The organism is Humibacillus xanthopallidus, assembly GCF_006716675.1.
Classification (GTDB): domain Bacteria; phylum Actinomycetota; class Actinomycetes; order Actinomycetales; family Dermatophilaceae; genus Humibacillus; species Humibacillus xanthopallidus_B.
The window spans coordinates 57,550-115,220 of the sequence record NZ_VFPM01000005.1 but is presented as its reverse complement, the minus strand read 5'-3'; the positions used below and the strand labels follow the sequence as shown (position 1 = coordinate 115,220).

The window sequence follows — 57,671 nt, the reverse complement described above, 5'->3', positions numbered from 1 at the left end:
GCAGACGGCGTTGTGCACGAGCTCGGCGTAGGCGCGGGCGGAGGCGGGGTCCGCGGCTGCCGGGGCGACGGGCAGGGTGACGGAGCGGCCGGTGCCGCGTCCGCTGACGACGACGCCCTGGGCAGGGGTCAGCAGCCGGCGGTCGACGCGGGCGTAGAGGTCCTCCGGGGCCTCCGCCTCGCCGGACCCGACCGCGACGACGTGCCCGTCGCGCGACGCGGGAGCAGTCGCCGCGGCGGCCTCGACCACGACGTCGGCGAGCTCGGGTGCGTCGCTGACGACGCAGCCGCGGTGCGCGAGCGCCTCGCCCAGGCCGGGAGTGGTGGTGCGGACCGAGACGGTCGGGAAGATGCCCATCGCGTCGTCCTCCTGTCAGGAATTTCGGGCGTGCGGATGCACTCCTACAGAAGAATCTACGGCCTAGGTGGCACTTGACGCCAATTCGTTGCGCAAACGCGGCCCAACGACGCAGAAAGGGTGGCCGTCCCGCTCGGGACGACCACCCTCTCACTGCTCCCGCGTCAGGCGGGGCTGATCCTCACGTGGCCGAGGCCGCCTTCTGCGACTCGGCGTTCGTCTTGCACGCGCGGCCCATCGCGTCGAGCTTGTCGCCGGCGGCCGAGACGACCTGGCGCTGGCCGTGCCAGTCGCTCTGGAAGCGCTCGGCGTCGGTGCCGCCCCAGTTGCTCTTGATCTGCGAGACGGCGCTGTTGACAGCCTCGACGATGCCGTCGAGCTCGCCCTTGTAGCCGACGAGCTTGTCACCGGAGGCCGACACCGCGTCGGCGTTCATGCCCTTCTTGTACACAGCCATGGTGGTTCCCTTCAGAAGTCTGCGGTCGTGACGGAGGTGCGGACGATCAGTACTGCGAGGAGGTCTCTCGCTGCTGCGAGACCTCGTGGTCGATCGTCGTCTTCATCTCGGTCAGCAGCTTCTGGGCCTTCTGGAGCTCCGGACGGTGGGTGCCGGTCCACTCCTGCTCGAACTGCTTGGAGTCGTCGCCCTGCCAGTTCTGCTTGAGCGACTCGACCTCCTGGTCGACCTTCGTGATGAGCTTCTGGATCGCCTCGGCCTGCTGCTGCAGCACGTTCCCCTGGGCGTTGACCTCATCGTCGTTCATACCGAGCCAAGCCATGGCTCCTCCTTCTCGTGCGTCGTCGTGCGTCACCCGACTGGTGCGCGATGGTCTCGGACCAGCCGCGGTGGCCGTCCCCTGTGCAACATTGATGACCGTATGTGACCCCCGTGGGGGTGTCGATGGGGAGCACTCCCCATGAGGTCCCCACGGTCAGGGGAGGGCGACCTGGAGCAGCTCGAAGCGGCCCTTCTCGACGACGAACCCTCGGCCCGGGGACAGCTCGGCCCGGTTGAGGGCGGGCAGGTTCGCCTTGAAGACGGACAGCCCCTCGTTGCCGTCGGGGTGCAGGGCCAGGCCCGAGCGCGAGGTCTTGAGCAGCGACTGGAGGCCGTAGCTCGTCGTGAAGAAGCCCGACTCCCCCTCGGCGACGACGAGCTGGTCGTTGTCGACGCAGGCCTTGACGAGGCTCGTCAGGGCGTTCTCGGCGCCGGCCGGGGCGAGGTCGTCGACGCGCTCGACGAAGACCGCGACCGGCCGCGTGATCCGCCCCGCCTCGACGTCGGCGGCGAGCGCGCCGGCGAGGGCGGTGGCGGCCTCGGCCCCGACCGCGGTCTCGGCCCACACCCCGAGCTCGAGCAGCTCGGACTGCCGCCGCGGGGTCATGAGATAGAGAGCCGAGGACGAGCTGAAGCGGTAGAGCCCGGCCGCCGTCGCCGCGAGGGCCGTCGTGCGCCCCGAGCCGGACGGCCCGGTGATGATGAAGGTGCCCTTGGGGTCGAAGCCGTGCGGCTCGAGCGTCGCTGAGGCAACGCCGATGACCGGGCGGCCACCGGACTCCGGCGGCAGGTCGCCGAGGGCAATGAGCTCGGCGAGGCTCTCGATCGGCGGCGCGTCGGTCACCCCCGCCTTGCGGGTCGACTCCGCGAAGGCTGCGACCGCAGCGGCCTGCACCGTGACGTCGGTCGAGCCACCGAGCACCGCCACCTGCACCTCCTGCCCTGCCATGAGGCCGCGCCCGGGTGGCGAGGCCATCGTCAGGACGTCGCCCGGCACCCCGAAGACGGAGTAGTCGTCGGAGCTGCTCATGCGCAGGATGAGCCGGCCCTGCACTGCGGCAGCGAGATTCGTCGGGAGGCCGCTGCGCTGGTCGGAGGCGATGATGAAGTGCACCCCGACCGGACGCCCGTCGGCTGCGAGACCCGCGAGCAGGTCGAGCCACTGGAAACGGCCACCGACCTCGTAGGCCTGGCGGAAGGCGGTCATGCCGTCGATGAGCACGATGACCCGAGGCTCCTCCGGTCGGCCGGCGATGCGCCGGTAGTCCGTGATCGTCGATGCACTGGCCGCCGAGTAGCGCGAGGCCCGCTCGTCGATCGTCGCGCGCAGCATGCGGAGGAGTCGCGTCACCCGCTCGTGGTCACCGCCCGGCACGATCGACCCGACGTGCGGCAGCGCCTCGAGCATCGCCAGGCCACGGTTGCCGAAGTCGAGACCGTAGACCTGGCACGGGCCGCCGCGCACCGTGTAGCCCGCCGCCACCGCGATGGTCCGCAGGAAGACCGACTTGCCGGAGCCCGACGTGCCGTAGACCGCCATGTTGCCCTCCTTGTCGGGGCGGAAGGCGATCTCGGGCTGGGCCTGGCGGTCGGGGTCGTCGGCGACGCCGAAGACGAGCTCGTCGTCCCGGCGCTGGGTCGGCAGCGTGGCGAGGTCGTAGACCGGACGCATGTCGGGCAGCCAGGGTTTGCGCGGCTTCGGCAGCTGGGCCACCTTCGCGGCTCGGCCGAGCGTGGCGACGAGCCGCTGGATGTCGGTCGGGCCGAGATCGGCTGCGTCGTCGGCCCCGTCGGCTCCCTCCCCCCGCTGCGGCTCCCACTGGACGCCCGCCCCGAAGGTCAGCGTCTCGACGACCATGTCGGGAGGGGGCGGCACGTCGGAGGTCCACCCACCGGCATACGCCGTCTGGAAGGGGACGAGCCGGCCGGGGCCCGTCTTGCTCACGGCGCGACCCGGCAGTGCGGGGTCGAAGAACGCGGCCTCCTTGGAGCCGAGCACGTCGTCGGAGTCGTTCTCGTCGGCCATCCGCAGGGCCATGCGCAGGTTGGTGTTGGCGCGGAGGTTGTCCTTGATGACACCCGCCGGGCGCTGCGTCGCGAGGATGAGGTGCAGGCCGAGCGAGCGACCGCGCTGGGCGACGTTGACGACGCCGTCGACGAACTCGGGCACCTCCTGCACGAGGGCGGCGAACTCGTCGACGACGATGATGAGCGAGGGGGGCGCGTCGACCTCGCCGCGCCGCTCGAGCTCGACGAGGTCCTTCGCCTTGTGCCGGGCGAGCAGGTGCTCGCGGTGGTGCAGCTCGGCCGCGAGCGAGGCGAGCGCCCGTCGCACGAGGTGCGGCGACAGGTCGGTGACGAGGCCGACGGTGTGCGGCAGCTTGACGCAGTCGCGGAACGCCGAGCCGCCCTTGTAGTCGACGAGCAGGAAGGTGACCCGCTGCGGCGAGTGCGCCGCGGCCATGCCGAGGATCCAGGCCTGGAGCAGCTCGGACTTGCCGGCACCGGTCGTGCCTCCGACGAGGGCGTGCGGCCCGTCGCTGCGAATGTCGACGGAGAAGGTGCCCTGGCTCGACTGGCCGACGACCGCCCGGAGGTTGCCGGGCGTGCGGGGCAGCACGGCCGGAGCATACGGACCCGTGAGCACCGAGCGCGACTCGACCCACTTCTCGACGACCGCCTCCTCCGAGCCCGCGAGGTCGGTGCCGGTGAGGGTGAGCAGCGACACGGCACGCGGCAGGTCGCTCGCGTCGTCGACGGGAACGCCGGCGTCGACGACGGGCGCGAGCTGGCGGGCGGCGGCCATGGCCTCCTGGTCCGTGACGTGGTCGACGGCGACCGGCTGCACCTGCTCGCCCACCCGGACGTAGCCGGCGAGCGAGCTGAGGTCGTCGCCGACGACGAGGAAGGTGTGGCAGGCCGCCGGGAGGAGGGTCTGGGTCTCGGCGACCCACACGACGACGACACCGTGCCGGTGGCCGCGCTCGGCGATGGCGACGAGACGGCTGCGGTCGATCGGGGCGTCGCTCTCGACGAGGACGAGCACCGTGGGACGCTCGGCGCCGCCGGGCTCCGCCGGTCCCGCGCTCGTCGAACCCGAGCCCAACGCGTCCGCCGCACCCGAGACGAGGTCCTCGAGCGCGTCGGCGAGCGCCGAGCACGCGGGGGCACTGGCGGCGAGGTGGGCGACCTCGACGGGACTGTGCGGCGAGGTCGTGTGCGGCAGCCACTTGAGGAAGTCCCAGTCGGCGGCCGAGGCCCCCGAGGCGAAGGAGCAGACGACGAGCTCGGCGGGTGAGTGCAGGGCGACGGCCTGCGTGACGAGCGACCGAGCGGCGCCGAGCGCCCCCGGCCTCGGCCCGCACACGCCGACCGCACCGTCACCGAGCGGGCGCGCCACGACGGGCACCTCGGGCACGATCTCGAGCCCGTGCAGCTGCTCCGCCACCTCGATCCACGCTTCGGCCTTGGAGCGCCCGACCGCCGGCATGCGGATCGAGGAGCGCGACGTCAGCGTGCCGATGCCGAGCCGCAGCTCACCGAATCCCGGCACGTCGCGGCGCCGCGTCCACAGCAGGGCGCTGCGGTCGCGAACTGCCGTCAGGCACTGCTCGCCGCTCGGGTGCTCGCTCCGGCGCACGTGGCCCTCGCGGTCGAGGGCGGAGCGGATGCGCCCCGAGAGGATCGCGAGGTCCTCGCGGAAGTCCTCCATGGCCTGGGCGAAGTCCTTGCGCTGCTGGCGGCGTGCCTCCCAGTACGTGCCCGCCATCATGACCGGCATCATGAGCATGAAGATGATCGAGAAGGGGCTCTTCGTGATCGCGAAGAGCACGGCCCCCATGAGCAGGGGCACGACCATGGCGACGATCGGCAGCGGGGTCGCCCTGCCGCGCTCGGGCAGGTCGGGCACCTGGAACTCCTCGCCCGCATAGAGCGGCGCCACCCGCGGCGACCGCGAGAACGCCACGACACCCGCGTCGCCCGAGAGCACGCCGCTGCCGGGACGCGTGAGCACGCCGTCACCCTGCAGGTGCACCTCGAGCTCGGTGTCGCCGAGGCGCACGACGTCGCCGCTGCCCAGGTGGGCCCGGGTGACCTGCTGGCCGCCCGCGGTGATGCCGTTGGCCGACCCGAGGTCGACGACCTCGACGACCTCGGAGATGACGAGCTTCGCGTGCCGCCGGGAGACCGACTCGTCGCGCAGGTGCACCTCGCAGCCGCGACCACGGCCCACGTATGCCGTGCCGCGGGCGAGCGGGATCTGCTGGCCCGCGTCGGGGCCCGATCGGATCACCGCGACCGCGGCCGGGCGGCCGCGGTCGGCGAAGCCCTCCCCGGCGCGGGTGACCATGACGCGCATGCCGGACTGGAGGCCGCTCTCGGCGACCGTGGCGCGCGGGTCGAGCCCCCGCATCTCCTGGTCGACGAGCGCCAGCGTCATCGACGCGTCGACGCCGAGGGCACTCGAGCGGTGGGGGTCGGAGGCCGCGAGGTGGGCGGCGAGGTCGCCGACGGTCGTGGCCGAGTCGGTCGTCGCGACGAGGTCGGTCTCACGCTCCCCCGACCTCAGGACGAACTTCAGCTTCACGCGTCACCCTTCTGCCCACGGCGGCTGCGCCGCGCCGGTGCTGTCGTTCGAGAGGCCCGACCGCGCGAGCCCCGGCCGCGCGAGCCCTGGCTGCGCGAGCCCTGGCTGCGCGAGGTGCGCCGCAGCGCCGGACCGAGGCCACCGCCGTCGGGCAGGTGGTCGCGGAACGTGCGCAGCGACACGTCGCCGCGCAGCCGCTGCCAGAAGCCCTGCTCCGCGCGGATCCGCTGCCGGGCGGTCTCGACGTCGGCCCAGAAGGCCTCGACGTCGTCGGGGGTCGGCTCGTCGAGGTCGAAGACGTGGGCGTTTGCCGAGGCCGCGAGCGAGACGAGCTCCAGCCGTCGAGTGCTCACTTTCCCCTCTTCGATGGACGGTGAGGCAGCCCCCGAATCGCGGGGAAAGTGAGCACTCGACGGCGCGGGGGCGCCCATGAGGGCGCCGTCGACGACCGGGCTCGGCTTCTCGGGCGGCGGCCCGAGGACGTGCTCCTCGAGCGCGCGGGCCTGCTCGAGCCGGGTTCCCTTGATCGGCAACGGCATCCGCAGGTCGCGAGCAGTGTCGACGAGCTCACGCCAGCCACCCGTGACCTGGCTGGCCGTCGCGCCACGGGTGCGGCGACGCCGGCGGCGCACCCCCTTGGCGAGGCGGATCGAGGCGTAGACGAGAAGCAGCACGAGCAGCGGCAGCACGACGAGGAAGAGCAGGTAGCGCAGCCAGTCGGGCCACGTGCTCGGGTCGAGCGGGTTCTGGTCGTCCTTGGGAGGGTTCTTCAGCTGGGTGGCGTTCTGCGCCTGGTCGGGGCCCTGGAGCACGCTCGGCGGGTTGTTCGCCGCGGGCGGCGGCACCTGGGCGCCGGTCTTCTTCTCCTCCGACTTCGTCAGCAGCTGCTGCGGCTTCTTGTTGCGGTCGGGCAGGAAGGCCGTCTGGAGCACCGGCTGCCACACCCCGTCGGTCGTGCGCACCTCGACCCACGCGTGCACGTCCTTGCCCTTGACGGTGCCGTCCTTCTCGGGCATCGCACCCACGACGACCCGCGTCGGGATGCCGAGGCGGTTGGCGGCGAGCGCGAGCGCCGACGCGTACTGCTCGTCGTTGCCGGCGAGCTGCGTCGACTTCATGAAGCGTTGGAGCCGGGCGAGCCCGTGGCCGGGCAGGAAGGAGTTCTGGTAGTCGCCGGGCGATCCGCCGTCGGTGTAGGCGCCGTCCTGCATGGCGCGAGCCATCGCGACGAACTTCTCCCACTGGCCGTCGACCCGGTCGGTCCAGGCGGCCACCTTGTCGTCGAGGAAGCCGAGCGCCGCCACGTCGACGTCGACCTGGCCCTCCTCGACGTCGAGCTCCGTGGGCAGCTGGGCGGGCGCGACCGACACCCGGGCCGTCACGGTGTAGGCGTCACCGCCCGCGAGCCGGGTCGGCAGCACCCCGGTGTCGGTGTCGACGTTGAAGCGCAGCTCGTCGGCGAGGACATCGCCCCGCGACCCGGCGAAATCGAGGCCGGTGACCGTGCCGAAGGTCGGCAGCCAGACGTCGCGGTAGCCGCCGGCGGGCACGGTGACCGTCGCCGTCACCTCCTGCCCCGCCCCCTCGGAGGCGATGTGGCTGCCCACCTTGCGGAAGCTCGACCCGGCAGCGGCGTCGGCGCCCTCGCCGCGGCTCGCCTGGTTGCCGGCGCCCCAGACGAGGTTGTCGTAGGAGTCGAGGGCCGCGAAGCGCACCGGCACGCCCGCGGGGAGACCCTGGACGACGAGCAGCGTCCGGTCCCACAGCCTGGCCGGGTTGGGCTCGGTGTACTGCCGGAAGCCCGCGAGCGGGCTGGCGAACTGGGTGACGTCGACGGGCGGTGTCAGCGCGGTGCGGAAGACCGTGCGCTGCGTGTCGTCGGCGCCGGGCAGGTGCGGGCCGATGAAGAAACCGCCGACGGTGGCCGCCGCCAGCAGGGCGGCCGTCGTCACGGCACGCGTCGTGCGGCCCGCGCCGTTCTGCAGCGCCGGCCGGTTGCGGTTGCTGCGCAGGGCAGCCCAGCCGATGGCGGCGAGGGCGAAGACGGCGCCCTGCAGCAGCACCGCCGCCGGGGTGAGGGTGCCGAGCACGATGGAGGCGACGAGGAGGGCGACGGGGGCCACGAGCGCGACGACCGGTCCGCTCCACCGGCGCGCGACGGCATACGTCAGCGCGGAGCCGACGAGCCCGAAGAGGAAGGCGAGCGCCATGTACGGGCCTTCCGAGTCCACGGGCGTCAGCGCCGTCAGCAGCTCCTTCCAGCCGGGCACCGCCATGTGCACGAGCGTCGCGAAGGTCGCCCCGGAGGGGAGGAAGCCCGCGACGAGGTCCTCCCGGACCGCGATCGGCCCCCCGAGGAGCAGGTATGCCGCAGCGACCGCCGCGAGGGTGACGACCCCGGGTGCCCGGTAGGTCGCGGTCACGTGGCTGACGAGGAGGCCGACGAGCAGGCCCGCGAGGCCCACCCACAGCCAGCCGAGGCCGAAGAAGGTCGTGCGGAAGCCGATGAGCGCGAGGGTGACGAGCAGGACGGTGAAGCCGGCGTCGACGAGCTGCGGGCGGGTGGGTCGCAGCCGCGCGAGCTGGCGGGTCGCCTTGTGGCGGAACGTCGGTGGGCGCTGCAGCACCGAGGGCGGGGGCGCGGGGATCGAGGAGCCGGCGGGTGTCGTCATCGAGCCACCCCTGCGACGAGGAGGGTGCGCAGCTGCTCGAGGCGGCCGACGGTGAGGATCGTGAGCCCGCCGCCGCGACGGATGCCGTGCTCGGCGCGCGGGTCGACGACGATGACGACCTTGCTCACCTCGGGGGCGAACTGCCCGGCCGCGCGCTGGAGGTCGAGGAGCGGACGGTGGGGACCGGTGACGAGGAAGACGGTGCTCGTGTCGGGGGCGAGGTCGACGGCGTCGAGCGAGGTCGTCAGCAGGTCGACAGGGCCGGGGACGACGCGAGCCATCGCGTCGAGGCCGAGCTGCGGGCCGGCCTTGCTCACCCGCTGGTCGCGGCAGACGAGGGTGGCGTCCTGCTCGTCGAGCATGACGCGCACCATGATCGAGCTGCCGATCGAGATGGCGGTCTCGACGTCGACCTCGAGTGCGCTGGGGGCGTTGGCCGACAGGAGATCGCGTGTGCCCCCGCGGCTCGAGCCGTCCGTGCCGCCCGCGGTTGCGGTGGCGCGGTCGGTCGCGTCGGCGCGACCGGTGCGGCCGTGGCCCGAGCGGTACTGCTCCGGGTCGGGGTCGACGACGATCGTCACGTGCGACCGGCGGGTGTCGAGGAACTGGCGCACGAGGAGCTTTCCGGCCTTGGCCGAGCTGCGCCAGTGGATGTAGCGCCGGTCGTCGCCGGGCTGGTACTCGCGCAGCGCGTGGAAGGCGAGGTCGCTCATCGAGACGTCCTCGGTCGTGCTGCCCTCGAGGTCGCGCAGCAGGCCGGCTCCGAGCGACTCGAGCGCCACCGTGCGCGGGTGCACGAAGAGCTCGGTGCGCTGGGTCCACGTGAGGGTGCGGCGCATGAGGCCGAGGGGGTCGCCCTGCACCGTCGTGGCGGGGCCGACCTGGATGACGCCGCGACGCGACGTCGGCACGACGAAGAGCTCCTCGTGCGCGTCGCCCGGGGTGAGCGGCGGCAGGACGAACCGCGCGGCCGAGAGGCCCACGGGCAGCTCGACGAGGAGCGGCAGCATCGGCGTGCGCGCCTCGTTGGTGACGACGATGCGACCCGTCGCAGGCTCGCCGACGACGACCCGGCGGGGGTCGACCTCGGCGAGGATGCGCACCCGCGTGCGACCGACGGCGAGGGCGAAGCAGATGGCGACGAGCACGAGGGCGGCAGCGGCCACCATGAGCAGCTCGGTCCAGCCCCAGTGCGCTCCGACGACCCAGCACACGACGCCGAGACCGACGATGGTCCACCCGAGCGGCGACACCCACCGCAGCACCCCGGCGACGGGGCGCCACACGCCCTCGGACACCTGCGTCACGTGGCCGACGGACCGGGTGAGCGGGGCCGTGACCTGCCGGATGCCGCGGCTCGTCGCCCCTGCGAGGTCGGCGACGACGGCCCGCGGGCCCGTCGCGGCCGAGGCACGCGTCGCCCCCGAGGTCGCGCGCGCCCCGGGGTTCGAGTGGGACGCCGAGGTCGCCGAGGGCCGTGGCGTCGGCGCGGGGTTCTGCTCCTGCTGCAGCGTCATTCGCTGTCCTTCACACGTGCGTGGTGCTGTCGGTGCGCGAGTCCGCCTCAGGCGGAGGCGCGCTCGGCCGGCGGGGCGATGTCGCCGAGGATCTGGTCGATGGCCTGCCCGACCGTCGTGCCGGCGAACTGGGCCTCCGCGTTGAGCAGCAGGCGGTGCGAGAGCACCGGTTCGGCGAGCAGCTTGATGTCGTCGGGCACGACGTAGGTGCGGCCCTGGCTCGCGGCCCACGTCTTCGCGCAGCGCACGTAGGCGAGGCAGCCGCGCACCGACAGGCCGAGCTTGAGCGACGGGTGGCGGCGCGACTCCTCGGCGATGCGGCTGACGTAGCCGAGGATCGCCGGGTCGACGTGCACCTCGTCGGCGAGCTTGCTCATCTCGACGATGACGTTGCTCGCGATGAGCGGGCTGAGGGTCTTGGCGCGGTCGCGCGTCTTGGCGTCGGCGAGCACGGCGATGGTCGCCTCGTGGTCGGGGTAGCCGACGCTCGCCTTCATGAGGAAGCGGTCGAGCTGCGCCTCGGGCAGGCGGTAGGTGCCGGCCTGCTCGATGGGGTTCTGCGTCGCGATGACCATGAAGGGCTCGCCGACGGAGTGCGGCTTGCCGTCGATCGTGACGCGGCCCTCTTCCATGACCTCGAGCAGCGCCGACTGGGTCTTGGGCGAGGCGCGGTTGATCTCGTCGGCGAGCACGATGGTCGCGAAGATCGGCCCGGGGTGGAACTCGAAGCTCTGCTTGGTCGGCTCGTAGATCGTGACGCCGGTGACGTCGCTCGGCAGCAGGTCGGGCGTGAACTGGATGCGGCTGTGCGTGCCCTGCACCGTCGCCGACAGGGCTCGCGCGAGCTGGGTCTTGCCGGTGCCGGGGAAGTCCTCGAGGAGCATGTGACCCTCGGAGAGCAGGCAGGTGAGGGCGAGCCGGGTGACGTGCTGCTTGCCGAGCACCGCCTTCTCGATGTTGGCGACGAGCTGGTCGAAGGTGTGCGCGAACCACGTCACCTGCTCCTGGGTGATCTGGCTGGTGATCGGGCTCGTGATCGGGCTCGTCGCGGGGGTTGCCGTCATGGGTGTCGTTCTCCTGTCAGGGTTTTCGCAGAGGTCTGGGTGTTCCGGGCCGTGCCGGGTGGTGCGGGGGCGGGTGCGGGTCAGCCCCACGGGTTGCGGACGCCACGTGGCGAGTAGGTCTTGCCGTCGGCGCCCTTTCCGGTGCAGGTGACGCTCACCCAGCCGCCGGAGAAGCCGTAGAACTTCGTCGACTGGTTGGCGCCGTTCTGGGGCGCGATGCGCCAGCCGCTGCCGTCGTCGGGGTCGGGCCACCCGCCGTCACTGCTGTCGACCGCGCAGCTGATCGCGCCGGAGAAGTTCGACAGCCGGTAGGCGACGAAGTTGCAGTTCGAGCCGCACTGCACGCCGTTGTCCATGCGGCACCCGCTCGTGGCCCCGCACTGGGCGCCCTTGTAGACCGCGTCGACCGACGGCCTGGGCGCCGAGTTCGTCGTGCCGGTGATCGAGGTCCACGGCCCCCACCCGGCATCGGTCGCGAAGGCTCGCACCCGGATGGTGCGGGTCGTGTCGAAGTTCAGTCCGCCGATCGTCGTCGACTCGCGCGAGGCCCCGAAGGTCTCGCTCTTGTCACCGGCGACCTCGTAGCGGGTGATGTCGCGGCCGTTGAAGGCGGGCACGTTCCACGTGAAGGTGATGCTGTTGTCGTCGTGCCGCTCGCCCGGGTTGCGGATGGCGTTCGTCGGTCCGTAGGCCTGGAAGGCGACGTTGTTCGACCACGGCGAGCACCGCCCGGCGACGTTGCACGCCTGGATGTCCATCGACTGGCTGCTGATGCCGAGGTTGCCGGCGGTGCCGCCGGAGCAGCCTGCCGAGCAGTCCCACGACCCGGAGCGGCCCCCGCTCGCGCGCCAGTTGACCTTGTCGTAGCCGCGCGACCGGGAGTCGCCGAGCGTGAAGCTCGCGTTGGCCTTGTAGTCGGGGTTCGGCGTCGAGACGGCGCGCAGGCTCGGGGTCTGCGGTATGCCGTCCGCGACGTAGGAGCTGAAGTTGGCCTGGTCGCTCGTGGCCGGCCCCCCGTTGGTGGCCGTGACGACGTACTCGAGCTTCTGGCCCTGGTAGGGCACGGTGTCGCTGCTGACGCGCGAGGCACCGCCCGACACCGTGTCGATGAGGGTCCACGCCCCGCCGCCGCTGCGCCGGTAGACCTCGTACTTCGTGATCGGCGGACCGTTGGCGTCGGTCGCGGGCCACGAGATGGCCACCTGCGCGTTGGCAGCGCCGGGCACCGGCTCCCGCGGGTTGAGGGTTGGTGCCGGGACTGCTGCCGGCTTGCCGAAGGACTGCGCCTTGACCTCGGGACCGAAGGGTCCCCAGCCGGCCTCGTTCCTCGCCTGCACGCGCACCGTGTAGGCGTCGTTGTTGATGAGGCCCGAGACGTCCTTCGTCGTCGTCGGCGCCGGGACGGCCTGGATGCCGCCGCCACCGGCGCCGCCGCCGATGTTGGTCCACTGGACGCGGTACTCGAGGATCGCGCTGCCCTTGTTGGGCGGCGGGGTCCAGCTGACCGAGAGCTTGCGGTCACCGGGGGTGATGTCGGCGATCGCGGTGGCCTCAGGCTTCGTGTCGGGCCGAGCCGTGTTGCTCGGCGGGCTGGCGTCGGACCACCCGACGCCGTTGCGGCTACGGACGGTGAAGGTGTAGTCCTTGCCGTTCGTCAGGCCGTCGATGGTGCACGGGCTCGACGGGCAGGCTCGCGGGCCGCCACCGGGACCGATCGCCGTCACCTCGTACTCAAGGATCGGCAGGCCGCCGTCATAGGCCGGGGGACGGAAGTCGACCCGCGCGCTGCTGCCGAGCACGCGGTCCGGGACCGCCGACGGGGCCGCGCTCGCGTCCGGCTTGCTCCGCACCGTCACCGTCACCTCACCGAGGGCGGGCGAGCGCCCCGGGGCGTCGGTGACCGAGACGGAGACCCGGGCGTCGCCGCGAGCCGTGTCCGAGGCGGCGATGGTCAGCTGGCACCCGTTCTGGCTCGCGGACACCCCGACGCCGCTCGCGACGCTGCTCGAGGCGATCGCGCACTGCGGCGCGCTCAGCGGGCTGTCGAGGTACTGCGCGAGGTTCACGGTGCGGCTCGTGCCCGCGATGAGGCCCTCGACCTTTGCCGGTCGGAGCGTCGCGAGCGGCGGAGCGCTCGTGACCCGGACGCGGATCGGGAACGACTCGGCCCCGCCGCGCGCCCTGACCGAGACCGCTCCGGTCGCGCCGGCCTGGGCCGCGGGTTGGGCCTTGAGGACGACCTGCCGGCCACCGGCCCCCTGCTGGGTGAGGTCGACCCGGTCGATCGCCGGGTCCCACGCAGCCTCGAACTGGGCCGACCCCTGGTCGATGCCGTCGGGCCACCACACCCGGCACAGCCGGGTGATGTCGACCGTGCGAGCCGGACCGTCTGCGGCCAGCACCACCTCGTGGTCGGGGCATCGGAGCACGGGCACCTCCCGCCCGATCTGGACGCGGATCGTCACATAGGCCTTCTGTGCCGAGGTGTCGCCCTGGCCGGTCGCGTTCGTCACCTGGAGCATCAGAGCCGCCGGGCCGACGTAGCCGCCGGTCGAGGTGAGCGTGAGATCGGAGGCGGACGTGACCTCGACCTGCAGGTTGTCGGCAGGCGAGGTCGAGACGGTCTCGGGCGAGGTCACCGTGACCTTGCCTCCCCGCGGGTCGGCGACGTAGTCGCCGAGTGCGACCTTGACGGTCGAGTCGGTGCCCATCGTGATGGTCTTGCCGTCGACGGCGTAGGGCAGGCCGTTGCTCCCCGCGGGCACGTAGATGAGCGCCATGGCGACGGCGCCGTCGGCGTCCTCGATGACGTACGGCACGACCCGGGCCTGGGGCCGCAGCTGGATGCGCAGCTTCCTGCCCTCGGCGCTCACGCCATCGCCGACGAACTTCGTGATCCTCAGGCTGGCGCGGTCGCCGTCGAGGTCGCGGTCGTTGGCGAGCGCGTCGACGAGGACCGAGGTCTCCCCCTGCTTCGCCGTCGCCGTGTCGTCGACGGCGATGGGCGGGTTGTTGAAGTCCTTCTGGCCGCGCACGGTCAGCGTCGACCGGGACGCGTCGAAGAGCCCGTCGGTGATGCCGTAGGTGAGAACCTTCGCCTTGTCCTCCTGCGGTGCGACGACCTTGAACGAGTCGTCCTTCTGCCGCTGGAAGTCGGCCAGCACGTCGTCGTCGTTGAGCTTGGCAAAGTCCTCGAACGTCACGGAGTCGCCGGCCCCGACGAGGTCGTTCGCGAGCAGGTCGGCGTGGACGGTGCGGCCCGGCGCGGCCACGATGTCGTCCTCGACGGCGACGGGCGGCTGCGGGTCACCGGGCTGCACGACCCCGACGCGGATGAAGCCCTCGCTCGACAGGCCGAAGCGGTCGCGCAGCTGGTAGCGGATGACCTCGGTGCCGGAGCTTCGCGGATAGGCCTCGTAGCGGATCGTCGCCGCACCGAAGCCGAGCACGCGACCGAGCTCGAGGTCGACGGCCCGGCCGTCCTCACCGACGATGCCGCCGACGAAGGCGAGGTCGCCGTCGGGGTCGACGCCACTGGTGGGGACGGTGATGGCGAGGGTGTCGCCGGCGGTGACGCTCGCGGAGAAGCTGCGGGCGGTCGGGGGCTGGTTGGGCCGCTTCACCGCGTCGGGCAGCGGGTTGATCGTCACCTGGATGCGGCCGGTCACCGACCGGGCACGCAGGCCCTCGGGGTAGGTCGCGTACTCGAGGATCGCCGTCCGGGGGCCGGTCATCTCGGCCTGCTCTGGCACGTAGCGCACGACCGTTCCGGAGGCGAAGGCCTGCCCGCCACCGGAGACGACCTTGACGGCGGCGGGGTCGAGCTTGAGGGGGATGCCCTCGCTCATCGAGTCGTTGTCGAGCGCCGCGATGGTGACGGCGTCGCCCTCCCGCACGGTGGCCACGTCGTCGACGACGGTCGGCAGCACCTTCTCCTTCGGCTGGGGCTTCTGCACGACGGACAGCTGGCCGACGGCGGTCTTCGTGCCGTCGCTGATGGTGTAGCTGACGACGCCGCGGCGGGCCGTGTCGCCGTTCGCCGGAGCCGTCGCCTCGACGCGGACCCACCGGCCCTGCACGATCGAGGCACGCAGCCACGGCGCGTCGGTGACGACGCGCTGCACGACGAGGACGTCACTGCGGGGGCTGTAGTCGTTGGAGAGCACGTCGGCGACGACCGGGGTCTGGCCGCGCAGCACGGCGCTGTCGGGCGATGCGACGGGGGGCAGGTCGCCGTTCTGGGCGGGCAGGATGTCGACGCGCACGCGACCGACACTGACCCCGGAGCCGACCTGGGCGGCATACGTGATCGTCGTCGTGCCCGGCGACTGGCCGGTGACGGTGAGCACGTTGGTGTCGAGGTTGGTGTCGATGGTCAGCTGACCGGGGCCGCGGACGGCCTGGGCGAGACGCATCCGCGCCTGCGGGTCGGTGGGGTCGGCGCCGGCGATGTCGTTGCCGAGCGGCTGGAGCTGCACCGGCTTGCCGACGACGCCGCGCAGGACGTCGGGCTGGGTGCGCGGCGGCACCGCCTTGGTCTCGTCCTCGGAGAGCACGTCGAGGGTGACGGTCGCGGGCGTGGAGCCGCCGCGCCCGTCGTCGACGACGTAGTCGACGACCTGCTGGCCCTTGTCACCACGCGCCCTGATCGTCAGGGCGCCCGAGCCGTCGACGCCGGTCGTCACGGGGTCGCCCGCCGACACCTGGATGGGGTCGTTCTCGGCATCGCGCCAGTCGGCGACGACGCCGACGCGCACGGGGTTGCCCGCCACGACGGGGTAGGTCGCCGAGGCGAGCTTGCCCTGCCCCGCGCGCAGCTTCGGCGGGGTGTTGACCCCGGTGCCGACGACCTTGACCGTGACCTTGGCGGTCGCCCGGCCGTTCTTGGCCGTCGTGCCGTTGTTGACGGTGTAGTCGAACGAGAACGTGTCGGAGGCCGGCTCGTCCGGCACGGTGACCTGGACGGTCTGCCCGTCGGCCGAGGCGCTCGTCGCCACCGCGTCGATGCTCGCCCGTCCGACGTCGCCCGGCGAGATGGCGAGGATCGAGCCCTGGCTGTCGGAGTCGTTGTCGAGCACGTGGAGCGTCGAGGTGCGACCTGGCCGCACCTGCATGACGTCGTTCTGGGCCTTGGGCGGGGTCTTGCTCTGCTCGTCGTCGACGAGGTTCTCGTCCTTCTTCGTGTTCTTGTCGTCGGTCGTCGGCGGCGGGATGACGGAGTCCCAGTTGTCGATCTTGACCTGGTCGCGGTCGACGTCCCACACGGCCCCGGAGTCGAGGTCGTTGAGCACGATGAGACCGCGGTTGACGCGCAGCTTGACGCCGTCGGTGCGCACGCCCTTCTTCATCGCGCCGAGGTCGGCCGTGTCGCTGTCGCCCGGTGAGCCGCAGTTGCGCCCGTAGTAGGCGTTGGCCGGGCCGGCCCATGCCGCGTGGATGCACGACGCGAGGCGCACCGGCTGCGAGAGGAAGAGCTGCCGGCCGGGGCTGCCCTGCGAGAGCGTGACGCCGCCGCTCGGGGGTGCGTCCCCAGTCAGCGGCACCTGGGTGAGGCGCGCCTCGTCCTGCACGAGCACGCTCGTCGCGTCGGGGCCGGGCTGCTGGAGCGCCGCGTATGCCGGGGTGCCGGGCTGGGTGCCCCCGACGGAGAGCTGCTCGGGCTGGGGCAGGGTGTCGGACCAGAGCCTGCCGCTGCCGGAGTCCCACACCACCCAGTGGTCGCCGACCGCGGTGACCTGGGCCGACTTCGACGTGAAGCCGAGCGTGGTGGTGACGGGCTTGGCGAAGCCCGTGCCCTCGGGCCGGAGCACCGAGACGGTGCCCTTCTCGGCCGAGAGGGCATAGACGCTCCCGTCGACCCCGACGGCCACGGCGGCGTTGCCGCCGACCCTGGCGAGCGGCTTGGCCTGCGTCTGGAGGGCGTCGAGGCTCGAGACCCCGGTGCCGGTCTGCACGCGCTGGGCCTTGAGGGCGCCGGTCGCCGGGTCGATCATCGCGACGGTGCCTCCGCGCAGGTCGACGACCGGGGCGGTGAAGACGCGGTTGCCGGTCGCGGTGCTCGCCTTGGGCAGCGAGACGGCCTGCTCGGCGGCGAGCGTGCCGGCCATCGGGTCGATCGGCATGATCTGGTTGGCCGCCCGCGACAGCCCGATGACCGCCGCCCCGTCCTGGAGCACGTCGAGTCCGGAGTCGTTGGAGGTCTCGTCGAGGATGCCGAGGTCGAGCTGGGCGGCGGCCTTGTTGATGCGGCCGTAGCGCGACTGCTCGCTGCTCGTGACCCAGACGCCGCCGTCGTTGAGGTCGGCCTTGCGCACGACCTCGCCCTCGCTCCTCGTGGCCACCCAGACCAGCAGCCCGGCGACGAGCGCGACGACGACGGTCGAGACGACTCCGATCCGTCGCTTCGTGGCGGCGGTGCTCATGATCTCCCCTGTTCGGCCGCGACCACCCGGGTCGGATCGGCCACCTGGCTCGGTGCGGTGCGTGTGGTGCGTGCGCTGCCGGTGGTGGTGTTGGTGGTGGTGGTGCTGCTCGTTGCGACGTCGCCATCGGCAGCGCCGAGGAGGGCGAGGTCGTCCTCGGTGACGAGCTTGGTCGAGAGGGCGTGCTCGACGAGGCGCGCCTTGCGGCCGGTCGCGAGCTTGCCGACGCCGCCGTGGAGCCCTCGGGTGCCCGCGTCGGCGAGCTTCTGGCAGACGTTGTCGAGCTTGCGGTTGAAGCGGGTGAGGGCCCAGCCGAGCCGCTCGGCGGCCGCGGCCGACGACGGGATCTGGCTCGTGCCGGCCTCGCGGCGCAGGAGGAACGGCTCGCAGAGGGCCACGACGAGCAGCTTCTGATCGGGGGTCAGCGACACCCGCCCGACCGTCGCGGCACCGGCGTCGTCGGCAGCGCCGTCGGCGCCGGCCTCGGGAGGCTCGGAGGTGACCGAGCGGAAGGCCGGGCTCGCGACGTGGATCTCGAAGTCGTAGGTCGTCGGCCCGGCGGTGAACCACACGACGAGGGTCTTCATGGCGAGCGGGATGCGGGCGCCGGGGCTCAGCCAGGCCTGGAAGAGGCCCTGGTCGTCGGCGACCGTGGCGGTCAGCGTGGAGCCGGTGTTGCTCAGCCACCAGAAGCCGTTGTCGAAGGAGATGACGAGGAAGGTGCGGTGCAGGTAGGGGTTGTCGTCGACCTCGAGGTCGCCGGAGCGACCGATGGTCAGGCCGGTCTCCGGTGACACGGAGTGCTCCTCGCCGCAGAACACGACTGTCACCTTGCTGTGGATCACGATCAGGTCCCCTGTTTCCCTGTCGACTGCGCGTCAGCGCTCGATGGTCGGTGCTACGTCACGATGGTTGCGTCACGACGGGCTTCGTCACGGTGGCCGGGCGGCCTCAGGTCAGCCTCGTGCCGCCCGCGGGGCGGCCTCGTGCAGAAGCCCCCACTCCACGCGCCTGCACGATTGACGCCGTTTTTTGCTCGTTTGTCTACTGCGGAGTCTCACATTCCGGCTCGGAGGCGGGCGAGGACTGCCCGGAGCGCACGGCGATGACGACGGCGCACACGGGTGATCCGGCGGGTGCCTTGACGGCATACGTCGGTGTCTTGGACCCCACTCGCCTGGCGCGGTCGGGGTTGTCGGCATCGGACGGCGTGGACCCGAGGTAGACCCGGAAGGTGTCTCCCGCGGCCGCCTCGGGATAGGTCCAGGTGAAGGTGACGACGCCCTTGCCGGAGCGGGCGGCGACGGCCGGCTTCGTGAAGAGTCCGTCGGGCACGGCCGCGGTGTCGGCCGGCATCGAGACCGTCGGGCTCGGCGCGAGCTCGTCGCCGTTCGCCGCGGTGCTGCTCGCCGACGGGCGGAGCAGGAGGAAGGCCACGATGCCGAGCAGCACCACCACTCCCGCGGCGAGCGCCCACACGACGAACGGGCGTGAGAACGGGTTCGATTGCGCCCCGGTGCGTTCCGACGTCGCTGCGCCGGCGGCGTCTGCGGAGACAGCGGGGGCCCGCCGCACCGTGGCACCGTCGGAGTGATCGGAGGCGACGCCGTGCCGGGCGTCGAGCGGTGCCGTGTGGCTCGTCGTGGGCTCGGTCGTCGCACGCGACCTCACCGAGCCGGCCGCGTCGTAGGGGCCCGGCGCCGCGCCCGGGCTGCCGGGCGGACCGGGAGCCGGGATCGGCATCGGCGCCGGTGAGAGCCGACCCGCTGCGGGCTCGAGGCCACGACGGCGCGTCTCGTCATCGACGTCGGCATCACCGGCGCGTCCGCTCGCCGGCGGCGCCGGGGGCGGCGGGGGCGGCGGGAGCATCGGCTGGGCGTGGACGGTCTGGGGGGCCTTGACCCGCGTGCGGTCGTCGTCCTCGGTCGTGCGTCCGGTCGGCGACCCCTGGGTCTGGCTGACGAGCGTCGTGTGACCCTGCTCGTCGAGCACGACGATCGGGGTGCGGGCAAGGCGCTGGTGCTGCTCGACGGCCTGGAGCGCCCGCGCGAGCTCGAGCGCGGTCGCGGGCCGCTGGGTCGGGTCCTTCGCCATCGCCTGCGCGAGGAGGCGCTCGAGCCCCGCCGGCACGTCGGGGCGGCCGGTCGGCGGCGGCGGGGTGCTGCGGATCCGCGGCATCAGCGCATACGCCGAGTTGTCACCGCCGGGCACCTCGAAGGGCGAGCGCCCGACGAGCAGCTGCCACAGCGTGGCCGCGAGGGAGTAGACGTCGGCGCGCTCGTCGCCGTTGCTCCGTCCGTAGAGCACCTCCGGCGGCGCCCAGGGCACGGAGACGCCGACATCGTCGGTGGCCTCGGGCGGGGCGTCACCGTCGCGCGCACCCCGCCCAGCGATGCCGAAGTCGGTGAGTCCCGGTGCGCCGTAGGCGCTGACGAGGACGTTGGCCGGCTTGATGTCGCGGTGGGTGATGTGGGCCCGGTGGGCGGTCTCGACCGCGCTCGCGAGCTGGATGCCGGTGCGCAGCACCTCCTCGACGGAGAAGCGCTCCGCTCGAGCCCGCATCGCGAGGTTGGGCGGCGGGTAGTACTTCATGACGAGGTAGGGGCGGCCGTCGTCGGAGGTGCCGGCGCGGAAGACCTGGACGATGTAGGGGTGGTCGCCGAGGGCGGCCATCGTGTCGGCCTCCTCGACGAACTGCTGGCGCAGCGTGTCGGTGAGCCCCTCGGCCTTGAGCACCTTGACCGCCACAGGCATCCGCGGGCTCTGCTGCTCGTAGAGGAAGACGTCGGCGTAGCCGCCGGACCCGAGCGGCTGCACGAAGACGAGGCCCGGGATCTTCGGCGGCGTGCGGGGTGTGGCGCGCCCGGCCGCAGAGCGTCTCGGCCCGGCCATCAGGGCGCCGCCTCGAAGACGAAGGAGACCTCGTCGGCCATCGACACGAGCGAGCCTGCCTCGAGCACCTGCTGGTCGTTCGCGCGCAGCCGCACCGGGGCCTCTCCGGGCAGGGCCACGGTCGTGCCGTTCGTCGTGCCGAGGTCGCGGATCAGCACGTGCCAGCCCTCGAGGACGACCTCGACGTGGTTGCGTGAGACGTCGCGCTCCGGGCTCGGCACCTTGACGACGTGCGGGCGGTCGGCCGCGGTGTGGCCCTCGGCGAGCCGCGGTGCGCGCCCGAGCAGCACGCTGCGGTCGAGCGTCACGACGTCGCCGGTCGACAGGCGCAGCACCCCGAGCGGGGGTCGCGGCATCGTGAACGCCTCCTGCGGCGGGATGCCCGAACCGCACACCCGGCAGTGGTCACTGTGCGGCGGCGTCGGGTGACCCGACGAGCACAGGACGGCGAGGACGCTCGGGCCGGTGGAGACCTGGCTGCGGGCTGCCTCGCGCGCCTGGATCAGGGCGCTGCGGTCGACGGTCAGCTCGGCCTCGTCGTCGGTCGCGGGGTCCGCGCTTGGCACGGCGACGGACGGATCGTTCTGTGCCACAACGTCCGTCGCAGGCCGGGTGGGCGGCGGTGGGCCGGTCGTGATGATCGGCGCTGCCGTCGGGGGGCGCGTGCCGGGCGGGGGCACGATCGCCGGGGGCAGCAGCGTCGGCGCCGGCGGCGGCGTATGCCGTCCGGCGAAGGTCGCCACCTCCGGCTCGGGCTCCGTCGGCTCGGCCGGTGCAGCGCCTGCGGCGGGCGTCGGGAGCGAGGCCGCAGGCGTGGCCCACGGGACGGACGAGATGAGTCCGCCCTCGGGCGAGCCCGGCTCGGCCACGGTCGGCGGAGCTGGAGGCGGAGGCGGTGCGACCACTGAGGGCGCCTGCACGACAAGGGAGCTCGCGCCGCTCGACCCGACGTGGGGCGAGGCAGAGGTGCCGGGCAGTCCGTCGAGCGCTGGCTCGGCGGTGCCCTCCGGAGGGTCGACCTGCTCGTCTGCCTCGGACTCGTCGTCCTCGGTCGGCGCTTCGAGCTCGGCAAGGACGCGGCGGTGCTCGTCGACGGTCGTCGTGTGACCGAAGAGGTAGTCGTAGCTCGGCGGCGCGCTGCCGTCCGTGCCTGGTGCGGTGGCGGTGTCGCCTGCGTCGGTCGCGGCGCGAGGCGCTGCGACGGCCGGCTTCGGGGCGGGCTCGGGGGCGGGCTCGGCGGCGGGCTCGGGGGCGGACTCGACGAGTGAACGTGCGGACAGCGTCGACTCGACGTCGAGGGGCGGCCGCTCCGGCGTCGGCACAGGCTCCGGTCGCGGGGCCTCGGCCGCTGGTGCCGGGGCCGCCGGGGTCGTGAGCGCGGGCGCGGGAGGCGCCGGGGCTACCGGCGTCACGGGCGTCACCGGCGTCACCGGCGTCACCGGCGTCACCGGCGTCACCGGCGAGGCTGCCGGAGTGTGCTGGGCCCAGCTGCGCTGCCAGGGTGAGCTCGTCGGTGCGCCTGCGGCCGTCGAGCTGCCGAAGGTCGGGACACCCGTGGCGGGCCGCTCGGCCTTGGCCGGCGAGCTCTCCTGTGCCACGGGGCGATTCGCCTGCTCCTCGGCTCCGGAGCCGGGCGGCGAGGGTGCGGGAGGCACGGGCTCCACGGCGACGGGTGCGGCCGGCTGGGCAGACGCGGCTGCACCACCCAGGGTGACCGCCGACGTCTGCTCCAGCGCCTGCTTCGCCTCGGTCTCGTCGAGCACGCGCAACCGCACGTGGGCCGGGTGCTCGGCGAGTTCGAGGTCGGTCCAGACCCGCTGGCTCGCGGCGCGCACCTCGTGCTCGGAGCCGTCGGGCAGCGTCACCGTCGCAGCCACGGGTCCGAAGGCGACGAGCCGGGTGCGCGGCTGCCAGTGCACCCCGACGAAGTGACGGGCGCTGCGCATGCCCCCGGAGGTCAGCACGTCGATGACGTCGTCGAGGTCACCACCGTCGGCGGCGTCGCTCGCGACGAGCGTCTGCTCGTCGTCCTCGTCGAGGCCGATGAGCAGGTGCATGCCGGGCCCCCCGATGTGCGTCCAGCCGTCGGGGGCCCAGTCGACGACAACCGACGGACCACTCACCTGCTATGCCCTGCTCTCCCCTGTCGAGCCGTTCACCTGGTCGCGGGGGGTGGTGTCCTCGTCGATGTCGAGGTCGAGGTCGTCCCCCGGCGACCGCACGACGATAGCAGTCACGTTGTCGCGGCCCCCGGCTTCGACGGCGGCCTTCACGAGCGCCTGCGCGGCGGCGTCGGCGTGGGGGTGCTCGGCGAGGATCTCCTCGATGCGCTCGCGCGACAGCTCGTTGGACAGTCCGTCGGAGCAGATGACGAAGGCCTCGCCCGGATAGGGCGGGAAGACCCAGGTGTCGACGGTCGCCATCGGCTCGCGTCCCAGCGACCGGGTGACGATGTTGCGAGCGGGGTGGCGTGCGGCCTGCTCGGGCGTGAGGAGGCCGCGCTCGACGAGCTCCCACACCTCGGAGTGGTCGGCCGTGACCTGGCTCAGCTCGCCGTCGATGCTCCGGTAGACCCGCGAGTCGCCGACGTTGAAGACGGCCCAGTGGCGAGAGCCGCCGACCGAGACGACGGCGAGCCCGGCGGCGGTCGTGCCCATGCCGGTCTGCTCGGGGTGGCGGGCAGCGGACTCGAGGATGCGCCGGTTGGCCTCGGCGAGCTGCGCGACGATGTCGCGCACCTGGAGGTTCGGCCGGGCGGCGAGCTCGATGAGGGCGTCGGCGGCGATGCGGCTCGCGACCTCTCCCGCAGCGTGGCCGCCCATGCCGTCGGCGACGACGTGGACGGTGCCCTCGGACGCCGCGGTGTCCTCGTTGTGCGGGCGCACGCGGCCGACGTCGGTGGCGAGGCCCACCTCGACGGAGTGCACGGTGCCGCTCATGCGCCGTGCTCCTGCGTCCCGGCAGCCGGCGCCGCCCACGGCTGCACCCGCACCGTCGTCAGCACGCCGCGGACGAGGTCGTAGTCGGCCTCGGCATCCGCGCCGCCGACGGCTCCCGTCAGCTGCACGAGGTATGCCGTCTCGCCGGCTCCCGCGACATGGAAGAGGTTGGCGCCCAGCACCCTCTCGACCTCGGGGTCTGGCCAGGTGGCATCGCACCCGACGAAGTGCGCCCCGCCCAGCTCGGCGGCATACGGCTCGGAGACACCGCCCCCGCGAGCGGCGGCGAGGGTCCTGACCTGCTCGAGCGAGCCCTCGATCGCGTGGTCGCGCGCGCAGGGCTCGAGGGTCACGACGACGTTGGGGCAGAAGCCCTCGTCTCGCGGCAGGCGGGCGGCGAGCATCGTGCCCGGGGCGTGCACGGGCTCCCACCCGTCGTCGACCTCGAGAGTCACCGACGGCGGGCCCGGGAAGTCGGGGCTCGGGTAGGCCAGCGTGCTCATGGGATCCTCTGGGGTCTGGGAGTCGCTCCTGCTCGTGACAGTCAGGGGCGCGGTCAGTCAACCATCGTGACCCGCTGCTGTCAGATCGGCGACCGTGCTCGGAGCCATCCTCGAGCCTAGGTCGCGACGGTGACCGCCGCGATGGGGAGAACTCCCCGTCGCGGCCGTCGGCGTCACGGCCCCGGGGCCTCTCGCCCCGGGCCCCGCGGTCAGAAGCGCTCGCGCAGGCTGTCGACGAACGTGCGCCCCGCCGAGACGGGCGCGAAGGCCTGCGCAGCGGCGGTGAGCGCCTCCTGCTCGTCGGGCCGCAGCTCGAGGTCGGCCGCGGCGACGTTGAACTCGAGCTGCTCGACGCTCGAGGCCCCGGGGATGACGACGACCTGCGACAGGCCCAGCAGCCACGCGAGGGCGACCTGGGCCGGCTTGGCGCCGTGGGCATGGGCGACCTGCCTCACCACCTCGAGGAGGGGCGCGATGCGCCGGAGGTTCTCGGTGCCGAAGAGCGGGTTGGCCGCGCGCACCCCGCTCGGGCGGTGGTCGACGCCGTACTTCCCACCGAGCAGCCCCTGGGCCAGCGGGCTGTAGGCGATGACGATGCGGTCCTCGCGCTGCGCGAAGGGCACGAGGTCCTCGAGCGGCGCCGGGGTCGCCAGCGAGAACTGCACCTGGTTGCTGACGACGGGCCGGCCCAGCGCGGCGTCGGCCTTGCGCCAGCGGTCGAGGGAGTAGTTCGATACGCCGACGGCGCCGATGCGACCCTCGTCGAGCATCGGCGTCATGCCGCGCATGATGACGCTGTCGGGCACGAACGGGTTGGGTTGGTGCACCTGGTAGAGCGGGATGCGGGGCAGCCGGAGCCGGATGGCGCTCGCGTGCGCGCGGTTCCTCACGATCGGCGGGAACGGCGCGATGGGGAAGAGCTTCGTCGCCACGACGGCGGAGTGGCGGTCCTCGCCCAGCGCCTCGGAGAGGATGCGCTCGCTGCGGCCGAAGGCATACATCTCGGCGGTGTCGAAGAGGGTCACCCCCAGCGCGAGCGCACGCCGCACGATGTCGTGGGCTGCGCGGTCGGCGTAGTCGTCGCCGTAGCCCCACTCGCGGGCACCGAACTGCCAGGTGCCCAGGCCGACCCTGCTGACGAGGCCGAGGCCGGGGACGTCGAGATATCTCATGCCCCCACCATGCCCCCTCGCGGCCGCTCGGTCACGGGCAGCTCACTCGGAGCGGGCGGCCCACCACGCGAGCAGCTTGGCGCGCGCGGCGTCCTTGCCGATGAGCCCCTCGTCGAGGCGCACCGACAGCAGGTAGCTGTAAGCCTGCCCGAGCACCGGGCCCGGCCTGATGCCGAGAGCCGCGGCGATCTCGTTGCCGTCGAGCTCGGGGCGCACCTTGCCGAGCTCCTCCTCGGCGGCGAGGCGCTCGATCCGCTTCTCGAGGTCGTCGTAGGCGCGGGAGAGCCGCTGCGCCTTGCGGGCGTTGCGGGTCGTGCAGTCGGAGCGCGTGAGCCGGTGGAGCCGGGGCAGGAGCGGGCCGGCGTCGGTGGCGTAGCGGCGCACGGCCGAGTCGGTCCACTGCCCGTCGCCGTAGCCGTGGAAGCGCAGGTGCAGCTCGACGAGCCGCGCCACCTGCTTGGTCGTGTCCTTGTCGAAGCGCATGGCCTTGAGCCGCTTGCTGACGAGCTTGGCCCCGACGAGCTCGTGGTGGTGGAAGGAGACCCCGCCGCCGGGCTCGAAGCGCCGGGTCGCGGGCTTGCCGATGTCGTGCAGGAGCGCGGCGAGGCGCAGCACGAGGTCGGGCCCCGGAACCGACTCCGGTGGGCCGTCGGGCGGGCCCTCGAGGTCGATGGCCTGCTCGAGGACGATGAGCGAGTGGTCGTAGACGTCCTTGTGCCGGTGGTGCTCGTCGACCTCGAGCCGCAGGGCGGGCAGCTCGGGCAGGAAGACGTCGGCGAGGCCGGTGTCGACGAGCAGGGTGAGCCCGACCCGCGGCCGGGGAGCGAGGAGCAGCTTGCTGAACTCCTCGCGCACCCGCTCGGCCGAGATCATCTCGAGCGTCGCCGCCCGCTCGGTCATCGCGGCGCGCACCTGCGGCGCGACGTCGAAGCCGAGCTGGGCGCTGAAGCGCGCGGCCCGCATCATCCGCAGCGGGTCGTCGGCGAAGGACTCCTCAGGTGCGGCCGGCGTCATGAGGCGCCGGTCGACGAGGTCGTCGAGGCCGCCGTGCACGTCGACGAACTCGAGGCTCGGCAGCCGGATCGCCATGGCGTTGACGGCGAAGTCGCGCCGCACGAGGTCGCCCTCGAGGGTGTCGCCGAACATCACCTCGGGCTTGCGTGAGGTCCGGTCGTAGACGTCGGCCCGGTAGGTCGTGATCTCGAGCTGGAGCGGGCCCTTGCGCAGCCCGATCGTGCCGAAGTCACGCCCGATGTCCCAGTGCGCGTCGGCCCAGCGGGCGCCGACCTCGAGGATCTCGTCGGGGCGGGCGTCGGTCGTGAAGTCGAGGTCGGGCGAGACCCGCCCGAGGAAGGCGTCGCGCACCGGGCCGCCGACGAGGGCCAGCTCGTGCCCGGCGGCCGCGAAGAGCTCGCCGAGCTCGGTGAGCATCGGCAGCACCGGGGCGAGCCGCACGACCGCTGCTTCGAGCAGGGGGCGGTGCGCCGTCGTCGCGGCAGGGCTGAGGGGTCGATCAGGCACCAGGTCAGCCTAATGGGGGTGTTGTTCTCCCTCTTTCGACGTGTGATCGGGGGTGGGAGGCTGTTTGGCCGAGCCGTTGGTCGGTGAACACCACCTCAGCCTGAGGCGCTGATCTCTACGCCTAGATCGTGTCCCGACCGGCGGGGAGGTCGCCCGACGAGTGCTGATGGGATGTCGTGCCCCCAGCGGTGGTGAGCACTGATCCATTAGGTCGCTACCGGGGCGATCCCGGCTCAGTGTCCGCAGTGTGTCGATCGAGGTGAAGGAGGTGGTCGCGTTGATCTTCGTCGGCAACGACTGGGCCGAGGATCACCACGACGTCCATGTCATGAACGAGGCGGGCAGCAAGCTTGCCGCCCGGCGACTACCCGAGGGCGTGGCTGGGGTCAGCGCCTTTCACGCGCTGCTCGCCGAGCACGCCGGTGACCCGCACGAGGTGGCCGTCGGAATCGAGACCGACCACGGGCTGTGGGTCGCGTCGCTGGTCGCGGCCGGGTACCGGGTGTACGCGGTCAACCCCAAGGCGGTGGCCCGCTACCGCGACCGGCACCACGTCGGCGGCGGCAAGTCCGACCCCGGGGACGCGAAGGTCCTGGCCGACCTGGTCCGCACCGACGCCCACAACCATCGCGTCGTGGCCGGCGACAGCGACCAGGTGCAGGCCATCAAGATCCTGGCCCGTGCCCAGCAGTCGATGGTGTGGCTGCGCAGCCGGGAGACCAACCGGCTGCGGAACGCGCTGCGGGAGTTCTACCCCGCGGCGTTGACAGCGTTTCAGGACCTGCACGACCACGACGCCCTCGCGGTCCTGACCCGGGCCCCGGATCCTGACAGGGCGGCCCGGCTGACCCGCTCCCAGCTCACAGCGGCCCTGCGCGCTGGCGGCCGACGACGCAACCTGCACACCACCACCGAGCGGATCCACGCGGTGCTGCACACCCAGCAGCTGCACGCACCCGAGGCGACCGCAGCCGCGTACGCGAGCGTGGTCACCGCCCAGGTCGGGGTCATCACCGCGATCAACACCCAGCTCGCCCAGCTCGAGGCGCAGCTGGAAGCCACTTTTGAGCAGCACCCGGACGCCGACATCCTTCTCTCGCTGCCAGGCCTGAGTGACGTCCTCGGCGCCCGGGTGCTCGGCGAGTTCGGAGACGACCCCGAACGCTTCACCGACACCAAGTCTCGCAGGAACTACGCCGGGACCTCCCCGATCACGATCGCCTCAGGCAAGAAACGCGCGGTCCTGGCCCGACACGCCCGCAACACTCGCCTGTACGACGCACTCGACCAGTGGGCCTTCTGCTCCCTCAAGCCCAGCCCAGGAGCCCGCGCCTACTACGACCAACGCCGCGCCGCAGGCGACACCCACCACCAAGCCCTACGCGCCCTGGCCAACCGATGGGTCGGCATCCTGCACGGCTGCCTCAAACACCGAACCCCCTACGACGAACACACCGCATGGGCACACCGCCAACCCGTCGCCGCTTGACACGCCACGACGCTGGGATATCTAGGCGAGCGGGCGCACCCGCAGACCGAGGTACGCCGCCGTGCCGGGTCCCGCACGAGCGCTGTGGCCGCCGGGGCAGCGGCGCAGCGGGGCCGCGGCAGACGGGAGGGGGCCGGACGGCATACGGGAGGCGGCGTGGGAGCGACTCGACGAAGGCGGCGACGGGGACAACCCGGTTATGGTGGCGAGGTGAGCGCGCAGCCCCTCCCCACCCCGGTGCAGGGGAGGCGTCTGCCCGCGGTCGAGGAGCGCTCCGCGGGGGGCATCGTCGTCGACGTCAAGGACGGCTGCGCCCTCATCGCCATCATCGCGCGACGCAACCGGGCGGGCCGCATCGAGTGGTGCCTGCCCAAGGGGCACGTGGAGCCGGGCGAGACACTCGTCGAGACGGCGGCGCGCGAGGTCGCCGAGGAGACCGGCATCGTCGGGCGGGTGCTCGTCGAGCTCGGCACGATCGACTACTGGTTCGCGACGTCGACCAAGCGCGTGCACAAGTACGTCCACCACTACCTGCTCGAGGCCCTCGGCGGCGAGCTCTCCATCGAGAACGACCCCGACCACGAGGCGATCGACGTCGCCTGGATGCGTCTCGACGAGGTGCACCGCCGCCTGACCTTCCCCAACGAGCGTCGCATCGCCCAGACGGCCTGGAACCGGCTGGCAGGCACGGCGTGACCAGCGGGAGGTGGCGGCGTCCGGGCACCCGGGGGCGCCGCGAGCGGCCGCGTGTCGTGGCCGCCGTCTTCGTCGTCCTGCTCGTCCTGCTCGGCGTGCCGGTCGGCGGCTCGGCAGGGGCAGTCGCGCCTCTCCAGCCCGTCCCGTCGCTGACCCCGGCGGTCAAGCCGGACCGCACGCGGGCACTCGTCACGCTGACGAAGGTCACCCCGACGGTCGTGGCGCCCGGCACCGACGTGACCGTCACGGGTGTCGTCACCGCCCCCCTGACCGGGCCGCTCACGGCCCCCACCGTGCAGGTGCGCCTCGGCTCGAGGGACATCACGACGCGTCCGGCACTCGACGACTGGGCGTCGGGGCGCACGACGAACTCGGGTCGCCGGGTGGCCGAGACCACCCTCGCGGACATCGCGGCCGGCGACGAGGCGCCCTTCAGCGTCGTCGTGCCTGCCGCCGAGCTGCGCAACCCCGACGCCTTCGCCGCGCTGCCGATCTCGGTCGAGGTCGTGCAGCAGGGCGCCTCGGCCGCGATCGGGATGACCCGCACCTTCCTCGCGTGGAACTCCCGCAAGGAGTTCGAGCCGATCCAGGTCGCGACGCTCATGCCGGTCACCCTCGACCCTGTCGTCGAGCTCTTCTCGCAGGAGCAGGCGGTGCGCGACGCGGCCTGGTCGAAGGTCATCGGTCCGGGCTCACGCCTCGGCCGCCTCGTCGAGGGCACGAAGGGCTCGCCGGTGACGCTGGCCGTCGACCCCGCCGTCTTCGGCCCGGCCGTCGAGGCCGTGCGGCCGGGCACCAGCGGGTCAACGGGGTCCACCGTCACTCCGACGACCACTCCGACGACCACTCCGACGGGCACGACGTCCTCCGCACCCTCGACCACCCCGGCTCCCCCGTCCGGCACCCCGAGCGCGACGCCGTCAGTGGGCGCGACCACGGACGCCGGCGGGACGGGCCAGGCGGCCGGGCCCGACGCCGTGGTGTCCGACCTCGCGGACCAGCTGGCCGCCGACCTGCGCGGCCGCCCGGTCATCGCACTGCCCTATGCGGACGCCGACGTCGCGGCGAGCGGCGCGATCAACCCGGCCGACCCACCGGTGCGCGCCCTCGTCGGCCGCTCGTCGCTCGTCGCCGAGGAGCTCGGCTCGGCGGCACGGGGCGACATCGCCTGGCCGGTCGACGGCCTGCTGCCGAACGGCCGCGAGAAGCAGCTGAAGGCGATCTGGGCCGGCTCGACCGTCAAGAAGGTCGCGGGCATCGTCGTCGACCAGCGCGCCATCACTGCGGACTCCCCCTACACCCCGACCGCACGACGGGTGGCTGCGGGCGGCACGCGCCTGCTCGGCTACGACGCCCGCCTCTCGGCCCTGCTGCCCAGGCGCAGCGATCCGACGCCGGTGCTCTCGACCCAGCGCTACCTCGCCGAGTCGCTCGTGCTGCTCGGTGAGCGGGCCGGGACCCCGCGCTCGGCACTCGTCGTGGCGCCGCGCACCTACGACACCGACCCGCGCGCCCTGTCCACCTTCCTCGAGGCCACCTCGAACGTGCCGTGGCTCGAGCCCGTCGACGCGACGAGCCTGCTCACCGACCGCAGCTCCGAGCGGGCGGTGGCCCAGCAGCGTCCGGCCCAGGCCCCGCCGTCGGCGGCACCCGCCCCGACCCTGACGACCGCGCGCCTGGCCCAGATGGCGACCCAGCGCTCGACGATGCTCTCCGTCTCGGAGGTGCTCGCGAACGGCGACGTCGTCGCCGCCACGTACGGCGAGCTGCTCGATGAGCTGACGAGCGCCCGTTGGCGGTGGAACCGGGCGGGCTGGACGACCCTCGGCACCTCCGTCTCCGCCGACATCACCGCCGCGACCCGGGCGATCCGCGTGGTCCCGCGCAGCGTCAACCTGTTCGCCGAGCGCGGCACCCTCCAGGTGACGGTCGTCAACGGCCTCGACGACGTCGTCGAGAACATCCGGCTCCTGCTCGTGCCCAACAACCCGCGCATCCAGATCGTCGAGCAGCCGGGCCCGATCACGATCCAGCCGGGGTCACGCGCCATCGTGCCGGTGCAGGTGGCGGCGGTCGCCGCCGGCAAGGTCGAGATCATGGCCTACCTCACGACGGCCGACGGCACCGTCATCGGCACCCCGGCGGCGATCCGCGTCCAGGCCAACCCGCTCGACTCGACGATCTACTGGGCCGGCGGCACGCTCATCGGGATCGTGCTCCTCGCCGGCATCGCGCGCACCGTGCTCCGGGGCACGTCGCGCATCGACGAGATCGAGGACATCGAGGCGGTCACCGCCGCACACGCCGCCGGCGAGGATCTGGATCCGCGCTGATTCCGCCTAGGATGACGGGCAAACCCAGCAGCATCGCTGGCCGCGTCCACATCAGGGAGGGGTGACGCATGCAAGGGGTTGGACCCGGAACACTTCTCGGTGGGCGGTATGCCGTCACCCTGCGCACGTCGGAGGCGCCCTCGCACGAGCGCTGGCGCGCGAGTGACCACACCCTCGAACGCGAGGTCGTCCTCGTCTGCTTCCCGGCGTCGTCATCGATCGCCGCCGCCGTCCTCGACGCAGCGCGCCGGGCCGCCGGCGTGGAGGACCCGCGCCTCGTCCGGGTGCTCGACGTCGGCACCGACCAGGGCGTCGCCTTCGTCGTCGAGGAGCCGCTCACCGGCGCCGTGCCCCTCTCGCACCTGCTGCAGTCGGGCGGCCTCTCCGCCGAGGAGGTGCGCCGGCTCACCGGCGAGGCCGCGAGCGCCCTCGACAAGGCGAGCCACCGCGGGCTGCACCACCTCGCCCTCACCCCCAGCACCGTGCTGCGCATGCCCGACGGCGCCGTCAAGGTGCGCGGCCTCGCGACCGAGGCCGTGCTCACCGGGGCCGACCGCATCTCCGACGAGCAGGCCTCCCGCGCTGACGCCGTCGGGCTCGTCAAGGTCGCGTATGCCGGCCTCACCGGTCGCTGGCCCGCCGTGTCGGTCGATGACGGCCTCGTCGGCCCCGGCCCCGCTGCCGGCACCGGGCTCGAGAACGCACCACCCGTCGTGGGCGGCGTTGCCGCTCCCTCCGAGATCGCCACCGGGGTGCCCAACGACCTCGACCTCATCTGTCGCATGACCCTGAGCAGCCGTGGTGGCCGGCGCGGACCGCTGTCGCCCGGCGACCTCGCCCTCCAGATCGCACCGTGGGCGTCCGGTCCGCCGCAGTCCGACGGAGCGAGCGGCATCCGCCTGCCCGCGCCGCGCGCGTCGGCCGGCTCGACCCGGGTCCTGCCCGCCGTCGGTGCTGCCGGTGCCGCCGGTGCTGCCGGTGCCGCCGGTGCTGCTGCCAGGGGTGCTGCCGGAGCGGGGGCTGCTCGGTCCGCTGCCGGCTCCACCGACGTCATCCCTGCTGTCGGCAGCGGTGATCAGACCCAGGCCTTCCCGAGCGGAGCGCCGGGCGCCGGCGTGGGAGCTGCCGGGGCTGCTGGTGCTGCCGGCGCAGGTGCCTCGAGTGGCACGGGAGGCACGGCCGGCCTCGCCGCCGCCGGAGCTGCGGCCGCCGGCGCGGCAGCGGCCATCGGTGACCGGGTCGGCTCGTTCGCCCGGGCCGCCGCCGACAAGGCCGCCGCCCGCGCCGCAGAGCGCCGGGCCGCCCACTCGGCGCACGACGACTACGACGGTGAGGAGATCGCCCTCGTCGACGCACTCGACGAGGCGCCCGACACCGACCTCGAGCCGCCCCTGCCCGTCTTCGGCCGCGACGCCCCCGAGCGACCGTCGGGCGCCCAGTCGCGCATCGCGCTGGCGATCGTCGGGGTGCTCGTCATCGTGGCCCTCGTCATCGGCATCAACAACGTCGCCAAGATCGGCAAGAGCGACGGCGACACGGTCGCCGGCCCCGTCGTGACCGTCACGGCGACCCGTTCGGCCTCGAGCAGCGCGGCCCCGACGACGAGCGAGCCGGCCCCGACGTCGTCGTCCGCGCCGCCCGCCGCCCCCGTCTCCATCGTCGGCGGCACCGGCTACGACGAGCAGGACGGCACCGAGGCCGACCAGAACGTCAAGAAGGTCTACGACGGCGATCCGAGCACCGGCTGGAGGTCGCGGTGGTACGGCAGCCCCACCTACAACGGCGACAAGGAGGGCCTCGGGGTCATCCTCACCCTGAGCCAGCCGACGGCCGTCAGCGAGGTCGACCTCGTCCTGCCGGCGAAGCAGAACGTCACGGTCTACCTCACGAACGGCACCTCGCGCAGCGGTGCGCAGGAGGTGGGCTCGGCCAAGGGCGCCGAGGGCACGGTGACGATCAAGGCCTCGAAGAAGCTCGAGCCGGGCACGACGCTCATCGTCTTCGTCACGAAGGCGGCCGCCGCCGAGTCGCCGACCCGCTACCGAGCCCAGATCAACGAAGTGACGGTGCGCTGACCGTGCCGGTCGCCGAGCCGGGCGAGCGCCCGCCCGGTGGCATCGACGGCCTCAGCGATGCGGAGCTGCTCCGGCTGCACGTCGAGGGCCATGACGCGGCCTTCGGTGAGATCTTCCGCCGGCACAAGGACCGGATGTGGGCGGTCGCCCTGCGCACCGTGCGTGACCCGGAGCTCGCCGCCGACTGCGTGCAGGACGCCTTCATCGCCGCCTACCGCCGCGCCGGGTCGTTCCGCGGCGAGGCCGCCGTGACGACCTGGCTGCACCGCATCGTCGTCAACGCCTGTCTCGACCGTCTGCGCCGGCGCCGGCCGACGAGCGAGCTGCCGGAGTTCGGGCTCGCCGACCGGCACGACGACCACGCCTCCACGGAGGTGCGCCTCGACATCGAGAAGGCCCTCGCGAAGCTCCCCGAGGGACAACGCGCCGCGCTCGTCCTCGTCGACATGCACGCGGTGCCGGTGGCCGAGGCGGCCGCCATCCTCGGTGTCGCCGAGGGCACCATCAAGTCGCGGTGCGCCCGTGGTCGGGCGGCCCTCGCCGACCACCTCGGACTCGTCGTCAAGCCCCGGTGAGCACTTCCGGTGAGCACGCTGGGGCGCACCCGTGAGCGCAGCGCCGGGCGCCGCGAGCGACAGAAGCGCAATGGGCCGGCGAACGGTGGAACCCCGGAGGGCCACGCGTCGTCGGAGACGCGGCGACCGGCATACCCCGGTGGGTCCGGCCTGCCGACCCCGAGCCCCTGAACCACCCGAGACATCGCACGAAGGACCTCACCCGTGGACGAGTCCGACCACCCCACCCCGCCCGGCCGACCCGACGAGCCGGCCGCCCTCGACATCCCCCTCGACCCCGAGGTCGAGGCCCGGGTCAGGGCCCTGCTCGCCGACGCCGGTCACGGTGCGGGCGCCGCAGCGATGCCGAGCACCGTCTCGGACCGGATCACGGCCGCCCTGGCCGACGAGGCCCGGCTGCGCGTCAGCCGCGGCCCTCTCGCCGGCCCGGGTGACGAGGCCGACACCGGCGGCGCCGGCGCGGACGTCGTGCCGCTCGGGAGCCGTCGGCGGCAGCGACCGTGGGTCGCCGTCGCAGCGGTCGCGGCCGCGGCGGCCGTCGTGGCCGTGGGCGCATCGGCGCTGCACGTCACGAAGCGGCCGAGCCCGGCCGCCGTCGTCGCGGCCGACACGCCGACCGGCGCAACGACCACCACGACGACCAGCGCCAGCCCTGCGCCGGTGGGCAACCCGCACATCCAGCTGAGCACGACCGACTACCGAGCGAGCACCTTCGGCACGCAGGCACGCGACCTGCTCGACCACCCGGGCACGCCCCTGCCCGACCTCGCGGCCGAGTCCCCCTCGCTGGGGCCGATCGCGACCCCTGTCGGGCTGGCCTCGTGCCTCGACGCGATCGGGGCGGGCGCCGGGGCGGTCAGCCTCGACCTCGCGACCTTCGAGGGGAAGCCCGCCGCAGTCATCGTCGTGACCCGCGACGGCACGAGCACGGCGTATGCCGTCGAGCGCAGCTGCGCACCCGGCACCGTCACCGCCCTGGCAGGCGCCACCCCGGTCCCCTGAGCGCCTGCGTGCTCGTGCACCCGGGCGTGGGAACATCGACCGCCTAGGATCGGTTGAGGCCTATGCAGCCACGAACCAACCGGTGTGCCGGCAGGTCGGGCCGCGATCCCGAGAGCAGCAAACAGGAGCACCACCATGTCCGACGTCCGCAACGTCATCATCATCGGCTCCGGCCCCGCCGGCTACACGGCCGCCGTCTACGCCGCCCGCGCGAACCTCGCCCCGCTCGTCTTCGAGGGTGCCGTCACGGCAGGCGGCGCGCTGATGAACACCACCGAGGTCGAGAACTTCCCCGGTTTCAAGGACGGCATCATGGGCCCCGACCTCATGGACGGCATGCGTGCCCAGGCCGAGCGCTTCGGTGCCGAGCTCGTCACCGACGACGTGACGGCCGTCGACCTCACCGGCGAGATCAAGACGGTGACCGACAGCGAGGGCACGGTCCACCGGGCCCGCTCCGTCATCCTCGCCATGGGCTCGGCCTACCGCGAGCTCGGCCTGCCCCGTGAGAAGGAGCTCTCCGGCCACGGCGTGTCGTGGTGCGCGACCTGTGACGGCTTCTTCTTCCGCGACCAGGACATCGCTGTCGTCGGCGGTGGCGACTCCGCCATCGAGGAGGCAACCTTCCTGACGAAGTTCGCCCGCACCGTGACGATCATCCACCGCCGCTCCGAGCTGCGGGCCAGCAAGATCATGGCCGACCGCGCCTTCGGCAACGACAAGATCCGCTTCGCGTGGAACTCCGAGGTCGCGCAGATCCACGGCGAGGGCAAGCTGAGCGGCGTCACCCTGCGCGACACCGTCACCGGCGAGACGAGCGAGCTGGCCGTCACCGGCCTGTTCGTCGCGATCGGCCACGACCCGCGCAACGAGCTCCTGAAGACGGGCGACGTCGACCAGGTCGCACTTGACGACGCCGGCTACGTGCTCGTCGACGGGCGCTCCACCCGCACCAACGTGCCCGGTGTCTTCGCCTCCGGCGACCTCGTCGACCACACCTACCGGCAGGCGATCACCGCGGCCGGCTCCGGCTGTGCGGCCGCCCTCGACGCCGAGCACTACCTCGCCGCGCTCGAGGACACCTCGAGCCCCGAGGCTGCAGCCGCTGAGGCGGCCGTGATCGACGAGACCGACTCCGGCGAGATCCCCGCTCCCGCGGCCACCGTCGGCGCCTCCGCGTAACCTCGACGCCAGACCCAGCAGACCCACCCAGCCCAGCCCCACGGCATACCGAAAAGGAACCTCCATGGCCCTGAAGAACACGACGGACGCCACCTTCGCCGACGACGTCCTCATGAGCGAGAAGCCCGTCCTCGTCGACTTCTGGGCGACGTGGTGCGGCCCGTGCCGCAAGGTCGCCCCGATCCTCGAGGAGATCAACGAGCAGTACGGCGACAAGATCGAGGTCGTCAAGCTCGACACCGACGCCAACATGGACACCGCCGCCCGCTACGGCGTCGTCTCCATCCCGACGCTCAACGTCTACGTCAAGGGCCAGGTCGTCAAGACGATCGTCGGCGCGCACCCGAAGCCCAAGCTGCTCCGTGAGCTCGAGGAGTTCATCGCCTGAGCGTGCTCCGCGCGCGGTCGGCCCCGCCGACTCCACAACGCCCTCGCAGGGGTGGTGCGTGTCCTCCTGGGATGCGCTGCCACCCCTGCGCCGTTTACGCTGCACACGGCCAGCCACGCCACCGTGACCTGTCGGCGACCAGTTCGAGGAGGGAGCCGAGATGACCCCACCCCCATCGATCGCGCTCCGCCGCGGTGACGCCGGACCCGCCGTCGCGGCGGTCTGCGAGCGACTCGTGCTCACCGGCGACCTCCCGGGCGGCGCCGGACACGCCGACCGCCACGGCGACCCGATCTTCGACGAGCGGGTCGAGCAGGCGGTCAAGTCCTTCCAGCAGCGGCGTGGGCTGCTCGTCGACGGCGTCGTCGGCCGGCACACGTATGCCGTGCTCGACGGGGCGCGCTGGACGCTCGGTGACCGGGTGCTGCGCTACATCCCCGAGTACTTCGTCGAGGGTGACGACGTCGTCACGCTCCAGTCCCGTCTCGCCGAGCTCGGTTTCACGCCCGGCAAGGTCGACGGCATCCACGGACCTGCCACCGACGCAGCCGTGCGCGCCTTCCAGGCCGCCCTCGGGCTCGAGTCGGACGGCACGGTCGGCCCGGAGACGATGCGGGCCTTCGCCGGGCTCCGCCGCTCGGTCGTGGGCGGGTCGGCGAGCGCGTTGCGCGAGCGCGAGACCATCCGCCGCAGCGGCTACAGCCTGAGCGGGCGCACCGTCGTCCTCGACCCGGGTCACGGGGGCACCGACCACGGCGCCCGCGGCCACCTCGGTCTCGAGGAGGCGCGGCTCGCGCTCGACCTCGCCCGCCGCATCGAGGGCCGCCTCTCGGCCCACGGTGTCAGCGTCGTCTTCACGCACACCGAGGTCACCGACGGTGGCACCGACGAGGAGCGGGCGGCCTTCGCCAACTCCTGCGACGCCGACCTCGTCCTGTCGCTGCACACCGACCACTCGCAGACCGGTTCGGCCCACGGCGCCGCGACCTACTTCTACGGCGCCGGCGACCACGCGGGGTGGTCGAGCATCGGTGAGCACTTTGCCGACCTGCTGCTGCGCGAGGTCGTCGCGCGCACCGGCCTCACCGACTGCCGCACCCACGCCCGCACTTGGCCGCTGCTGCGGCGCACCCGGATGCCGGCCGTGCGCCTCGACGTCGGCTACCTCAGCCACGAGGGCGATGCCGCTGCCCTCGCGAACCCGCAGACGCTCGACCACGTGGCCGAGGCTGTCGTCGTCGCGCTCCAGCGTGTCTACCTCGGCGAGGCGGACACCTCCCGCACGGGCATGCTGCGCCTCGACGACCTGCGCCGTCACCTCGCGTCGATGCAGGGCGTCGGAGCCGGCGAGCGCTGACGAACGGCTGAGGGGCACCCGAGCGGAGACCCAGCGGAGACTGCGCCGCCGGGTCGATCCCTGTGGCTCGCCCCACACCGGTCCCCGGGCGAAGCGTCCGGGAGCCGGCCTCGCCCGAGCGTATGGTCGAGTCATGAGGCTCGCGGTGCGCGACGTCTCCCACGCTTTCGGTGACCGGGTCGCCCTCGACGGGGTGAGCCTCGACGTGAGTCCGGGAGTGCTCACCGGACTGCTCGGTCCCAACGGTGCCGGCAAGACGACGCTGATGCGCGTCATGCTCGGCGTGCTCGACCCGGCCCGGGGCGAGGTGCTCTGCGACGGTCGTCCCGTCGGCGAGGAGGACCGCCGCCGGTGGGGCTACATGCCGCAGGAGCGTGGCCTCTACCCCGGCATGCCGGTGGGCGACCAGGTGGTGCACTTCGGGCGCCTCCATGGCCTCTCGCGTCACGACGCGACGACCCGGGCCCACGCCCTGCTCGAGGAGCTGGACCTGGCAGACCGGTGGGGCGACCGCACCGACAAGCTCTCCGGCGGCATGCAGCAGCGGCTCCAGCTGGCCACCTCCCTCGTGCACGACCCGGAGGTCATCGTGCTCGACGAGCCCTTCGCCGGCCTCGACCCGGTCGCCGTCGAGAGCCTGTCCGTCACCCTGCGGCAACGGGCCCGGACCGGCGCCACCCTGCTCTTCTCGAGCCACCAGCTCGACCTCGTCCAGGACCTCTGCGAGCAGATCGTCATGGTCGACCACGGCCGGACCGTCCTCGAGGGTGAGGTGGCCCAGCTGCGAGCCGCCTCGGGGCGCCGCCAGCTTCGCCTGCACGTCGACACCGCGGACCGCGCTTGGCTCGGCGGCTTCCCCGCCGTGACGGTGATCTCCGACGAGGCCGACGACCTGAGGCTCGACGTCCCGGTCGGCACCGAGCCCCTCGACGTGCTCGACGGTGCCCGCCGGGCCGGCCGCGTCGTCGACTTCGGGCTCGAGCTGCCGACCCTGTCGCAGCTGTTCCTCGCGGCGGCCGCGGGGCCTGACGACGAGGAGAGGACGGGCTGATGGGCACCTGGTGGCGCGGCACCGCACTGGTCGCGGAGCGAGGCATCGTCGAGAGCATCCGGTCGCGCACGTTCAAGGTGGTGACGGGCATCCTGCTCGTCCTGTCGGTCGCGGCAGTCGTCGTGCCCCAGATGCTCCGGTCGGACCAGACGACCTACACGCTCGCGACGGCCGGGCCGACGCCCACGGGTCTCGTCGCCGCCCTCGACGCCGCGGGCAGGGCGGCCGACTTCACGGTGCGCTACGAGACGAAGGCCGACGTGACCGCGGTGCGCCAAGCGGTGCGAGACGGTGACGCCACCGCCGGTCTCGTCGGCGACTCGCTCTACACGTCCATGGCGAGCGGCACCTTCCCCATCGTCGTCGCCCAGTCGGTCGTCGCCCTCGAGACGTCTAGACGCCTCATGGAGGCGGGGCTCACCCCGGCGCAGATCGCCGGCATCCAGTCGGTGAGACCACCGCAGCAGGTCGACGTCGGAAGGGTGGAGGACGCCCGGTCCGTCGTGGGCTTCGCCGTCGGCATCGTGCTCTTCCTCGCCCTCACCTTCGCCGGCAACACCATCGCCACGACGGTCGCCATGGAGAAGTCGACGCGCATCTCCGAGGTGCTGCTCGCGGTGCTACGCCCCAGCCAGGCGCTCGTGGGGACCGTCGCGGCGGTGGGTGCCGTGACCTTCCTCCAGCTGATCGTCCTTGTCACACCCCTCGCGGTGGCGGTGCAGGTGATGAACGACGTCGAGCTGCCGCCCGTGGCCGGGGGCGACCTCGCCATCGCGGTCGTCTGGTTCGTGCTCGGCTTCGCGCTCTACGCCTTCCTCTTCGCCGCCGCCGCGTCCCTCGTCGACAAGATCACCGAGGTGGGGTCGGCCACCATGCCGGTGACGCTCGTCCTCACGGGGTCCTACCTCGTCGCCATCACCGTCGTGGCCGCCAACCCCGAGGGCGTCTGGGGGGTGGCCGCCTCGCTCTTCCCCCTCACGGCTCCCATCGCGATGCCGGTGCGCTGGGCCGGCGGCCTCGTGCCCGTGTGGCAGCTCCTCCTCGCCATGGCGCTCACCGTCGGCGCGGCCGTCCTGCTCGTCTGGATGGCGTCCGCCATCTACCGCCGCGCCCTCGTCATCACGGGACGCCGGGTGAAGGTGACGGAGGTCTTCCGGTCCGGCCGGCGCGCCTGAGCACCCCCAACGCCGGCGCAGATGAGGGCGGGGCGCGCTCGTCGTCAGCGCTCGTCGTCAGCGCTCGTCGTCAGCGCTCGTCGTCAGGGCTCGTCGTCAGGGCTCGTCGTCAGGGCTCGTCGTCAGGGCCGGTCGGCGGAGCGCGCCGACCCCGACCCTCGCGGATGCACCTCGGGCGCCGGGTGAGCTCCGGGGATGCGGGCGAGCGCCCGCGCGAGGTAGGCGGCCGCCTCGTCGCGCAGCGTGACCGCCGTGCGCAGGTCGATCCGCAAGCGGGGGTATGCCGGATGGTCGCGCTCCACCCGGAAGCCGAACTTCTCGAGCGGCTCGGTCTCGAGGACGCAGGCATGCGGGCCGACGGCGGCCGGGCGAGAGGCGATGACGTCGAGGGCGCGCACGTGCCGCTTCAGCGCATCCTTGGCGGCCGTCTGGAGCAGCATCTTGCAGAGGCCGCGCCCGTCGCCGTTGGCCTCGGGCGCGGTGACGGCCGTGACGAGCATGACCGTGGCCGGGTCGCCCGGCGCGGTCGGGAAGGCGGCGAGGCGGGGCACGAAGTGCGCCGGCGCGAGCACGACGTGCCCGATGGGTCGATCGTCGGCATACGCGATGCGGCCGGGAGGGCCCCAGTCGGCCGTGACCTCCTCGACCCACGCGGCGAGCGCGTCGAGGCGAGCCCGGGCATCGGGCGCTCCCCCGTGTCCGTTGTGGGGGACGGTCTGCCAGAAGGTGCAGGGTGCGCAGGACCCGACGAGGTCACCGACCCGGTCAGGCGTGAGCAGTCGCAGGTCTGGCATGCCTCCATTCTCACCCCACGGCCCCGAGCTCACACGCGGTGGCCTGCTTCACGGCATACGGGCGGGGCAGGCGCGGGCATCTGTCCGCATCGTCCCCGTTCGGGCGGGCAGGAGCCGGCGGCTGCCCCTACCCTGTGACGACGCCACCCCGCCGAGAGGGGTCCGAGCTCGACAGGGACGTGAGATGAAGGTCGCCGACCGCGCCGGGACCCTCTACGTCAGCAAGGACACCTACGACCTGCTCCGGGTCGGAGTTCTACGGGTGGAACACCACCCGCGATCCAAGGTGGTCAAGGGCTCGTCACGCGGGAGCACGCCGAGCCACACCGTCTAGCTGACGTCACGGCGCGTGCGGTGCCCCGCCCCACGGCATACCGAAGTTAGGGTGGCGCCATGAGCGAGCAGGGCACCTACGTCGAGAAGTCCTTCGAGCGCGACACGAACTACATCACCACCCGCATCACGGCCGACGGCCGCGACGGATTCCCGGTCGAGGCGGGGCGTTACCGGCTCGTCGTCGCCCGCGCGTGTCCGTGGGCCAACCGCGCGATCATCGTGCGCCGGCTTCTCGGTCTCGAGGACGCGCTGTCGATGGGGATCTGCGGGCCGACGCACGACCGGCGCAGCTGGACCTTCGACCTCGACCCCGGGGGCGTCGACCCGGTGCTCGGCATCCCGCGCATCCAGGACGCCTACTTCAAGCGCGACCCCGACTACCCGCGCGGCATCACGGTGCCCGCGTTCGTCGAGATCGCGACCGGGGCAGTCGTGACGAACGACTTCACGCAGATGACCGTCGACATGGAGACGGAGTGGGCGCAGTTCCACCGCGAGGGCGCGCCCGACCTCTATCCCGAGAACCTGCGCGAGGAGATCGAGGAGGTCAGCAAGCCGATCTACACCGAGGTCAACAACGGCGTCTACCGGTGCGGCTTCGCGGGCACGCAGGAGTCGTACGACTCGGCCTACGAGCGGCTCTTCGCGCACCTCGACGTGCTGGAGGAGCGCCTGTCGACCCGGCGCTACCTCGTGGGCGAGCACATCACCGAGGCCGACGTGCGGCTCTTCACGACGCTCGTGCGCTTCGACCCCGTCTACCACGGCCACTTCAAGTGCAACCGCAACAAGCTCATCGAGATGCCGGCGCTGTGGGGCTACGCGCGCGACCTCTTCCAGACGCCGGGGTTCGGCGACACGGTCGACTTCACCCACATCAAGGCGCACTACTACGTCGTGCACCGCGACGTGAACCCCACGGGCATCGTGCCGCGCGGGCCCGCCCTCGAGGGCTGGGCGACGCCCCACGGGCGTGAGGCGCTCGGCGGGTCACCCTTCGGCGACGGCACGCCGCCCGGGCCGCCCCGCGAGGTGGTGCCACCGGAGCACAACCCCGTGCTCGCCATGCTCGCCGGCTGATCGCCCGTATGCCGTCCAGTTCCCCTGTCGCGCAAGGGAACTGGACATCCGGCTGGCCGACTCATCCCCGATCGAGAGAGCACGTCGTCGTCCCCTGAGCGCGGCCGCGGGCACCCGGGGACGTCCAGGGGCGGCCCGGGGGCATCTCGGAGCACCCCGGGGCACCGAGGACTCAGGAGCGGAAGAACTCCGCGAGGACCGGCGCCAGCACGGGCGCGGGCACCTCGTGGAACGCACCGGGCAGCTCGACCGCCCGAGCGTGCGGCAGCGCGTCGGCGAGCACCTGGGCGGAGTCGTGCAGCCACGGCATCGCCGTGCCGCTGCTGCACACGGCGAGGAACGGGACGGTGACCTTCGCGAGGGTCTCCGTGGGGAGCCCCTGCTCGTCCCCACCGAGGCACAGCCCGTCGTACTTGAGGGTGTAGGTCATCGCGAGCATCGGCTCCCACATCGGGGTGCCCACCATGCCGTCGACCATCTCGTCGGGCATGCCGACCACCTCGTGGTTGAAGTAGCGCAGGATGCCCTCGCGGTCTCCTGCCGCCTCGAAGCGCTCGAGCGTGCCGATGTAGTCGTCGGGTGCGGGAGGCCACGCCTCGCTGCGGTAGGGCACCTCGATCGCAGAGCCCTTGTCGATCGGCGCTCCCGCCGCGAGGGCCTCGATGACGAGGGCCCCACCTGAGGAGACACCGAAAACATAAGCAGGAGAATCGGATTCGCGGTTCGCCTCGATGACTGCAGTGAGGTCCTCGATCTCGCGCTGCACCGCATCCCGGCGCAGGTTGCCGGCTCCCGGCTGCGTGTCACCGCTGTCTCCGCGGCCGCGACGGTCGTAGGTGACGCCCGTGAAGCCATGCTCGGCGAGGTTCATGGCCAGGTCGCGGAGGGCGCCGCGATCACAGAAGGCCCCGCCGACCAGGGCGACGACCGGCCCCGATCCGTAGCGCTCGTAGGCGATGGTCGTACCGTCGGCCGACGTGGTCTGCTCCACGGTGCTGGTCTGCGTGGTCATCTGTCACTCCTCCGGACTGGCCCGCTGGTCGGGCTCTCACGTCCACGTCGAACGGTGGCGGTCGGCTTCGACACCTCCGATCTCGAATCTTCTCGTCAGGTGCGCTTGCGGGAGAAGACCTCGCGCTGCTGCTCCGGCGGCACGGTCGACATGTAGTCGATGACCGCTTCGCTGAGGGCCGGCCAGGTCTCGTGCTGGCTGACCGGCACGACGGTCGCCACGACCTCGTCGGTGTGGATCTCGACGAGGTTCCACGACTGCGGGCCGTCGACACCCATGAGCAGCTCGCGCGGGGCCCCCACGTCGTCGACGTAGCTCACTCCCCCTGCCACCACGACGGGCACCGAGCCCAGCATGCCGAAGCTCGTCACGTGCAGGTGCCCACTGAGCACAGCCCTGACGTCGGTGCCCTTGATCGCCTCACGGAGCCGGTCGACGTCGTCGAAGTCGAGCAGCTGCATCACGGGAGACCGGTAGGTGATGGGTGCGTGGTGGATCACGAGGATGGTGCCGTGGTCGGCTTCTGTCGCGAGCTCCTTTGCGAGCCAGGCGTATTGGTCGTCGGAGAAGCCGCCGTGGTGGTAGCCGGGCACGGCCGAGTCGAGTGTGATGATGCGGAGGCCACGCACGGTGACGACCCGGTCCTGGGGTGCGTCGTCATCCACCCCGAAGAGGACCTGGGCGAGCGGGTGGCGCTCGTCGTGGTTGCCGCCGGTGACCACGAGCTCGCAGCCGAGGCGCTCGACGACGGGCGAGACGAGCTCGAGGAGCCGCTCGTAGGCCGCAGGCTCGCCGCTGTCGGCGAGGTCGCCTGAGATGACGAGGGCGTCGATCGTCTCGCCGCACGACTCGACGCGCTCGAGCGCCCGGCGGAGCTGCTCGGCGGTGTCGATGCGACCGGCGAGCCGACCGTCGGGCGAGCCGAGCAGGTGCGGGTCGGAGAGGTGGGCGATGACGTGGGTGGGGGCGGGCCTGCCGCCGCTCAGAGCCATGCAGCCACCTTAGGCGTGGCAGGGTGTGGTGAGCGGGTGCAGGCGGGGCGCACCCATGGTCGGGTCAGCGTGGTCAGGAGGTTGCGATGCCGGTGCCGCAGGCGGTGACGAAGGTCAACAAGGCCGTGCTCAACAAGGGGCTGCGCCACCTGGCGGGACACGGCTGGTTCGTCGAGCTCGAGCACCGCGGCAGGCGCTCGGGCCGGACGTTCCACGTGCCGCTCATGGCCTTCGACCGTGGCGATGCCGTCACGGTGGCGCTCACCTACGGACGCGGCGTCGACTGGCTGGCGAACCTTCGGGCCGCCGGCGGTGGCCGGATGCACCTGCGTGGAGAGCTGCTGACGCTCGGGCCTCCACGCGACCTGCCGCCGGCCGAGGGTCTCGCCCGTATGCCGCAGCCGCCGCGCACGATGCTGCCCCTGCTGGGGTGCGAGGACTGGGTGGAGCTGCCCGTGCTCACCCGGACACCGTGGCACCGGTGGTGAGAGGGGCTTTCTCCGCCCGAGGGTGCGCAGAGTGTCAGTGGCGACGCTGGCAGTTGGCGCACCAGTAGAGCCGCCGCCCCGCGAGCTCCTTCTCGCGTACCGTCTTGCCGCAGCGCGGGCAGGACTGGCCGGTCCGCTTGTAGACGGCGAACCGACGCTCGAAGTGCGCTCCGAGGCGCTCTCCAGTCGACTCGTGGGTGATCGCCGTCGCCGATCCGTCGGCGACCATGAGCTGGGCCTCCGACACCTGGTCGTCGATGGTGAGGATCTGCGAGAAGGCGACCCCGAGGGGCAGGAGAGCGACGAGGTCGGCCCAGATGAGCTCCCACGTCGCCCGTTTGAGCTGAGTGCCCAGGGTGAACGGGTTGGTGCGGTGGCGGTGCAGCACCTCGCAGCGATAGACGTTGCCGACGCCAGCGAGGACGGACTGGTCCATCAGCAGCTCTGCGATCGTCTTGCGGCGCAAGCGGATTCGCTCCCAGGCTCGGTCACCGTCGGCAGTCGGGTCGAGGGGGTCGGGGCCAAGGGCGGCCTCGATGGCCGCGACCTGGGGGTCGTCGAGCAGCTCGCAGGCGATCGGGCCGCGCAGGTCGGCGACGAAGTCGTCGTTGAGCAGGCGCAGCCGCAGGGCACCGCGGGGCTCGACCGGTGGCTGGCCGCCCAGTGGCTTCACCGGGAAGGAGCCGATGAGTCCGAGGTGCACGTGCAGCACCTCGTCCGGGAACTCGACGAAGAGGTGCTTTCCCACTGCCCGGGCAACCTGCAGGACCTCACCGTCGATGCGCCGGGCCTCGTCGGCGAAGCGACCCTGCGGGCTCGTCGCCACCACCGGCCTCCCGCCGAACGCACGACCGAGCCGGCCGGCGAGCGCATGGATCGTGTGTCCCTCAGGCATGGTGACCTCGTGCGTCGCGGGTCGAGATCATGCAGATCCGGCGCTTCAGCGTTGTTCCTCGATGCCCATGAGGCCCATGATGCGTCGCAGGTCCTCGATCGAGGCGAACTCGACCGTGATCTTGCCCTTGCGCTGGCCAAGAGCGATGTTGACCCGGGTCTCGAGATGGTCCGAGAGGTTCGACGTGAAGTCGTCGAGCTGGGGGTGCCGGCTCCCGGCCCGCGGGCGGCGGGGCCTGGCCGGTGTCGTGTCGTCACCGAGTGAGACGAGCTCCTCGACGGTGCGCACGGACAGCCCCTCCGCGACGATGCGCTGGGCCATCCGCTCCATGGCGGCGCCGTCACTCAGGCCGAGCAGCGCACGGGCATGTCCGGCGCTGAGCACCCCAGCCGCCACCCGTCGCTGGACGAGAGGCGGGAGCTTGAGCAGGCGCAGCGTGTTGGAGATCTGCGGGCGAGAGCGTCCGATGCGGGTGGCGAGCTCCTCGTGCGAGCACCCGAAGTCGTCGAGCAGCTGCTGATAGGCCGCCGCCTCCTCGAGGGGGTTGAGCTGGCTGCGGTGGAGGTTCTCGAGGAGGGCATCGCGCAGCAGGTCGTCGTCGTGGGTGTCCTTGATGATCGCGGGGATGACGGCGAGTCCCGCCTCACGCGTCGCACGCAAGCGCCGCTCCCCCATGATGAGCTCGAACTGCCGGCCCTGCGCCTCGGCGAGCTCCGGCTCGGCGATGCGCCGCACGACAACCGGCTGCAGCACCCCGATCTCGCGAATCGAGTGGACGAGCTCGGCGAGCTGGTCCTCATCGAAGACGGTTCGTGGCTGCTTGGGGTTTGGGCGGATCGAGTCCACGGGCAGCTCGGCGAACTCTGCCCCGGGCACGGGCGCCAGGACGGGACCTGAGTCCACCTCGGGCGCCGCGTCGAGGGGGGCCTCCGTTGCGCCGGACGCAGCGTCTGCCCTGGCCGTCTCGGTGTCCGTGGTCGTGTGGGTCGCCTCGTGGCTCTGAGCCTGCTCGTCGTCGGCCGCATGCGCCGGTCGGGGCGCGTCCTCCGTGAGGGTCGTGGTGCCGCCAGCGTCAACAGCCGCCTCGGGCCGCTTCTGCTCGGTGAAGAACACGTCGACGGGTCGGTTGGCACCGCCGCTCGGTGCGCTCGGGATCAGTGCCCCGAGGCCTCGACCCAGTGCTCGCCGTTTCTCCGCCATGCCAACCCCTTGCTGTTCACGCTGGTGACGCGGTCGTCGCGCCCCGGGTCAGTCTAGGCGCAGTACCGAGCGGCTTCGTGACGCCATGAGTGCGGCGTGGCTGAGTCAGGGCGGGGCGGGAATTGGGCTGTGGCACGCCTGTTTCACGTGAAACAGCACGGCCCCTGTTTCACGTGAAACAGGGGCCGTGCTGTTCTCGAGTCATTCGCTGCTCACCGGTTGCCGACGCCGACACCCAGGTCTGAGACAGTATGGCTACACGCGGCCCGTTTCACGTGAAACAACAGCGCCAACGGCAGGGTTCGTGAGGAGTTGCTCCGACTACTGCGGGCCGGACGCGCCCCGGTCGGCGATCTCGCCGGCGGCCTCGAGATAGGCGAGGGCGCCACTGCTCGCCGGGTCGTAGGTCATCACGGTCTCGCCGAAGCTCGGCGCCTCGGAGACCCGGACCGACCGCGGCACGGTCGTCCGCAGGACCTCTTGGGGGAAGTGCTCGCGGACCTCCTCGGCGACCTGGGCCGAGAGTCGCGTGCGGCCGTCGTACATCGTCAGCAGGATCGTCGAGACGTGAAGTGGCGGGTTGAGGTGAGCCCGGACGAGCTCGATGTTCTTCAGCAGCTGCGAGAGACCTTCGAGGGCGTAGTACTCGCACTGGATCGGGATGAACACCTCGCTCGCCGCCACCATCGCATTGACCGTCAGGAGCCCGAGGCTGGGCGGACAGTCGATGAGGATGTAGTCGTAGGAGTGCCCGGTGTCGGCCGCAGCAGCGATCGCGCGCTGGAGTCGGGACTCGCGCGCCACGAGAGAGACGAGCTCGATCTCGGCTCCGGCCAGGTCGATGGTCGCCGGCGCACAGAAGAGGCCCGGCACCGTCGTGCACGGCTGCACCACCTCGAGCAGGGGCGCACCGTCCACGAGCACGTCATAGATGGACGGCACCTCGGCGTGGTGGTCGATCCCCAGGGCAGTGCTCGCGTTGCCTTGCGGGTCGAGGTCGATGACGAGCACCTGGAGGCCGGCCTGGGCCATGGCCGCGGCCACGTTGACAGTGGTCGTCGTCTTGCCGACGCCACCCTTCTGGTTGGCCACCGTGAGCACTCTCGGCACGGCCGGCTTCGGGAAGGGTCGACCCGTCAGCTGGATCCGTCGACGGGCGTTGTCGGCCAGGTCCCGGGCGAGCGGGGTGTCGTCACCGGCATCAGGGATCGCCGCCGCGAGTGCATCCCGGTCCCTCGCCGACGGGCCATCCGGACGGGTCGGGGCGGCCGCCATCATCGCTTCGTCCACAGTGTTGTCCCCAGCCCCCGAGTCGGTTGTTTCATGCTCAGACACCGGCTGGTGGGCCGAGTTGTCCACTGCGTTGTCCACAGGCGGGGGCCCACCAACCGGCGGTTCGGTGCGGGTGTGGATGGCCGTCCCGACACTCGTCCCAGTCGGTGTGGAGGCCCGCTCGCCGTCCGTCCCCAGAGCGGTGTCGGGCGAGTCAACCCCTGAGTCAGCGGGCGACTCGACGGGCGAGTCAACCCGTGAGTCAGCCCTACCAGCCAGACCAGCCGCATCCTCGGCCTCGTCGGGCTCGACCTCCGTTTCACGTGAAACGTTGAGCATTCGTGCCAGCCAGCCGAGGCGCCGGTGCTCAGGAGTCGGCTCGGGCTCCGAGGGCCAACCGAGGTTGGTCGACAGGGTCACGGGAAGGGCACCTCCGCAAGAGGGGGACGTGACCCGACCCTAGCCGGGTCGGCCAGGGTCACGCGATGGTCAGTCCGGATGGGTGGGACAAAGGTCATGAGGGGCCACGACGATCTCCACCAGTCGGGGTGGATCCACGCCGCGCACCACCGCGACGATCACCACGACGGCGGGCCGAGCCGGCGCTGCTCGGCGGGCGCGACCGAAAGCGTCGTCGGTCGAGCTGGTCACCGATGGTGACGGTGAGGAGCGTCGTCGGCTCCTCGAGCAGGTCCGTGCCCAGCTCGAGCACCGAGGCGTCCACAGCTCCGAGTCTCGTGAGCGCCGTGCGGCCCTGCGCGAGCTCCTCACGCGCCCTCGATCCCTTGAGAGCCAGCAGCGTGCCGTGCGGCTGGAGCAAGGGCAGCGTCCACTCGGCGAGCTGCACGATGGTCGACACGGCTCGCGCCGTGACCCAGGGTGCGCTGATGCGGTCCCAGAGCGACTCTGCACGAGCGGTGTGCACCGTGACGTTCGCCAGGCCGAGCTCGGCCACGGTGCCGGAGAGCCACCCGGTGCGGCGCGCCAGCGGTTCGACGAGGTGCAGGTGCAGGTCCGGTCGCGCGATGGCGAGTGCCAGCCCCGGCAGCCCCGCGCCGCTTCCGACGTCGATGACCTCCTGGCCCTCGCCATGCCGTGGGATCGCCACATGGGCGATGGCGCAGTTGAGCACGTGCCGGTCCCAGAGTCGGGGTGCCTCACGCGGCCCGATGAGACCGTGACCGATCCCCGTGTCGGCGAGCACCCGCACGAACTCCTCGGCAAGACCGAGCCGGTCCCCGAAGACGGCCTCAGCCGCCGGAGGTGTGGGCGGTACAGCGACGTCCGCGGACGCGGCTCCCGGGCTCGAAGGTTCTGCGCTCGAAGCTGCTCCGCTCGAAGAGTCGTCGGGAACGGTGCTGGGTCCCGGAGTCACGATCTCGTCCTCACCAGCGTCGGACAGCTGGGCGTGCCCGCCGGGAGGAGCACCGAGCACTCCACCCCATGTTTCACGTGAAACGCACCAACCCTCGCGATGGTCAGGCCGGGAGGATGACGACGTGGCGCTTGGGGTCGATGCCCTCGGACTCCGAGGCGAGTCCAGCTGCGGCCACCTCGTCGTGCACGACCTTGCGCTCGAAGGCGCTCATCGGCTCGAGCGACTTCCTCTCGCCGGTCGCCTTGACGTCCTCGATGGCGACGCGTGCCAGCTCGACCAGGGTGGCTCGCCGCTGGGCGCGATGACCGGCGATGTCGAGCATGAGGCGGCTGCGCTCTCCGGTCTCCACCTGCACCGCGAGGCGCGTCAGCTCCTGGAGCGCCTCGAGCACCTTGCCGTCCGGGCCGACGAGGCGGCGGGGCACCCGGCCCTCCTCGGAGTCGACGATGGCGACCGCGGCGCGGTCACCGTCGACGTCCACATCGAGGTCTCCGTCGAGGTCGGCGATGTCGAGCAGGGTCTCGAGGAAGTCAGCAGCAACCTCGCCCTCCCGCTCGAGCTGGCGAACGCGCGACCCCTTCTCCGGCTTTACCGGCGCCTCGGACTCGACGCCCCCCGGGTCCACGGTGCCCACGGCGTCGACGGCCTCACCGGTGCTGTCGGTGTCGGCGCCCTCGGCCGCATCAGCGTCGTCAGCCGGGCCTGCCGCGGCCGTGATGTCGTTCTCGGCCGAGCTCTCGCTGTTCTCGGACTCCGCCGCCGGAGCGCCGTCGAGGTCGGTGGTGAGGTCTTCGGTGGACGTGGTGTCACTCATGGGTACTGCTCCTTCGTTCACTGGCTCACTGACTGGTCGACGCGGGTCGTCACCGCAGGTCAGCGGCCCTCAGGCACGGTTCGGGTGGATCGTGGATCAGGGGAGGTCAGCGACGGCTCTTGGGCGTCGAGGTCTTGGCTCGCTTCTTGCCCTTGGGCTGCTGGCGCTGGCCGGACTTCGGCGCGTCGTCGGGCACCACGGCGTCATCCGGCACGAGGCCCGGCACGACGAGCTCGTCGACCTCCTTGCCCTTGCGCTCGAGGCGCTCCCGCCGGCGCCGCTCCGCCTCGGACCCGGGGGCCGGCATGTTGCGGATGACGTAGAACTGCTGGCCCATCGTCCACAGGTTGGTGGTCAGCCAGTAGATGAGCACACCGATCGGGAAGTTGATGCCCGAGATCGCGAAGAAGATCGGCATCAGGTAGAGCAGCACCTTCTGCTGCTTCGCGAACGGGTTGTCGAGCGCGGCCTGCGGCATGTTCTTGCGCATCAGCTGGTACTGCGTCGTGAACGTCGTCGCCGACATGAGGATGATGAGCACGACCGTGAGGATCTGGACGTTGAGGTTGCCGTTCGCCGTCACGAAGCTGTCGGAGAGCTTGGCCCCGAAGATCGTCGAGCTCTCGATCTGCTGGGCGACCTCCTGCGTGATCGGCCCGATCGCTGGAGACTTGCCCTCGGCGATGGCCTTGAGGTTGTTGAGCAGCTGGAAGAGCGCGAAGAAGAAGGGGCTCTGGATGAGGATCGGCAGACAGCTGCTGAACGGGTTGGTCCCCGTGCGCCGGTAGAGATCCATGATCTCCGCCTGCTGCGCCTTCTGGGACTCCGGGTCGCGCTTGCCCTTGTACTTCTTCTGGATCTTCTGCATCTCGGGCTGGATGAGCTGCATCCGCCGCGAGGAGTGGATCTGCCGCACGAAGAGCGGGATGAGCAGGATTCGCACGACGACCGTGAGGCCGACGATCGACAGGGCCCAGGCCCAGCCGGCGAGGTCGCCGTTGAGGCCGATCTTGTCGAAGAGCCAGTGCCAGCCGTACATGACCCAGGCTTCACCGAACTTGATCGGATAGAGCAGGGTGTTGAAGAAGTCGATCAACGTCAGTCCTCAGTGCTCAGATGCTCGCGGGCGCGGGCACTGTCAGTCGGCACACCATATGCCGGGTGGTCAGGTCGTGTGGTGCTCGTGCTCGTGGCGCCGGTCGGCCTCCCCACCCGCGCCAGGGTTCGAGACAGGGTCAGAAACAAGGTCCGAGACAGGATCCGAACCAAGGTCTGCGGGCCGGAAGTCCTCCGGTCGCACGTCGCCCCGCGTCTCCCAGGTCAGCGGGACGGGGTCGACCCCGCCGGGCGTCCACGGGTGGCAGCGTCCGAGCCGGCGCGCCGCGAGCCAGCCACCCTTGACGGGGCCGAATCGCTCGAGGGCGGTGACGGCATACGCGGAGCAGCTGGGGTAGAAGCGGCACGTCGGCGGCCGCATCGGGGAGATGAAGCGCTGGTAGAGCCGCACGATCAGCACGAGTGGCGCAGCGAGCCAGCGGTTCACCCTGGCGCTCATCGCCGGCACGCCTTGGCGAGCTGCCGCTCGAGGGCGACGTCGAGGTCGTCGTAGGTCGCGCCTGCCGCTGCGGCGTTGGCCCGCACAACGACGTCCGTCCCCGCCGGTATGCCGTGCAGCCGGGTCGCCATGCTCGCGCGGAGCCGGCGCTTGGTCCGGTTGCGCACCACCGCGTTGCCGACGGCTTTGGACACAACAAAACCGACGCGCGGCGGAAGCTCCGCACGCGCATCGGTCCGGTTGGCATGCACGACGATGAGTCGCCCGCCTGCTCTGGTGGCGCCGGGTCCGCGCACTGCCGCCGTGAAGTCCGCGCTCTCACGCAGACGATGACGGGCGGGCAGCATGCCGCGGCCCTGGAGGCGTCAGGCCGAGAGCTCGGCGCGGCCCTTGCGGCGGCGGCCGGCGAGGATGGCACGGCCGGCGCGCGTGCGCATCCGCAGGCGGAAGCCGTGCGTCTTGGCGCGACGGCGGTTGTTCGGCTGGAAGGTGCGCTTGCTCACGAGGATCTCCGTTTGCTTGCGAGTGCGCACCGAGGAGAATCGGCACCGCACCCGATGGTGGGCTTCTGCTGGTCTTCGGCGACCGCAATCGGCAGGCCCGTGGAGCTCCGGCAGGCGGCGTCCGCCGGACTTCGTCCGGGGAGCACGCGAGCTCGGTGCCATGGGCATGCGAAAGCGGTCGCAGACACGCTCGATCAACGATACGGGAGCCGTGGAAGAGCGGTCAAACCCGCCCGGCGGCAACCCCTATGGTGGGACAGGACGGCCGACGCAAGCCGACACGCCGAGACCCACGAGATCTGTGGACGATTCGGTTGTGGGTACCTGCGGGAGTTGTTAGGTTTTCGACTCTCACGAATGCGGCCCCTCCTTGCACAGGCTGTGGACAAACGTGTGGACAACAAGGCAGGGTGCACCGGACAGAACCCGGGAGCTCCGTGTGACGGAGTGCGCCGGGCAGGGGGCACGCAGACGGTTCAGGGGCAGGTGGAGTACGTGAGCGACGCAAGCGTCGACTATGCAGAGGTGTGGCGCCGGACGTTGCTGGACCTCGATGCCGTCGGCCTCTCGGCCCAGGAGCGGGCCTTCACCCGGCTCTGCCGACTCGTCGGTGTGCTCGACCAGACCGCGGTCGTGCGGGCACCCGACACCTACACCAAGGACTTCCTCGAGACCCGCATCCGCGAGCAGATCCACCAGGCCCTCAGCCACCAGCTCGGCCACCCCGTCCAGCTCGCCGTGTCGGTCGACGAGAGCCTCCAGCCCGACATGGGCCTGCTCACCGACGAGCCCACGGGGGCAGCCTCTCGTTCTGCCGGCCCCGTCGGCGACCGCAACGGCGCGCACCCGACGGGCCTACCGGCATACAACCCGCTGCGCGACCTCGAGGAGAGCGCGCCCGACCTCGACGGCGCCGACCTCGACGACCCGCGCACCCAGCCGCTGCAGCCGATGCGGGCCGTCGACCACTTCGGCGCGCACGCCGGTCGCCCGTCGCCCTTCTCCGCGGGGCAGCGCGATCACGAGACGCCGATGTCCGGTGGCGAGAGCGGCCCGCTGCGCCAGATCCGGCCGGAGCCGACCACGTCGTCGAGCGACACCCGCCTCAACCCGAAGTACACCTTCGACACCTTCGTCATCGGCGCGAGCAACCGGTTCGCCCACGCCGCCGCCGTCGCGGTCGCCGAGGCGCCGGCCCGGGCCTACAACCCGCTCTTCGTCTACGGCGAGTCGGGGCTCGGCAAGACGCACCTGCTCCACGCGATCGGCCACTACGCACGCACGATGTTCCCCAACGTCCGGGTGCGCTACGTGAACTCCGAGGAGTTCACCAACGACTTCATCAACAGCATCCGCGACGACAAGGCGAGCGCGTTCCAGTCGCGCTACCGCAGCGTCGACGTGCTGCTCATCGACGACATCCAGTTCCTCCAGGGCAAGCTGCAGACCCAGGAGGAGTTCTTCCACACCTTCAACACGCTGCACAACGCCAACAAGCAGATCGTCATCACGAGCGACCTGCCGCCTCGTGAGCTCTCGGGCTTCGAGGACCGCATGCGCACGCGCTTCGAGTCGGGACTGCTCACCGACGTGCAGCCCCCCGACCTCGAGACCCGCATCGCGATCCTTCGCAAGAAGGCCATCCAGGACCGGATGACGGTGCCCGACCCGGTGCTCGAGTACATCGCGACGAACTTCAGCACCAACATCCGCGAGCTCGAGGGCGCCCTCATCCGCGTCACGGCCTTCAGCAACCTCAACCGTCAGCCGATCGACCTGCCGCTCGCCGAGATCGTGCTCAAGGACGTCCTGCCCAACGAGACCCCCAACCAGGTCACCGCGGCGACGATCATGGCGGTGACCGCCGCCTACTACGCCGTCACGCTCGAGGACCTCTGCGGGTCCTCCCGCTCGCGCCAGCTCGTCACGGCCCGCCAGATCGCGATGTACCTCTGCCGTGAGATGACCGACCTGTCGCTGCCGAAGATCGGCCAGCACTTCGGCGGCCGTGACCACACGACGGTCATGCACGCCGACCGCAAGATCCGCGAGCTCATGGGCGAGCGCCGCGCCATCTACAACCAGGTCACCGAGCTGACCAACCGGATCCGCCAGCAGTCCCACTGACGCTCCTCGGCCCCGTGGGCCCGACCCGATGGCGTATGCCGTGGGGCCGGGTCCGCGTCAGGCGGCCGCCGCTCGGGTGGGCTTGGCGTCGCGCCGGGCGGCGATGGTCACCGTCAGGGCCTCGTCCCACGGGGTCGGCGCGAGCCCGAAGGTGCGCTGGGTGAGGTCCGAGTCGAGCACGAAGGGCTGCTCGAACTGGTGCCGGGTCTCGCGGACCTCGCGCATGAAGGGGACGACGAGGCCGGCCGCGGTGCCGAGCGACCTCGGCAGCACGCGGACCCGCCGGGGCTTGACGCCGGCGAGGCGGGCGACGTCGGCAGCAGCCTGCTCGAAGGTGCGGGCCGGCGCCGTGGGCACGTGCCAGGCCCGGCCCCAGCCGTCGTCGCCGGTCGCGACCCGGGCGGCGAGCCGGCCGACGTCGGGGACGTAGGTCCAGGAGTGCGGTGCGTCGGCTCGCCCGACGGGCACGAGGGGCGGCCGGCCGGCGAGGAGTGCGTCGATGACGATGTCATTGAGGTAGCTCGTGCGCGGCGTCGTGCCCGGGCCGAAGTAGTCACTCGAGCGCAGCTCGGTGGCGCGCAGGTGCCCTGCCTCGTGGCGGGCAAGCGCCTCGTGCCACATGTCGGCCCGCAGTGCGCCCTTGTGTCCGGCCGGTCGCATCGGGTCGTCCTCGTGCATCGGGGCGCTCACCCGGCCGTAGCCGTAGAGGTTGCCGATGATGACGAGCCCTGCGCCCGTGGCCTCGGCTGCTGCGAGCGTTGCGGCCGCGACGGGCGGCCAGTCGGTGTCCCACGTCATGTAGCTGGGCGGGTTGACGGCGTTGACGATGCTCGCGGCGCCGCGCGCCAGGGCGGTCACGGCGTCCCTGTCACCGGCGTCGACGCTGACGACCTCGACGGCGTCGGCTGCGTCGGCTGCGTCGGCGCGGGTCGACTCCCACGGCCGCTCGGCGACGCGTCCGGAGCGCGAGGCGAGGGTGACGGTGTGCCCGAGCGCGACGAGCGCGGTGGTGGTCGAGCGGCCGACGCCTCCGGCGCCGAGGACGAGGTGGTGCGACATGGTCTGCTCCTTGAAAGGTGAAGTGTGAGCATCGCTCACACTTCGAGGATGACCGCTCTGGCCACAAAAATCAAGAGCGGTGCTCACATTTCTTCCTCGACTGTGGCACTCTGGCGGGATGGAGCAGGAGGCGGGCACCGAGCCGAGCACCCAGGCGGGCACCCAGACAGCCATGACCGACGACGCCCAGCGCCCGCTCGGCAAGCGCGCCACCAAGCGGCTCGCGGTCGAGGCCGACATCCTTCGCGTGGCGCGGCAGCACCTGGCGACCGACGGCGCGGCAGCCCTGAGCCTGCGGGCCGTCGCTCGGGACCTCGGCATGGTCTCGTCGGGCATCTACCGCTACGTCGACAGCCGCGACGAGCTGCTCACGCGACTCATCATCGACTCCTACTGGTCCCTGGCGACGGCCGCCCGGGCGGCCCACGAGGCCGTCCCGGTCGGCGAGCTCGACGCCCGATGGGACGCCCTGGGGCGGGCCGTTCGCCACTGGGCACTCGAGCGTCCGCACGACTTCGCGCTCATCTACGGCTCACCGGTCCCGGACTACGAGGCCCCGGCCGAGCGCACCCAAGAGGCGGGGACGGCCGTCATCGCACTGCTCGTCGGCCTCCTCGAGGACGTGCGCCGCGCGGGCCGTCTCGTCGACCCGGACCGCCTGGGTCTGGTGGCGAGCCGCGCCGACGCGGGGGTCGGTGAGCTGCTCGGCTCCCCCCTCTTCTCCGCGACGCAGCTCGACGCCGTCACGCTGACCCAGGGGATCGCCGCCTGGACCCTGCTGCTCGGTGCCGTGACGAGCGAGGTGTTCGCCCAGCTGGGCCCGCTTCCGGACGGTGAGGCCCTTTTCGAGTGCCTGTTGGCGGTCTCGCGGCGGTGCTTCATCCGCCCCGCCGCCGGCCGGACCGCCGAAGCGTGACGCCCCACCCGCTCGGCCACCCGGCATACGTCCACAGTCGTCCACAGATCCGTCCACAGCTGTGTGCACAGCGTGACCTTCTCGAGACCTGTGCGGGCCCAACCCGACATGTCGCTGCTTTTCCACTGGTTGTGGATAACCATGTGGACGTCCGAGGTGTCACTTCTCCACAGGAGACCCGCTTCCGACCCCACCGAACGCCACCCCATCCACAGTTGTCCACAGCACCGTGTGGACAACTGTGGATCACAGCCCGCATCCTGCGGACAACTCCCCCATCGCCTGTGTGAACCATGTGGGGACGCCGGGCTCGTCCACACCCGGCCCGACGTTCCCCGGTCTGTCACCCACAGCCGAACCACACGCCGACTCGCGCCCTGACCTGCCGCGACGCCGGTTGTCCACAGTGTCCACAGCACCTACGACCATGACGAACCTCCCGAGAAAGGGTTTCGCCCCGACAACGAGGGGACGAGCCGACCACCCCTGACAAGCGAGCCCGTCGCGCTTGTGTGGACTCGGTGGTGCACCATGGCGGCAGGTACTAGTGTCTGTCCCCCGATCTGTCGTTCCTCGTCGAAGTGAGTGCACCGTGAAGTTCCGCGTTGAGCGAGACGTCCTGGCCGAGGCCGTGACCTGGGTGGCGCGGGGCCTGCCGGCCCGCCCGCCGGTGCCGGTGCTCGCGGGTGTGCTCCTCGAGGCGAGCGAGGAGGGCACGCTGACCCTGTCGGCGTTCGACTACGAGGTCTCCGCCCGCATCACCGTGCCGGCCGACGTCGCCGAGTCGGGCCAGGTGCTCGTCCTCGGCAGGCTCCTCGCCGACATCTCGCGGAACCTGCCCAACAAGCCGATCGACGTCAGCACCGACGGCACCAAGGTCAACGTCGCCTGCGGCTCCTCCCGCTTCGCTCTGCGCGAGATGCCCGTCGCCGACTACCCGACGCTGCCGACCTCGCCCGACGTGAGCGGCACCATCGCCGGCGACGTCTTCACCCAGGCCGTGGCCCAGGTGTCGGTGGCCGCCGACAAGGGCGACACCCTCCCGATCCTCACCGGCGTCCGCATGGAGATCGAGGGCGACAAGGTCACCCTGCTCGCCACCGACCGCTACCGCCTCGCCATGCGTGAGCTGACGTGGTCGCCGGCCGCGTCCGACGCCAGCCACGTCGCGCTCATCCCGGCCCGCCAGCTCTCCGACACCGCTCGAGCCCTCGGGGCCTCGGGCTCCATCGAGCTCTCGCTCGGCTCCGGCAGCGACGGCCTCATCGGCTTCGAGGCGGGTCAGCGCCGCGCGACGACGCGCCTGCTCGACGGGGAGTACCCCAAGGTCACCTCGATCTTCCCGACCTCCGTCGACACCGAGGCGGTCATCGAGACCGCAGCACTCGAGGAGGCGGTCAAGCGCGTCGCGCTCGTCGCCGAGCGCAACACCCCGGTCCTGCTGAAGTTCACCGACGGCCAGGTCGCCATCGAGGCCGGCACGGGCGACGACGCCCAGGCGT

Annotated in this window: 44 protein-coding genes (1 of these 44 running past the window's edge); 17 read left to right on the top strand and 27 right to left on the bottom strand. The window is 72.1% G+C overall.

Annotation, left to right across the window (positions count from 1 at the left end):
- Nucleotides 1–538: 538 nt before the first annotated feature.
- The 14 genes from FBY41_RS22180 to FBY41_RS22115 all read right to left on the bottom strand — a co-directional run bounded on the left by FBY41_RS22180 (nucleotide 539) and on the right by FBY41_RS22115 (nucleotide 26,425).
- The gene (locus tag FBY41_RS22180; protein ID WP_141847294.1) at nucleotides 539–814 is read right to left on the bottom strand and encodes a WXG100 family type VII secretion target; all 276 of its coding nucleotides are present in this window, start codon (nucleotides 812–814) and stop codon (nucleotides 539–541) included.
- A gap of 46 nt (nucleotides 815–860) precedes the next feature.
- Nucleotides 861–1,136 carry a WXG100 family type VII secretion target gene (locus FBY41_RS22175; protein WP_141847292.1) on the bottom strand — a complete coding sequence of 92 codons (276 nt, stop codon included), beginning with the start codon at nucleotides 1,134–1,136 and terminating at the stop codon, nucleotides 861–863.
- Nucleotides 1,137–1,289: 153 nt separating this feature from the next.
- On the bottom strand, nucleotides 1,290–5,723 hold the full coding sequence (locus FBY41_RS22170; RefSeq protein WP_141847290.1) for an FtsK/SpoIIIE domain-containing protein: 4,434 nt from the start codon (nucleotides 5,721–5,723) through the stop codon (nucleotides 1,290–1,292).
- Nucleotides 5,720–8,395: a transglutaminase domain-containing protein gene (locus tag FBY41_RS22165; protein WP_141847288.1), complete on the bottom strand. Its 2,676-nt coding sequence runs from the start codon at nucleotides 8,393–8,395 to the stop codon at nucleotides 5,720–5,722. The genes FBY41_RS22170 and FBY41_RS22165 overlap by 4 nt, the downstream gene beginning before the upstream one ends.
- On the bottom strand, nucleotides 8,392–9,912 hold the full coding sequence (locus FBY41_RS22160; RefSeq protein ID WP_185749215.1) for a DUF58 domain-containing protein: 1,521 nt from the start codon (nucleotides 9,910–9,912) through the stop codon (nucleotides 8,392–8,394). The genes FBY41_RS22165 and FBY41_RS22160 overlap by 4 nt, the downstream gene beginning before the upstream one ends.
- Nucleotides 9,913–9,959: 47 nt before the next feature.
- Complete coding sequence (locus tag FBY41_RS22155; RefSeq protein WP_141847286.1) at nucleotides 9,960–10,976, bottom strand: AAA family ATPase; 1,017 nt, start codon at nucleotides 10,974–10,976, stop codon at nucleotides 9,960–9,962.
- An 80-nt stretch (nucleotides 10,977–11,056) separates the two neighbouring features.
- A complete protein-coding gene (locus FBY41_RS22150) occupies nucleotides 11,057–17,398 on the bottom strand; it encodes an Ig-like domain-containing protein (protein WP_141847284.1) in 6,342 nt (2,113 codons plus the stop codon).
- Nucleotides 17,395–18,243 carry a hypothetical protein gene (locus FBY41_RS22145; RefSeq protein WP_375869898.1) on the bottom strand — a complete coding sequence of 283 codons (849 nt, stop codon included), beginning with the start codon at nucleotides 18,241–18,243 and terminating at the stop codon, nucleotides 17,395–17,397. Before FBY41_RS22145 ends, FBY41_RS22150 begins: the two co-directional genes overlap by 4 nt.
- A 199-nt stretch (nucleotides 18,244–18,442) precedes the next feature.
- Complete coding sequence (locus FBY41_RS22140) at nucleotides 18,443–20,290, bottom strand: serine/threonine-protein kinase (RefSeq protein WP_141847282.1); 1,848 nt, start codon at nucleotides 20,288–20,290, stop codon at nucleotides 18,443–18,445.
- Nucleotides 20,290–22,413, bottom strand: a complete 2,124-nt coding sequence (locus tag FBY41_RS22135; RefSeq protein WP_141847280.1) for an FHA domain-containing protein — start codon at nucleotides 22,411–22,413, stop codon at nucleotides 20,290–20,292. Before FBY41_RS22135 ends, FBY41_RS22140 begins: the two co-directional genes overlap by 1 nt.
- A gap of 3 nt (nucleotides 22,414–22,416) precedes the next feature.
- Nucleotides 22,417–23,229 (bottom strand): PP2C family protein-serine/threonine phosphatase, encoded by an 813-nt coding sequence (locus FBY41_RS22130; RefSeq protein WP_141847278.1) that lies wholly within the window; start codon nucleotides 23,227–23,229, stop codon nucleotides 22,417–22,419.
- Complete coding sequence (locus FBY41_RS22125) at nucleotides 23,226–23,732, bottom strand: hypothetical protein (protein ID WP_141847276.1); 507 nt, start codon at nucleotides 23,730–23,732, stop codon at nucleotides 23,226–23,228. Before FBY41_RS22125 ends, FBY41_RS22130 begins: the two co-directional genes overlap by 4 nt.
- Before the next feature lie 209 nt (nucleotides 23,733–23,941).
- The gene (locus FBY41_RS22120) at nucleotides 23,942–24,904 is read right to left on the bottom strand and encodes an aldo/keto reductase (protein ID WP_141847274.1); all 963 of its coding nucleotides are present in this window, start codon (nucleotides 24,902–24,904) and stop codon (nucleotides 23,942–23,944) included.
- A gap of 42 nt (nucleotides 24,905–24,946) precedes the next feature.
- A complete protein-coding gene (locus FBY41_RS22115) occupies nucleotides 24,947–26,425 on the bottom strand; it encodes a CCA tRNA nucleotidyltransferase (RefSeq protein WP_260439974.1) in 1,479 nt (492 codons plus the stop codon).
- A 277-nt stretch (nucleotides 26,426–26,702) separates the two neighbouring features.
- Between FBY41_RS22115 and FBY41_RS22110 the strand changes: the two genes are divergently transcribed.
- The 11 genes from FBY41_RS22110 to FBY41_RS22060 all read left to right on the top strand — a co-directional run bounded on the left by FBY41_RS22110 (nucleotide 26,703) and on the right by FBY41_RS22060 (nucleotide 39,748).
- Nucleotides 26,703–27,914: an IS110 family transposase gene (locus FBY41_RS22110; RefSeq protein WP_141847470.1), complete on the top strand. Its 1,212-nt coding sequence runs from the start codon at nucleotides 26,703–26,705 to the stop codon at nucleotides 27,912–27,914.
- Nucleotides 27,915–28,124: 210 nt separating this feature from the next.
- Complete coding sequence (locus FBY41_RS22105) at nucleotides 28,125–28,610, top strand: NUDIX hydrolase (RefSeq protein WP_141823804.1); 486 nt, start codon at nucleotides 28,125–28,127, stop codon at nucleotides 28,608–28,610.
- On the top strand, nucleotides 28,607–30,943 hold the full coding sequence (locus FBY41_RS22100) for a DUF6049 family protein (RefSeq protein ID WP_260439973.1): 2,337 nt from the start codon (nucleotides 28,607–28,609) through the stop codon (nucleotides 30,941–30,943). Before FBY41_RS22105 ends, FBY41_RS22100 begins: the two co-directional genes overlap by 4 nt.
- 68 nt (nucleotides 30,944–31,011) lie before the next feature.
- The gene (locus tag FBY41_RS23550; RefSeq protein ID WP_185749214.1) at nucleotides 31,012–33,018 is read left to right on the top strand and encodes a protein kinase family protein; all 2,007 of its coding nucleotides are present in this window, start codon (nucleotides 31,012–31,014) and stop codon (nucleotides 33,016–33,018) included.
- A gap of 2 nt (nucleotides 33,019–33,020) precedes the next feature.
- The gene (sigM, locus tag FBY41_RS22090) at nucleotides 33,021–33,593 is read left to right on the top strand and encodes an RNA polymerase sigma factor SigM (protein WP_375869897.1); all 573 of its coding nucleotides are present in this window, start codon (nucleotides 33,021–33,023) and stop codon (nucleotides 33,591–33,593) included.
- Nucleotides 33,594–33,797: 204 nt separating this feature from the next.
- Nucleotides 33,798–34,595 (top strand): hypothetical protein, encoded by a 798-nt coding sequence (locus FBY41_RS22085; RefSeq protein WP_141847270.1) that lies wholly within the window; start codon nucleotides 33,798–33,800, stop codon nucleotides 34,593–34,595.
- Between the two features lie 135 nt (nucleotides 34,596–34,730).
- Entirely contained in the window at nucleotides 34,731–35,777 is a 1,047-nt protein-coding gene (gene trxB / locus FBY41_RS22080) for a thioredoxin-disulfide reductase (protein ID WP_141847268.1), read from the top strand.
- A 64-nt stretch (nucleotides 35,778–35,841) separates the two neighbouring features.
- Nucleotides 35,842–36,165 carry a thioredoxin gene (trxA, locus tag FBY41_RS22075; protein ID WP_141823810.1) on the top strand — a complete coding sequence of 108 codons (324 nt, stop codon included), beginning with the start codon at nucleotides 35,842–35,844 and terminating at the stop codon, nucleotides 36,163–36,165.
- A 160-nt stretch (nucleotides 36,166–36,325) separates the two neighbouring features.
- Nucleotides 36,326–37,522 (top strand): N-acetylmuramoyl-L-alanine amidase, encoded by a 1,197-nt coding sequence (locus FBY41_RS22070; RefSeq protein ID WP_141847266.1) that lies wholly within the window; start codon nucleotides 36,326–36,328, stop codon nucleotides 37,520–37,522.
- A 133-nt stretch (nucleotides 37,523–37,655) separates the two neighbouring features.
- Entirely contained in the window at nucleotides 37,656–38,573 is a 918-nt protein-coding gene (locus tag FBY41_RS22065) for an ABC transporter ATP-binding protein (RefSeq protein WP_141847264.1), read from the top strand.
- Entirely contained in the window at nucleotides 38,573–39,748 is a 1,176-nt protein-coding gene (locus FBY41_RS22060; protein WP_141847262.1) for an ABC transporter permease, read from the top strand. The genes FBY41_RS22065 and FBY41_RS22060 overlap by 1 nt, the downstream gene beginning before the upstream one ends.
- A gap of 122 nt (nucleotides 39,749–39,870) precedes the next feature.
- Here FBY41_RS22060 and FBY41_RS22055 read toward each other — a convergent pair whose 3' ends face one another.
- Nucleotides 39,871–40,542: an N-acetyltransferase gene (locus FBY41_RS22055; RefSeq protein WP_141847260.1), complete on the bottom strand. Its 672-nt coding sequence runs from the start codon at nucleotides 40,540–40,542 to the stop codon at nucleotides 39,871–39,873.
- A 184-nt stretch (nucleotides 40,543–40,726) separates the two neighbouring features.
- Here FBY41_RS22055 and FBY41_RS23545 point away from each other — a divergent pair, with 184 nt between their 5' ends.
- Nucleotides 40,727–40,876, top strand: a complete 150-nt coding sequence (locus tag FBY41_RS23545) for a hypothetical protein (protein ID WP_185749213.1) — start codon at nucleotides 40,727–40,729, stop codon at nucleotides 40,874–40,876.
- A 59-nt stretch (nucleotides 40,877–40,935) separates the two neighbouring features.
- Nucleotides 40,936–41,958: a glutathione S-transferase family protein gene (locus tag FBY41_RS22050; RefSeq protein ID WP_141847257.1), complete on the top strand. Its 1,023-nt coding sequence runs from the start codon at nucleotides 40,936–40,938 to the stop codon at nucleotides 41,956–41,958.
- 172 nt (nucleotides 41,959–42,130) lie between these two features.
- Here FBY41_RS22050 and FBY41_RS22045 read toward each other — a convergent pair whose 3' ends face one another.
- Nucleotides 42,131–42,970: an alpha/beta fold hydrolase gene (locus tag FBY41_RS22045; protein WP_141847255.1), complete on the bottom strand. Its 840-nt coding sequence runs from the start codon at nucleotides 42,968–42,970 to the stop codon at nucleotides 42,131–42,133.
- Nucleotides 42,971–43,065: 95 nt separating this feature from the next.
- The gene (locus FBY41_RS22040; protein ID WP_141847253.1) at nucleotides 43,066–43,962 is read right to left on the bottom strand and encodes a metallophosphoesterase family protein; all 897 of its coding nucleotides are present in this window, start codon (nucleotides 43,960–43,962) and stop codon (nucleotides 43,066–43,068) included.
- Nucleotides 43,963–44,048: 86 nt separating this feature from the next.
- On the opposite strand from FBY41_RS22040, the gene FBY41_RS22035 reads away from it, so the two are divergent.
- On the top strand, nucleotides 44,049–44,450 hold the full coding sequence (locus tag FBY41_RS22035) for a nitroreductase family deazaflavin-dependent oxidoreductase (RefSeq protein WP_141847251.1): 402 nt from the start codon (nucleotides 44,049–44,051) through the stop codon (nucleotides 44,448–44,450).
- A gap of 34 nt (nucleotides 44,451–44,484) precedes the next feature.
- On the opposite strand, the gene FBY41_RS22030 is transcribed toward FBY41_RS22035, so the two are convergent.
- From FBY41_RS22030 to rpmH, 9 genes are all read right to left on the bottom strand, one after another.
- Nucleotides 44,485–45,345: an Fpg/Nei family DNA glycosylase gene (locus tag FBY41_RS22030; protein WP_141847249.1), complete on the bottom strand. Its 861-nt coding sequence runs from the start codon at nucleotides 45,343–45,345 to the stop codon at nucleotides 44,485–44,487.
- Nucleotides 45,346–45,390: 45 nt separating this feature from the next.
- Complete coding sequence (locus FBY41_RS22025; protein WP_141847247.1) at nucleotides 45,391–46,545, bottom strand: ParB/RepB/Spo0J family partition protein; 1,155 nt, start codon at nucleotides 46,543–46,545, stop codon at nucleotides 45,391–45,393.
- A 321-nt stretch (nucleotides 46,546–46,866) separates the two neighbouring features.
- Nucleotides 46,867–47,820, bottom strand: a complete 954-nt coding sequence (locus FBY41_RS22020; RefSeq protein WP_260439972.1) for a ParA family protein — start codon at nucleotides 47,818–47,820, stop codon at nucleotides 46,867–46,869.
- A 511-nt stretch (nucleotides 47,821–48,331) separates the two neighbouring features.
- A complete protein-coding gene (gene rsmG / locus FBY41_RS22015) occupies nucleotides 48,332–49,192 on the bottom strand; it encodes a 16S rRNA (guanine(527)-N(7))-methyltransferase RsmG (RefSeq protein ID WP_141847245.1) in 861 nt (286 codons plus the stop codon).
- A gap of 103 nt (nucleotides 49,193–49,295) precedes the next feature.
- Nucleotides 49,296–50,009, bottom strand: coding sequence for a Jag family protein (locus FBY41_RS22010; protein WP_141847243.1), 714 nt, complete (start codon nucleotides 50,007–50,009; stop codon nucleotides 49,296–49,298).
- 106 nt (nucleotides 50,010–50,115) lie between these two features.
- On the bottom strand, nucleotides 50,116–51,105 hold the full coding sequence (gene yidC / locus FBY41_RS22005; RefSeq protein ID WP_141847241.1) for a membrane protein insertase YidC: 990 nt from the start codon (nucleotides 51,103–51,105) through the stop codon (nucleotides 50,116–50,118).
- A gap of 69 nt (nucleotides 51,106–51,174) precedes the next feature.
- Nucleotides 51,175–51,564 (bottom strand): membrane protein insertion efficiency factor YidD, encoded by a 390-nt coding sequence (yidD, locus tag FBY41_RS22000; protein WP_141847239.1) that lies wholly within the window; start codon nucleotides 51,562–51,564, stop codon nucleotides 51,175–51,177.
- Nucleotides 51,561–51,911 (bottom strand): ribonuclease P protein component, encoded by a 351-nt coding sequence (rnpA, locus tag FBY41_RS21995; protein WP_141847237.1) that lies wholly within the window; start codon nucleotides 51,909–51,911, stop codon nucleotides 51,561–51,563. Before rnpA ends, yidD begins: the two co-directional genes overlap by 4 nt.
- Before the next feature lie 18 nt (nucleotides 51,912–51,929).
- The gene (gene rpmH / locus FBY41_RS21990; RefSeq protein WP_028051105.1) at nucleotides 51,930–52,067 is read right to left on the bottom strand and encodes a 50S ribosomal protein L34; all 138 of its coding nucleotides are present in this window, start codon (nucleotides 52,065–52,067) and stop codon (nucleotides 51,930–51,932) included.
- A gap of 495 nt (nucleotides 52,068–52,562) precedes the next feature.
- Here rpmH and dnaA point away from each other — a divergent pair, with 495 nt between their 5' ends.
- Nucleotides 52,563–54,194: a chromosomal replication initiator protein DnaA gene (gene dnaA / locus FBY41_RS21985; RefSeq protein WP_221629399.1), complete on the top strand. Its 1,632-nt coding sequence runs from the start codon at nucleotides 52,563–52,565 to the stop codon at nucleotides 54,192–54,194.
- A 57-nt stretch (nucleotides 54,195–54,251) separates the two neighbouring features.
- On the opposite strand, the gene FBY41_RS21980 is transcribed toward dnaA, so the two are convergent.
- Complete coding sequence (locus FBY41_RS21980) at nucleotides 54,252–55,253, bottom strand: NAD-dependent epimerase/dehydratase family protein (RefSeq protein ID WP_141847234.1); 1,002 nt, start codon at nucleotides 55,251–55,253, stop codon at nucleotides 54,252–54,254.
- Nucleotides 55,254–55,371: 118 nt separating this feature from the next.
- Between FBY41_RS21980 and FBY41_RS21975 the strand changes: the two genes are divergently transcribed.
- A complete protein-coding gene (locus tag FBY41_RS21975) occupies nucleotides 55,372–56,169 on the top strand; it encodes a TetR/AcrR family transcriptional regulator (RefSeq protein WP_185749212.1) in 798 nt (265 codons plus the stop codon).
- 592 nt (nucleotides 56,170–56,761) lie between these two features.
- Nucleotides 56,762–57,671 carry the 5' portion of a DNA polymerase III subunit beta gene (dnaN, locus tag FBY41_RS21970; protein WP_141847232.1) on the top strand. The gene runs 218 nt beyond the window's last position, so only the first 910 of its 1,128 coding nucleotides appear in the window; its start codon is at nucleotides 56,762–56,764; its stop codon lies beyond the right edge, outside the window.

What these genes read in the sequence shown, in the direction of transcription:
- trxA (WP_141823810.1), top strand. Translation starts at nt 35,842, where the DNA reads ATGGCCCTGAAGAACACGACGGACGCCACCTTCGCCGACGACGTCCTC.
- FBY41_RS22030 (WP_141847249.1), bottom strand. Translation starts at nt 45,345, where the DNA reads ATGCCTGAGGGACACACGATCCATGCGCTCGCCGGCCGGCTCGGTCGT.
- FBY41_RS22020 (WP_260439972.1), bottom strand. Translation starts at nt 47,820, where the DNA reads ATGGCGGCCGCCCCGACCCGTCCGGATGGCCCGTCGGCGAGGGACCGG.
- FBY41_RS23545 (WP_185749213.1), top strand. Translation starts at nt 40,727, where the DNA reads ATGAAGGTCGCCGACCGCGCCGGGACCCTCTACGTCAGCAAGGACACC.
- FBY41_RS22175 (WP_141847292.1), bottom strand. Translation starts at nt 1,136, where the DNA reads ATGGCTTGGCTCGGTATGAACGACGATGAGGTCAACGCCCAGGGGAAC.
- FBY41_RS21975 (WP_185749212.1), top strand. Translation starts at nt 55,372, where the DNA reads ATGGAGCAGGAGGCGGGCACCGAGCCGAGCACCCAGGCGGGCACCCAG.
- FBY41_RS22065 (WP_141847264.1), top strand. Translation starts at nt 37,656, where the DNA reads ATGAGGCTCGCGGTGCGCGACGTCTCCCACGCTTTCGGTGACCGGGTC.
- yidD (WP_141847239.1), bottom strand. Translation starts at nt 51,564, where the DNA reads ATGAGCGCCAGGGTGAACCGCTGGCTCGCTGCGCCACTCGTGCTGATC.
- FBY41_RS22045 (WP_141847255.1), bottom strand. Translation starts at nt 42,970, where the DNA reads ATGACCACGCAGACCAGCACCGTGGAGCAGACCACGTCGGCCGACGGT.
- FBY41_RS22155 (WP_141847286.1), bottom strand. Translation starts at nt 10,976, where the DNA reads ATGACGGCAACCCCCGCGACGAGCCCGATCACGAGCCCGATCACCAGC.
- FBY41_RS22010 (WP_141847243.1), bottom strand. Translation starts at nt 50,009, where the DNA reads ATGAGTGACACCACGTCCACCGAAGACCTCACCACCGACCTCGACGGC.
- rnpA (WP_141847237.1), bottom strand. Translation starts at nt 51,911, where the DNA reads ATGCTGCCCGCCCGTCATCGTCTGCGTGAGAGCGCGGACTTCACGGCG.
- trxB (WP_141847268.1), top strand. Translation starts at nt 34,731, where the DNA reads ATGTCCGACGTCCGCAACGTCATCATCATCGGCTCCGGCCCCGCCGGC.
- FBY41_RS22150 (WP_141847284.1), bottom strand. Translation starts at nt 17,398, where the DNA reads ATGAGCACCGCCGCCACGAAGCGACGGATCGGAGTCGTCTCGACCGTC.
- FBY41_RS22070 (WP_141847266.1), top strand. Translation starts at nt 36,326, where the DNA reads ATGACCCCACCCCCATCGATCGCGCTCCGCCGCGGTGACGCCGGACCC.
- FBY41_RS22160 (WP_185749215.1), bottom strand. Translation starts at nt 9,912, where the DNA reads ATGACGCTGCAGCAGGAGCAGAACCCCGCGCCGACGCCACGGCCCTCG.
- FBY41_RS22060 (WP_141847262.1), top strand. Translation starts at nt 38,573, where the DNA reads ATGGGCACCTGGTGGCGCGGCACCGCACTGGTCGCGGAGCGAGGCATC.
- FBY41_RS22035 (WP_141847251.1), top strand. Translation starts at nt 44,049, where the DNA reads ATGCCGGTGCCGCAGGCGGTGACGAAGGTCAACAAGGCCGTGCTCAAC.
- FBY41_RS22050 (WP_141847257.1), top strand. Translation starts at nt 40,936, where the DNA reads ATGAGCGAGCAGGGCACCTACGTCGAGAAGTCCTTCGAGCGCGACACG.
- FBY41_RS23550 (WP_185749214.1), top strand. Translation starts at nt 31,012, where the DNA reads ATGCAAGGGGTTGGACCCGGAACACTTCTCGGTGGGCGGTATGCCGTC.
- FBY41_RS22125 (WP_141847276.1), bottom strand. Translation starts at nt 23,732, where the DNA reads ATGAGCACGCTGGCCTACCCGAGCCCCGACTTCCCGGGCCCGCCGTCG.
- FBY41_RS22025 (WP_141847247.1), bottom strand. Translation starts at nt 46,545, where the DNA reads ATGGCGGAGAAACGGCGAGCACTGGGTCGAGGCCTCGGGGCACTGATC.
- FBY41_RS22165 (WP_141847288.1), bottom strand. Translation starts at nt 8,395, where the DNA reads ATGACGACACCCGCCGGCTCCTCGATCCCCGCGCCCCCGCCCTCGGTG.
- FBY41_RS22120 (WP_141847274.1), bottom strand. Translation starts at nt 24,904, where the DNA reads ATGAGATATCTCGACGTCCCCGGCCTCGGCCTCGTCAGCAGGGTCGGC.
- FBY41_RS22180 (WP_141847294.1), bottom strand. Translation starts at nt 814, where the DNA reads ATGGCTGTGTACAAGAAGGGCATGAACGCCGACGCGGTGTCGGCCTCC.
- FBY41_RS22040 (WP_141847253.1), bottom strand. Translation starts at nt 43,962, where the DNA reads ATGGCTCTGAGCGGCGGCAGGCCCGCCCCCACCCACGTCATCGCCCAC.
- FBY41_RS22140 (WP_141847282.1), bottom strand. Translation starts at nt 20,290, where the DNA reads ATGGCCGGGCCGAGACGCTCTGCGGCCGGGCGCGCCACACCCCGCACG.
- FBY41_RS22055 (WP_141847260.1), bottom strand. Translation starts at nt 40,542, where the DNA reads ATGCCAGACCTGCGACTGCTCACGCCTGACCGGGTCGGTGACCTCGTC.
- FBY41_RS22130 (WP_141847278.1), bottom strand. Translation starts at nt 23,229, where the DNA reads ATGAGCGGCACCGTGCACTCCGTCGAGGTGGGCCTCGCCACCGACGTC.
- FBY41_RS21980 (WP_141847234.1), bottom strand. Translation starts at nt 55,253, where the DNA reads ATGTCGCACCACCTCGTCCTCGGCGCCGGAGGCGTCGGCCGCTCGACC.